Genomic DNA, 55,139 nt, shown 5'->3' on the forward strand with positions numbered 1-55,139 from the left:
ACATGCGCGGCGGCGGCGGGTCCGACGAGATCTTCGGCGAGGCCGGCAACGACCTCATCATCGGCGATGCCGATGGCGTCGCCGACCTCTATGACGGCGGCGAGGGGATCGACAATGTCAGCTATGTCACGACGGTCGCCGGCATCAATGCCAATCTCGGGCTGAACTTCGCCTTCGGCGCGGAGATCGGGGTCGACCGCCTGGAGAACATCGAGAATCTCACCGGCGGGCGCGGCGACGACAGCCTGATCGGCGCAGCGTCGACCCAGAGACTGGACGGGGGCGCCGGCAACGACGTCATCGATGGGGGAACCGGCAACAACACGCTGCTGGGCGGCGATGGGAACGATACCATTCGCGGCTTTGCCGGCTTCGACCGGATCGAGGGCGGCGCCGGCAACGACCGGCTCACCGGCGACTTCAACGCCGACACCTTCGTCTTCGCCAACGGCTTCGGCAAGGACACGATCACCGACTTCGACGAGTTCAACAACTCCGAGAAGATCGATCTCGCCGGCGTCACCGAGATCATCGACTTCGCCGATCTTGCGGCCAACCACCTGACCCAGGTGGGGGCCAACGCGGTGATCACCGACGGCGTCGACACCATCACCATCCTCAACGCCAACATCGCCGACCTCGACGCCAACGACTTCATCTTCTGAGTTCTACCTGGACCGGTCGAAACACTCAGGCGGTCGGCGCATGCCGGCCGCCTTTGCGTTACCCCTGCACGTTTTCGTTGCGGCCCCGTGACGGCCGTCACCGCAAGGAGTGCGGCGATCTGCGACAACCTCCTTCGACGGGCACGCCGCCCGATCCGGATCCTGCCACCCGCCGGCATCCGCTTTGGAACCCCGGTCCGAGATTGCAACTCCGCTGCATCCGGCCGAAGCGAGAGTGACCAGCCATGCCCACCGTCATCACCAGCAACCGCAACTCGACCTTCTCCGTCACCAACGGCAACGTCGCCAATGGCCCGTTCGTCGTCGCGCCCAACGTCACCATCGACGGCGGTGCGGGCGACGCCTTCAACGTCTCGGAATCGCTCGCCAACGCGGACGCCGACATCCGCGTCGCCGGCCTGCTCGTCGCCGGCGACGCCGGCATCGACGCCGGCGCATCGGACGGCAACGATTCCTTCACCATATCCGCCACGGGGACGATCTTCGCCGGGGGATCCGGTCTCGTCATGGACAAGGACGGCAACGACGTCCACGTGGCGGGGACGCTCCAGGCCGGCAACAACGGCATCGGCCTGCGCAACGGCAGCAGCGACAACGACGTTCATGTCAGCGGTGCGATCATCGCCGACCAGGCCGGCGTCAATGCCATCGGCAACAACAACAGGATCGACGTTTCCGGCACCATCGACGCCGGTTCGCGGGGCATCAGCACCTCCGGCAGCGGCAACTCGGTGTCCGTGACCGGCGACGTCAACTCCGAGCGCGCCGCCGGCATCTCCATGACGGGCACCGGAAGCTCCCTGACCATCGACGGGTCGGTGTTCGGCGATGCCTCGGGCCTGGTGATGAGCGGCAGTTCCATCGTCACCATCGGTGCGACCGGCTCGGTCGCTACCGGCGGGACGGGCGGCGTGTCGATCTCGCCGGCCGCGATCGCCTTCGAAAGCAATTCGGGCTTTGGAGCGGGCATTTTCTTTTCCGCAGGCAACACGCTGATCAACCACGGCACGATCCTGGGCGGTTCCAGTGGCGCGTTCGCCGGCCCGGCCGCCGTCGATGACCTCGGCTTCGGAAGCCTCTTCTTCGTCAATTCCGGCACGGTCGATGGCACAGTGGCCCTCGGCTCGGGCTCCGATACGATCGAGAACTCCGGCACGATCACCGGCTTCGTCGATTTCGGCGATGGTGCAGACAGCCTCGACAATTCGGGGACGATCTTCGGCGACGTCAACATGGGCGCCTCGGAAGACCCGTCGCCCGTTGTCGGGAGCCCGACCGACACGCCGTTTCCCGACGTCGACGTCACCGTGTCGGCCTCAGGCAAAACGATCGGCGGCGCGCCTCAAGACAGCCTCGTCAATTCCGGCACGATCTTCGGCTCGGTCGAGATGGGTGACGGCGTGGACCGGTTCCAGAATGTCGGCGCCGGTTCCGTCGAGGGCAGTGTCGACGGCGGGGCGGGCGATGACGTCCTGTTCGGCGGCGATGCGGCCGACGATCTTCGCGGCGGTGAGGGCAACGACCAGATGATCGGCGGCGGCGGCATCGACAGCTTGTCGGGCGGTACTGGCGACGACTTCTTCCTCTCGGACTCCGACGGCAACAACGACATCTTCGATGGTGGCGACGGAAACGATACGATCAGCTACGAATTCACCGGGCTCGGCGTTCGCGTCAATCTCGGCGCGGGTTACGCCGTCGGCAGCGAGACCGGCTTCGAACGGCTCGTCGGCATCGAGACCGTCATCGGTGGGACCGGCAACGACAGCCTCGTCGGGAATGCGGCGACGCGGGTGCTCGACGGTGGTGACGGCAACGATCTCGTCAATGGCGGCACCGCCAACAACACGCTTCTCGGCGGCGACGGCGACGACGCCATCCGCGGCTTTGCCGGCTTCGACCGGATCGAGGGCGGCGCCGGCAACGACCGGCTCACCGGCGACTTCAACGCCGACACCTTCGTCTTCGCGAACGGCTTCGGCGTGGACACGATTACCGACTTCGACGAGTTCAACCCGTTCGAGAAGATCGATCTCGCCGGCGTCACCGCCATCACCGACTTCGCCGATCTTGCGGCCAACCACCTGACGCAGGTCGGCACCAGTGCGGTGATCACCGACGGCGTCGACACGATCACCCTTCTCAACGTCAGCATCGGCGATCTCGACGCCAACGACTTCATCTTCTGACGAAAGCGGCACGGCTGCGACACGAACGGCGCGGGGCGGGTGGCGAAAACCATCCGCCCCGCAGATGCGTGGACATGAACGTCGTGTGACCGGTCTGGAACCCGCTCGGTCGGATCGGCTGGCCCGTCAAGGCCCTGCCGCGCGGCGATGGAGCGGACGCTAAGTCCGCCCCCTCACGGGATCTTCCGGACTTCGCATGAGAGGCGGCGACCCGTCAGAGAATGTAGCGTGACAGGTCGACGTTTCCGGCGATGCCGTCCAGCGCCTTGTGGACATAGGCGGCATCGACCCGGTAGCTTTCGCCGCCCTTGTCCGGCGCCTCGAAGGAGATGTCGTCGAGGACGCGCTCCATCACCGTCTGCAGGCGCCGCGCTCCGATGTTCTCGATCGAGCCGTTCAGCGTCACCGCCGTATCGGCGATGGCGTCGATGGCGTCGTCGGTGATCTCCAGGTCGACGTTCTCGGTCTTCATCAGGGCGATGTACTGCTTGATCAGCGAGGCCTCGGTTTCCGTGAGGATGCGGCGGAAATCCTCCTTGGTCAGCGCCCGGAGCTCGACCCGGATCGGCAGGCGTCCCTGCAGCTCGGGCAGAAGGTCCGAGGGCTTGGAGACGTGGAAGGCGCCCGACGCGATGAACAGGATGTGGTCGGTCTTCACCGCCCCGTGCTTGGTCGCGACGGTGGTGCCTTCCACCAGCGGCAGGAGGTCGCGCTGGACGCCCTCCCGCGACACGCCGGCGCCGCCGCCATGGCCGTCCTTGTTGGCCACCTTGTCGATCTCGTCCAGAAAGACGATGCCGTTGTTCTCGACGGCGGCGATCGCCTCGCGCACCAGCTGTTCCTGGTCGAGCAGCTTGTCGGATTCCTCGCCGATCAGGAGGCCGTAGCTGTCGCGCACGGTGGTCCGGCGCTGCTTCATGCGGCCGCCGCCCATCTTGCCGAACATCTCGGACAGGTTGAGGACGCCGATATTGGCGCCCGGCATGCCGGGCAGTTCCATGCCGCCGAGGGGATTGGCGGTATCGGCGACCTCGATGTCGATCTCCTTGTCGTCGAGTTCGCCGGAGCGCAGCTTCTTGCGGAAACTGTCCCTCGTCGCAGGCGAGGCGGTCTTGCCGACGAGGGCGTCGAGCACCCGGTCCTCGGCGCCCTGATGGGCCTTCGCCTTCACTTCCTCGCGCTTCTTCTCGCGCACCAGCGAAATGCCGATCTCGACGAGGTCGCGGATGATCTGCTCGACGTCGCGGCCGACATAGCCGACCTCGGTGAACTTCGTCGCCTCGACCTTGATGAAGGGAGCCCCGGCGAGCCGGGCGAGGCGGCGGGAGATCTCGGTCTTGCCGACGCCCGTCGGTCCGATCATCAGGATGTTCTTCGGCATCACCTCTTCGCGCAGGGAGCCTTCGAGCTGCTGCCGGCGCCAGCGGTTGCGCAGCGCCACGGCGACGGCACGCTTGGCGTCCTTCTGGCCGATGATGTGCCGATCGAGCTCGGAGACGATTTCGCGGGGAGAGAAGTCGGTCATGGTCATCACTTCTGTCTGCGGGCCGAAGCCGGCCCAAGGTCGGTTTGCCGCGCCGCCCGGTTGGCCGGAGCCCCTTCACGGGGACGGCCGAGGGGGGCGTCAGTCTGTCACACGTGGCGCGCGGATGTCGCTGCTGATGGCCGGCGGAGACCGCCGGAGCCCGAGGGCGACGCGTGGGTTCGATCGGCGCTCTTCGCCCCGTTCTGCCTAAGTTTGCGCACAAGACGAAAGCACCGCCGCCCGTCTTGCGCATTCGCCCGCATAGATGGGTTCGCGATGCGGCAAGTGCCAGCCTGACGACGAGACAGGGCTGCAAGGGCGCGATCGGCCCTTCAAATTTGGGCGGAAATGCGGTCAGACTAAAGGGGCGATTCGCCGGACACTGGCGTTCATCCGGCGATCTCCGATCCTTCGGCGAAGGGCGATGCGGCCGCATCCTTCGCCGTCTCGTCCGACCGGCAGCCACTGGCCGGAAGGGCCTCACGCGGGCCGCGACAGGTGTGATCCCGAGATGCTACCCTCGATCCGGCATGCGACAGGGCACGACGTCCGGGCGGCGAACAGGGAGGACAGCCTTTGAGTGCGGCCCTCGAAGCTCTGATCCGGATTGAGGAGCCATGGTGCGAGGAGCCCCTGGCCGAGGCGGTCGGCGAGGTCGCCGCGCTCTACGGCTTCAGCCATGGGGCGGCGCTGTCGCTGCCGTCGACCGACGACGTCGGCCTCGCCACCCGGCTCATCCACGGCAACTGGACGCCCGGATTCGCCCGGGGCTACGAGACCCACGGGCTGCACAAGTTCAAGATCGTCGTCGGCACCCTGCGCACCGATCCGATGCCCTTCGTCTGGGACATCGAGACGCTCTACGGCTCCGACGAACCCGATCCGAGCCCGGCCGCGCGCTTCCTCCTGCAGGAAGGCTACCTTGCCGGCGTGCTCCTGCCGGTGCACGCGATGACCTCGTTCAACGGCGCCCTGTCCTTCGCGGGCCGCAAGCCGAACCTGTCGAGCCAGGCGATCGCCGAGCTGCACCGCTTCGCCTTCGTCTATTTCTCCATGCTCGCGGCGGTGCGCTTCGAGGAGAACCAGCGCAACAATCCGCTGTCGGGGCGCGAGCGCGACTGCCTGAAGCTCGCCATGCTCGGCAAGACCTCCAGCGAGATCGGCCTGATCCTCTCGCTTTCCGAATATACGGTGTCGCAATATCTGACGGCGGCCCAGCGCAAGATGAACGCCGCCAACCGCACCCACGCCGTCGCCATGGCCGCCCAGCTCGGCTATCTGTCTTGAGGGGGCGATCCGATCTCAGCGATCGGCCAGGCGATCAATCCACCGGTTCGCGCAATTCGCGTTGCAGGATCTTCGTCACAAGCTTGTTGAGGCTGATGCCTTCGCGCTTCGCCGTACTGGCCAGCTCACGGTGAAGGAGCGGGTCTGCCCGAACCATGAATTGGCCGGAATACGGTTTTTCCGGCTCTTCGCCCCGTTCCGCGCAGAAGGCGAGATAGTCCTCGACGGACTCGGCAAAGGCGCGCTTGAGTTCCTCGACGGAGGATCCCTCGAAGGTCACGACGTCTCTGAGATTGATGATCTCGCCGTGAAAGATACCGGCCTCCTCGTCGACGTCGATCCTCGCCTCGTAGCCTTCATGATGCATGATCGTCATGGCCTTACCCCTGCTTCCTCGAGGAACCGCCGCAGCGACCGGACCGCGCCCTTGCCGGTTTCCTTCTGCGGGTGCGGGCGGTGAAACACGGCGCGCACACCGTTCAGGGCAACGCGAACCCGCGACCCTTGGCCCTCGCTCACATCAGCTCCCAGCGCGACCAGCAGCGCCTCGATATCCCGCCAGACAATCCCACCTGAGACGGGATCGGCGAAGATATCCTCGAGGAGCTTGCGTTGGCGTCGGTTCATCTCCGCAATATAGTATCAAAAGCTGATATCATGAAAGGAAATGATTCGCGTGAGGGGGCTGGGAGCGATCTGCCTCGCGCCCATTCCCGGAGCAGGACGTGATGTTGCTTCCCGCCGGCGCGCGCCATCTGCCCGGTCACTTCGACCGCGCCGCCCAGGAGCGCCTGGTCGAGATGGTCCGGGGCGTCGTCGCTTCGGCGCCGCTCTACACCCCGGTCATGCCGCGGTGGGGCCGGCCGTTCTCCGTGCGGATGACCAATTGCGGCAGGCTCGGCTGGGTCTCCGACAAGTCGGGCTATCGCTACCAGCCGCAGCATCCGGTCACCGGCGAACCCTGGCCGGCGATCCCGCCGGCCCTCCTCGCGCTGTGGGAGGAGGTCGCCGGCTATCCGCATCCGCCGGAGGCCTGCCTGGTCAATTTCTATGACGACAAGGCGAAGATGGGCCTGCATCAGGACAAGGACGAGGCCGATCTCGAGGCGCCCGTCGTCTCGGTCTCGCTCGGCGACGACTGCCGCTTCCGCGTCGGCGGGACCGAACGCGGCGGGACGACCGCCTCGATCCGCCTCGCCTCCGGCGACGTCTTCGTCCTCGGCGGTGCGGCCCGGCTCAGCCATCACGGCGTCGACCGGATCTATCCGCAGACCTCGACGCTGCTGAAGAACGGCGGCCGCATCAACCTGACACTGCGGCGGGTGACGAAGCCGGCTGGCGGATGATGCGCGTCCGCTCGACAGCCTGGCCTGGACAGCGGATCGGCCCACGGCGCTCGAGCCCGGCTGGACGTCCGACATCCCGCAGGGATCCGTCGGACGTCGCATGAGAGCGGCCGGCCCCGGCGGGGCGGGGCCGGCGCGCCGAACGGAGCCGTTGGCCCTTCAGTGCGGCTATTCGTGCAGGGTGTAGCTGCCGAGTTCGCAGAGGTTGACGTTCTTTTCCTCGACCGTGTCGTCGTCGGCGAAGACCGCCCGGATGTCGTATTCGCAGACCGAGCGGCCGTCGGCGATGGTGGCTGTCGCCTGCTCGCCGGGCCCGATGGGATCGCTCACCATGTTCTCCTCCCAGTCGTCGGTCTCGACCGGCGAGGTGTAGAATTCCGTCACGGCGGAGGAGGTCTTGTTGACGAGGTCGAAGGCGAGGTCCTCGGCCATGGCCGGAAGGGCGGCGAGGACGAGCGGAAGGGCGACGACGAGATGCCGAAGCATGGCGGGTTGTTTCCTTGTTGGAGAGACGCGCATATCCTAGCGGTAAGTCTCTCTGTTCGCAAGGGAAATGAAGCGGGTGCGGTCGCCCGGGTGACGCCTTTCGTCACTCGGCCAAGCTCCCCTGCCGCCTCAGCGTCCAGAGGGTGGCGGAGAGGAAGAGGGGTTCCGGAAGGGGAAAGAACGAGACGAACAGGAAGACGCGTTCCTGAAAGCCGCCGGCCCGCCATGATGCCGGCTTCGGTGGCGGCGGCGCCGTCAGCCGTGTCTGAACGTCTTCTCCACGCGGCCGATGCCGCCTCCCGCTCGTGAAAGCTTGGTCATCTTGAACGCCGGGCTCATACCGTCGGATTGGTCTTCGGCTGGCGCCGGGGCTTACCGCTCACGCGCCTCGCGAGCTGGTCTCAGAGTTTCCTGAGCGCCACCTGCTCGATCAGGTGGTCGCCGCCCTTTCGCAGGATCAGGTTGGCGCGCGGGCGGGTCGGTAGGATGTTGTCGTGGAGGTTGCGGGCGTTGATCTGCGACCACAGGTCCTCGGCGATCGTCAGCGCCTCCTCGTCGGAGACCTTCGAATAGCGATGGAAGAACGAGCCCTCCTCGCGGAAGGCGGTCTGCCTGAGGCTCATGAAGCGGTCGATGTACCAGCGGTGGATGTCGATTTCGTCGGCGTCGATATAGATCGAGATGTCGAAGAAGTCCGAGACGAAGGGGATGGCCTTGCCGTCCTTCGGCATCTCGCGCACCTGCAGCACGTTCAGCCCCTCGAAGATCAGGATGTCGGGCCGGTCGACGACGACCTTCTTGCCGGGCATGACGTCGTAGACGAAATGCGAATAGACCGGCGCCTCGACCTTCGGCCGGCCGGCCTTGATGTCGGACAGGAAGCGCAGGATCTTGCCGACGTCGTAGCTCTCGGGAAAGCCCTTGCGGCGCATCAGGCCGCCTTCCTGCAGCACGGCGTTCGGATAGAGGAAGCCGTCGGTGGTGACGAGGTCGACCTTGGGCGAGGAGGGCCAGCGGCCGAGAAGCTCCTTCAGGATGCGGGCCGTCGTGGACTTGCCGACCGCGACCGAGCCGGCGATGCCGATGATGAAGGGCGTCTTGCGGCCGGGCTGGTCGCCGAAGAGGAAGCGCTGGCGCTGGCGGAACAGGAGCTGCATCGCCTCGACATGGGCGTAGATCAGCCGCGAGACGGCGAGATAGATCCGCGCCACCTCGTCGAGGTCGATCGGATCGCCGAGGGAGCGCAGCCGCGTCACCTCGTCCTCGGACAGCGTCAGCGGCGCATCCGCCCGGAACCGCGCCCATTCGGCGGCGGTGAAGATACGGTAGGGCGAATATTTCGCCGGTGCGAGCTGGTCCATCAGTCGTCCGCCGCCTGCGGGCGCCCGGCCTTTTCCTCGAGACCGGTCTGAGCGGTGCGGCGGGCGAGCTCGGCCATCACCGCCGACAGGGGGATGTGCTTGAGGTGGAGAAGCACGAGGAGATGGTAGAGGAGATCGGCGGCTTCCGAGGTGAGGCGGTCGTCGTCTTCCGATACCGCGGCGATGATCGTCTCGACCGCCTCCTCGCCGAGCTTCTTGGCGGTGTGGGCGGCGCCCTTCCTCGCCAGCGTCGCGGTGTAGGAGGAGCCGTCGGTCGATCCGGCGCGGGCGGCGACGATCGTCTCGAGGTCTTCCAGAGTGAAATTCGTCATGCCTGCCATTCCTCCTGCGCGTCTCGCCAATGCCAGCCTCAGTCGGCCTTGTCGAGACGCATCGGGATGCCGGCGGCGGCCATGTGGGCCTTGGCCTCGCCGATCGTGTGGGTGCCGAAGTGGAAGATCGAGGCGGCCAGCACGGCGCCCGCATGGCCCTCGCGCACGCCCTCGACCAGGTGATCGAGAGTGCCGACACCGCCGGACGCGATCACCGGCACGTGCACCGCATCGGCGACGGCCCGCGTCAGGTCGAGATCGAAGCCGGCCTTGGTGCCGTCCCGGTCCATCGAGGTCAGCAGGATCTCGCCGGCGCCGTTGTCGACCATCCGGCGGGCAAATTCCACCGCGTCGATGCCGGTCGCCTGACGCCCGCCATGGGTGAAGATCTCCCAGCGCGGCGCCCCGCCGTCGGCCGGGACACGGCGCGCGTCGATGGCGACGACGATGCACTGGTCGCCGAACTTGTCGGCGGCCTGCCTGACGAAATCGGGATCCTTCACCGCGGCGGTGTTGATCGAGACCTTGTCGGCCCCGGCCAGGAGCAGTCTGCGCACGTCCTGCACGGTCCGGACGCCGCCGCCGACGGTCACCGGCATGAAGCACTGCTCGGCGGTCCTGGCGACGACGTCGAAGATCGTCTCGCGTTCGTCGGAGGAGGCGGTGATGTCGAGGAAGCAGAGCTCGTCGGCGCCCGCCGCGTCATAGGCCCTCGCGGCCTCGACCGGATCGCCGGCATCGACCAGCCCCTCGAAATTCACGCCCTTGACGACACGGCCGTCCTTGACGTCGAGGCAGGGAATGATGCGGGCTTTGAGGGTCATGGGCTCGGCATTCGGTGATCGCGGCGGGATGATTGCGAGAGAGCCGGCCGCTTGCGTTGGTCCCGCTTTATGCGATGCCGCGATACAGCTCGGCAAGGGCGAGGGAGATGCCGAGACCCCGGAGATCGACGGTTTCCTCGCGCCCGGCGGTCATTTCCGGCTTTTCGAAGGCGCCGTCCGCGCCGCGCGACCACAGCCAGACGCGCGGCTCGTCCTGGGCGAGGACGAGGTAGTGGAGGAGGCTGTCGAGGGCGGTGTAGTCCTGCGCCTTCTCGCCGAAATCGATGGCGAGGGAGGAGGGCGAGAGAATCTCCGCGACGAGGAGCGGTCGGTCGGTGGCGAGGCTCTTGCCGCTTCCGGGCATCCGCGCTTTGACGAGGACGTCGGCATAGCGCACGCCGAGCGGCGTCCTAACCGCATAGTCGGAGCCGGCGACCACGAAGCGCGACGGGTCCAGCAGGGACTTCAGGACGAATCCCAGCTGCATCATCAGTTCGGCGTGTTGCTCCGTCCCGCCGGTCATCATCTCGACGATCCTCCCGCCCACGAACTCGCGCCTGCCCTCGCGTCCCTCGTTCCAGCGCAGGAAGTCGTCGGCGGTGCGGATGGCGGGGGCCTGGATGTTCATGCGATCCGTCCTTTCCCGGTTCGCGCGCGGATCGTTGCGGGTGTCACGCGATGTCCCGGTAGAGCTCGGCCAGCGCGAGTGTGATGCCGAGGCCTTTCAGCTCGACGGCTTCCTCGCGCCCGGCGGTCATTTCCGGCTTTTCAAAGGCGCCGTCCTCGCCACGCGACCACAGCCAGACGCGGGGCTCGTCCTGGGCGAGGACGAGGTAGTGGAGGAGGCTGTGGAGGGCGGTGTAGTCCTGCGCCTTTTCGCCGAAATCGATGGCAAGCGAGGAGGGCGAGAGAATCTCCGCGACGAGGAGCGGTCGATCTGTGGCGAGGCTCTTGCCGCTTCCGGGCATCCGCGCTTTGACGAGGACGTCGGCATAGCGCACGCCGAGCGGCGTCCTGACCGCATAGTCGGAGCCGGCGACCACGAAGCGCGACGGGTCCAGCAGGGACTTCAGGACGAATCCCAGCTGCATCATCAGTTCGGCGTGTTGCTCCGTCCCGCCGGTCATCATCTCAACGATCCTCCCGCCAACGAACTCGCGCCTGCCCTCGCGTCCCTCGTTCCAGCGCAGGAAGTCGTCGGCGGTGCGGATGGCGGGTGCCTGGATGTTCATGCGATCCGTCCTCTCCTGGCTCGCTAGGGGATCGTTGCGGTTGTCACGCGATGTCCCGATAGATCTCGCACAGCGCGAGCGTGATGCCGAGGCCTGTCAGCGCAACCGTCGCCTCGCGCCCGGCGATCATCTCCGGACTGGCGAAGGCGCCGTCCTCGCCACGCGACCACAGCCAGACGCGGGGCTCGTCCTGTGAGAAGACGAGATAGTGCCTGAGGCTGTCGAGGGCGGTGTATTCCCCTGCCTTCTCGCAGAAATCGATGGCGAGGGAGGACGGCGAGAGGATCTCCGCGATGAGGACCGCCTGGTCGGTGGCGAGGCTGTCGTCGGCGCTGGCATCGGACGGCTCGACGAGCACGTCCGGATAGCGCACGCCGAGCGGTGTCCTGACGGCATAGTCGGCGGATGTCACCGACAGGCTGTCCGGAAGCGCCGCATCCAGCAGGCTTGCCAGCCGCAGCATCAACCTGGCATGGCGCTTGGTGCCGCCGGTCATCATCTCGACGATCCTTCCGCCCACGAACTCGCGCCTGCCCTCGCGCCCCTCGTTCCAGCGCAGGAAGTCGTCGGTGGTGCGGATGGCGGGGGCCTGGATGTTCATCTGCGCCTCCTTCGGGATGGCGGGGCGTACCGGTCGCAGGCCATCAGTCTAGCCGATCGCGATCCCTTGTGGAAATCGGTCGCAGCGCGCGCACCGCCTTGCCCTGCTGCCAGCATTTTGCGACTGAAGGTCCGAGCGGGAGCCAGGACATGCGCGAGATCGTCTTCGACACCGAAACGACCGGCCTCGATCCCTCCGTCGAGCGGGTGATCGAGATCGGCGGCGTCGAATTGTGGAACCACATCCCGACGGGGCGCGAGTTTCATGTCTTCATCCGCCCCGAAGGCCGCAAGGTCGATCCCGCGGCCTTCGACGTCCACGGCATTTCCGACGAGTTCCTCGCCGACAAGCCGGTGTTCTCCGAGGTCCTCGACGACTTCCTCGACTTCTTTTCCGAAGGGCGGCTGATCGCCCACAACGCGACCTTCGACATGCGCTTCCTGAACGCCGAGCTCGCGCGGCTCGGCCGGCCGCCGATCGGCATGGAGCGCGTCCTCGACACGCTGGCGATGGCGCGGCGCAAGTTTCCGATGGCGCCGGCGACCCTCGATGCGCTTTGCTCGCGCTTTTCCATCGACACCTCGCGGCGCGACAAGCACGGCGCGCTGCTCGACAGCCAGCTCCTCGCCGACGTCTATATCGAGCTGATCGGCGGTCGTCAGGCGGCGCTCGGCCTGGTCTTCGGCGCCGATGCGGCCGCCGAGGACGCAGGCACCGACGCGGGCGTCCAGCGGATCGCGCCGCGACCCCGGCGCCTCGCGCCGCGTCTCACGGAAGCCGATGCCGCGCGGCACCTCGCCTTCGTCGAGAGCTTCGGCGAAGAGGCGATCTGGTGGCGCTATCTGGAGCGGCCGGCAAAGGCCGACGCGGAGATCCCCGCCGGCTGAGCGCCCGGGCCGGGTCTCTTCACGGCGCCGACGGGGTCACCAATACGACGACGCCGGCGCGATCGCTCGCACCGGCGCAAAGACATGTCATTCGCCAGGTGAACTGGCCGCGGCCGGAGCCGCGGCGTCTGCCTCAGGCCGTCTGCACCTGCTGGCGGGCGCGCTCTTCGGCCATGCGCTGCTGGAACAGCTTGGCGAAGTCGATCGGGTCGATCATCAGCGGCGGGAAGCCGCCATTGCGGGTCACGTCGGCGACGACCTGCCGCGCGAACGGGAAAAGCAGCCGCGGGCACTCGATGAACAGCAGCGGCAGGAGGTGCTCCTGGGGGAAATTCTCCAGCCGGAAGACGCCGCCATATTCGAGTTCCACGTGGAACAGCATCTCGGCGCCTTCGCCGGCCTTGGCGTTCAGCGTCAGGCGCACGTCGAACTCGTTCTGGCTGCCCTCGATCTGGTTGGCGCCGACATTGACGCCGATGTTGATCGCCGGGCCGCGCGCCTGGCTGCGCAGGATCGCCGGGGCGTTGGGGCTCTCGAAGGAGAGGTCTTTGATGTACTGGGTAAGGATGTTGAGGCTCGGCGGGGTGGCGCCATCGCCGGCCGATCCACCGTTGGTGCCGTTGACTTCGTTGCTCTGGGACATCGTCGACCTTTCTTTCTCGCTTCGCGGCGGCGCGCGGCAAAGGCGCGACGCTGGATATGGGGTGGCCAGCATCGACAAGGGCGAGCGACCGGGCATTTTCGGGCCGAGCGCTATCACGCAGAGTTGGTGATCTCAAGCAGCGGGCGCGGCGCAACGGCCGAGCGTAATGTCCTCAACTGCCGCAAGGCCGCCCGATGCTCCGGACGGCCGATCCCGCGGCCCGGCTCGATGGCCCGGCTCGATGGACTGGGCGGACCCGGCGCGATCGCCGCGGCCGTCAGCGCGTCAGCACCTCGAAGGAGTACATCGTGTGCTCGACGCCCCCATAGGTGATGTTGCAGCCCCCCGTCGAGGCGCCGATCTTGCCCGGATGGACGCCGTCGTTGAAGGAAGCCCGGCACACATAGAGCGGGCTGCCATTCGCCTCCTGCCCGCCGTTCACGCCGATCCTGTCGAGCCGGTCGATGGGCACCCCGCTCTGCCATCGTCCCTCGCCGACCAGCGTGGAATACTGCCCGACGGTGTACTCCCTGCCGCCATAGCCGACGACGCAGCCGCCGAAGCCGCGGCGCAGCTTGCCCGGGTGGACGCCGCCGTTGAAGCTCGCGGCGCAGACATAGAGCGGTTCGCCGTTCGCCTCGCGGCCGGCACGCGCGGCCCCTCGGTCGATGCGGCCGCCGGCCTGGTTGACCCAGTCGAGATAGGCCGGGCGATGCGGGCGCGGTCCGGCATGGGCGGGCGGCGCCGGCGGGTTGGGCGCCAAAACCGGCGAGGGCGCCGCGGAGCCGCGACCGGAATTGCCGCGCGCCTCGACACATTCCTCGACCATCAGCGTCGCGGCGGTGACGCCGGACAGCGAGAAATCGATATCGAACTTGCCGACGGAGAGAATGGCGGTGTCGCCGGCGCGCATGACGTCGAGTTCCGGCAGGCCGATCCAGGCGAAGGTCCAGCCGCGTTCGGCCGTGCCGCTGGCGCCGATCGCGCGGCCGTCGATCTCCAACTGGCCATACCAGTCCGGCCGGGACCGCACCGGGACGGCGATCTGCCACTGGTCGGAGCCATAGCCGATCCGCACGTCGTCGCCATTGCCGTCCCGGTCGACGGCGGCATAGCAGTAGCGCACGCGGCCGCGCTCGCGGCCGGACATGATCTCCCAGCCCCGGACGCTGCCGTAATAGGCGTTCCGCACCCCCGGTGCCTCGCCGATATTGTAGACCTCCTGGCCAGCGGCGACTGCCGGTGCCAGCGCCAGGCCGAGGCAGAGGAGCCCCGCCCTGTACCATGAACCCATGATCATTTTCTCTCCATCGCAGCGGTTGCGACGGCCGTCTCAGCAGACGGCCCGGCAGATGACCCAGCGGAAGCCCGGGCCAAAGCAGCTTTCTGCACACAAAAGCGTGAATGGCAATATGATCGCGTGGTGGAGGGGGGAAACGGCTGCGGATCTATCCGAGGGGCAGGGGGCACGCATCTGGCGCGGCCTCGAACAGCAGAGGAGGCTTCAGATCCAAAGGCGGCCCCAGAAGCAGCCAGAGGACCGAGGTCTCGTCACGGCAGTCCGACGCCGCGGGCATCGCGAATCGTCGACGCCATGGCTGCATCGACTTGCCAAGGATCGATCGTTCTGAAGCGAGACGGCAATTCGGCGCGGGACGCTCCGGCCCGGACGCCGGACGCCGGAGCCCGGATGTCGGATCGACGAGGCTGCGATGGCTGAGGCCCCGGCGTCCGGCCGGTTCCGGCAGAGTGCGGGCGGTGCCGCGGCGCTCAGTGCAGCGTGCGATCGCCCGGCCCGCCGTCGCCCTCGTCGCCGCGCCAGGGCGAGGAGGGATCGGGGCGGCGATGATAGTCCTCGCCGGAGAGATCGACGACGTCGGGTCCGCCGCGCCGCGGTCCCTGGGGCCGCTGCGGGCCTGCCGGGCCGGCGCCGAAGCCCCGTGACGTCGTGCCCTTGGCCATCACCACCACCCGCTGGCTGATGACCCGGCGGATCGTGCCGCGCACGCCCGGGACGAACAGCAGGAAGCCGATCGTGTCGGTGACGAGGCCGGGGGTCAGGAGAAGGATGCCCGCCGCCAGGATCATCACCCCGTCGACCAGCTCGCGGGCCGGGACCCGCCCGGCATTCATCTCGGCCTGGATGCGCGCCAGCGTCCCGATCCCCTGTCGCCGCAGGAGAACCGAGCCGATCACCGCGGTCAGGACCACCAGGGCGAGCGTCGGCCACAGGCCGATCAGATTGCCGACGGCGATGAAGACGGCGATCTCCATCACCGGGATGATCAGGAGGAGGAAGGGAATGATGGCGAAGGGCATGTCGGTCGATCCTTGCGGGCCGGCCGGCCGACCGTCGGCGAGGAGCCGAGGGAGCCAGCGGATGGACGAGCCGGCAAAAGCGCCGGTGTTCTTCCTCTCAAAATAGGGATGGCCAACTCGGATTTGAATGCGCGGCCGGTCGTCTCTATATGAGGACCATCCAGCGGACGGGAACGAGGTGGCGGCGCGCAATGAGTTTTGGGACGATTTTCTTCATAGTACTGGCTGCGATCGTCCTGTTTCAGCTGCGGAACGTGCTCGGACGGCGGACGGGCAACGAGCGGCCCCCCTATGATCCCTATTCGCGGACCGAGACGACGCGCGAGGAGCCTGCCGCGAACGGCAACGTCGTGACGCTGCCGAGCCGGCGCGCCGAGGAGAACGAGAACGTTCCCGCCCGCCTGCTCTACGAGCGGGTCGACAAGGTGGCGACGCCGGGCAGCCCGCTGAACGGCGAGCTGCGCAAGATCCGCGACGCCGATCCGGAATTCGACCCGGTGGAGTTCCTCGACGGCGCCAAGGTCGCCTACGAAATGATCGTCAACGGCTTTGCCGATGGCGACCGCAAGCTCCTGAAGGGGCTTCTGTCGCCGGAGGTCTATGCCGACTTCGAGAAGGCGATCGCGGCGCGCGAGGCCAGCGGCCAGAAGATGAACTCTTCCTTCGTCGGAATCGACGACGCCAAGATCGTCGCCGCCGAGCTGCAGGACCGCAACGCCCAGATCACCGTGCGCATGGTCTCGCAGCTGATCAGCGCCACCGTCGGTCCGAACGGCGAGGTCGTCGACGGCGATCCCGAGACGGTCGTGGAGGTTCGCGACGTGTGGGTCTTTGCCCGCGACATCCGGTCGCGCGATCCCAACTGGAAACTCGTCGGCACCGAATCCGACGAAGCCTGAGCGTGCGGGGCAGGGGCGATGGCGGCCTTTCTTCCTCGACGATTCGGGGACCTTGCGGGCTTTGCAGCCGCCGATCACCGCGCCGCCTTCTCGGCCTTTCGCGCGAGTGCGGAGCGGCTGCGCGCCGGCGCCTTTTCGACCGGCTCCCTCGGCCTGCGGGCTGAGGCGTTTCGCCCGGCGGCCGAAGCGGCGCTGCGGGCCGGCGAGGCCGTCGACAACGAGGCCGCCCGCCGGTTCTTCGAGAGCCACTTCACGCCGCTCGCCATCTTGCCCGATGGTGGCGGTGTCCAGGTTGCTGGCGGTGCGGGCTTTCTCACCGGCTATTACGAGCCCGTGGTCGAGGCGTCGGACGTCCCCGACGCGGTCTTTCGTTTCCCGCTCTATGGCCGGCCCGACGATCTGGTGAAGATCGACGACGTCAACCGCCCGCCCGGCTTCGATCCGGAGTTCCGCTTCGGCCGGCGGCTGTCCTGCGGCATGATCGGCGAATATTTCGACCGCGGCGAGATCGAGGCCGGCGCCCTGAACGGCCGGGGTCTCGAGATCGCCTGGCTCGCCGACCGGGTCGAGGCCTTCTTCATCCATGTCCAGGGCTCGGCGCGGCTTGAGATGCGCGACGGGCGGCAGATGCGCGTCGGCTATGCGGCCAAGAGCGGCCACCCCTTCACCGCGGTCGGCCGCAGCCTCGTCGAAGAAGGCGCGCTGACCCTTGCCGAGGCCGACATGGCCGGGATCCGCGCCTATCTCGCGGCGCATCCGGACCGCGCCGACGCGATTCTCGCCCGCAACCGTTCGTTCATCTTCTTTGCGGAAATTCCGGTCGACGACCCGGCGCTCGGCCCCATCGGGGCGGCGAAGGTGCCGCTGACGCCGCTCGCCTCGATCGCCGTCGACCGGCTGCTCTCGACCTATGGCATTCCCTATTTCATCGCGTCCGATGCGCTGATGATCGGCGGCGAGCCGTTCCGCCGGACGATGATCGCCCAGGACACCGGCTCGGCGATCCTCGGACCTGCCCGGGCGGACATCTTCGTCGGCACCGGCGATGCGGCCGGCGCCGTCGCCGGCACGGTGCGCCACCCCGCCGATTTCTTCGTCCTCGTTCCCCCGGACCTTGCGGCCGAGCTGACGTCATGAAGCGGCGGCGGACGCTGAGCGAGGAGGACCGGCGGCTGTGGGCGGGCGTCGCCCGGCAGGCGGTGCCGCTCAAGGGGCGGGCGATGCCGGAGCTGCCGGTTCCGCCCGCGGCGGGCGCGCCGCCGGCGGCACCGAAGGCGGGCGATGGCGCGGCAAAGCCGGCCGCAGGCCTTGCCGCGGCGCTGGCGCGCCAGCGTCCCGCGCCGCCGCCAGTGCCCTCCCAGCACCCGATCGAGCGACCCACCCGGCGCAAGATCGCCAAGGGCCGGATCGGCATCGACGCCCGCATCGACCTTCACGAGATGACCCAGGCGACGGCGCATTCCGTTCTGGCGGGCTTCCTGTTGCAGGCTCAGGCCATGGGCCTCAGGCATGTCCTCGTCATCACCGGCCGCGGCGGCATGACCGGCGGCTCCCGCGGCGTCCTGCGGCGCGTGGTGCCGCAATGGTTCGCCAGCCCGCAGTTTCGCCCGCTGGTCTCCGGCTTCGACAGTGCCGAGCGCCATCACGGCGGCGACGGCGCCCTCTATGTCCGGGTGCGGCGGCCGAAATGACCCCGTTCGGCGCCAAGATCCGCGAGTTGCGGGCGCAGCGCGGCGTCACCCAGCAGGACATGGCGCGGGCGCTCGGGGTCTCCTCGGCCTATCTGTCGGCGCTGGAGCATGGCCGGCGTGGCCGCCCGACCTGGGCGATGCTGCAACGGATCATCGGCTATCTCAACGTCATCTGGGACGATGCTGAAGAACTGGAGCGGCTCTGCGAGCTGTCCCATCCGCGCATCGTCGTCGAGACCGCGGGGCTGTCGGCCAATGCGACGCGGCTCGCCAACCGCTTGGCGGAAACGATCGGCTCCCTAGATCCCGAGGAGATCGGCCGCGTCCTGGCCGAGCTGGAGCGGGGGGCGGAGGCCGCCGAGGCGCGGCTGCGGGCGCGGCGCGAGGCCCGGCGCAGCCGCTGAGGGGACTTTCTGGGGGGCGGTGCGGGCGCCGAAAGATGACGCTGGCCGCGAGCCGGCCGGGCAGTCGACCGAAAGTCTCGGATTCTTACTTTTACGTAAGTCGCAAACAATCTAACCGATTGTATTTCCTGATGCGATATTTTGCATGTTGCAAGCGGTGGCCGACAGGGCTAAGCGTGCGCTCCAACGGGGGCACCGTTGCATTGCAGCATCGGTTCCGGCTCTTCGCAAGCCGGAGCAGAAGCTCGGTCTCGATGCCCGATGCGCGCCGCAGGGACCGACATCCGGCCCCGGCGCGTGAGGCACTCGGCGGCGGATCCGGCCAGGAGGGGCCGGCCGCCGCGCCAACGAAGGGATAGAGACTTGGCGCGCAACAAGATCGCACTCATCGGCTCCGGCATGATCGGCGGCACCCTCGCCCATCTGGCGTCGCTGAAGGAACTCGGCGACATCGTCCTGTTCGACATTTCCGAGGGCACGCCCCAGGGCAAGGCGCTCGACATCGCCGAGAGCGGCCCGGTCGAGGGCTTCGACGCGCGCCTCTCCGGCGCCAACGACTATGCCGCCATCGAGGGCGCGGACGTGTGCATCGTCACCGCCGGCGTGCCGCGCAAGCCGGGCATGAGCCGCGACGATCTTCTCGGCACCAATCTCAAGGTCATGGAACAGGTCGGCGCCGGCATCGCCAAATACGCGCCGAACGCCTTCGTCATCTGCATCACCAACCCCCTCGACGCCATGGTCTGGGCGCTGCAGAAGTTCTCGGGCCTTCCTAAGGAGAGGGTCGTCGGCATGGCCGGCGTCCTCGACTCCTCGCGCTTCCGCACCTTCCTCGCCGAGGAATTCCAGGTCTCCGTCGAGGACGTGACGGCCTTCGTGCTCGGTGGCCACGGCGACACCATGGTGCCGCTCGCCCGCTATTCCACCGTCGCCGGCATTCCCCTGACCGATCTCGTCAAGATGGGCTGGTGCACGGCCGAGCGCCTGGAGGAGATCATCCAGCGCACCCGCGACGGCGGCGCCGAGATCGTCGGCCTGCTCAAGACCGGCTCGGCCTATTACGCCCCCGCCGCCTCGGCGATCGAGATGGCCGAAGCCTTCCTGAAGGACAAGAAGCGCGTCCTGCCCTGCGCCGCCGCGCTCAGCGGCCAGTACGGCCTCAACGACATGTATGTGGGCGTTCCCTGCGTGATCGGCGCCGGCGGCATCGAACGGGTCATCGAGATCGATCTCGTCGGTGACGAGAAGACCCAGTTCGACAAGTCGGTGAACTCGGTCAAGGGCCTCATGGAAGCCTGCCAGGGCATCGCCCCGAACCTGAAGTAAATCTCTGGAAAGCCGGGATGAAAGTCCCGGCTTTCCTGCCATTTTTCGCCGCCATCGAGGCTGGAACGAGAGGCCGACACTCCCCATGAACATCCACGAATATCAGGCCAAGGAAGTCCTGAAGGGCTATGGCGCCCCCGTCGCGGAAGGCGTCGCCATCACCTCCGCCGACGAGGCCGAGGCTGCGGCCAAGCAGCTGCCCGGCCCGCTCTACGTCGTGAAGAGCCAGATCCACGCCGGCGGGCGCGGCAAGGGCAAGTTCAAGGAACTCGGCCCCGATTCCAAGGGCGGCGTCAGGCTGGCGAAGTCCATCGCGGACGTCGTTTCCAACGCCAAGGAAATGCTCGGCAACACCCTCGTCACCAAGCAGACGGGCGAGGCCGGCAAGGTGGTCAACCGCCTCTATATCGAGGACGGCGCCGACATCGACCGCGAGCTCTATCTCTCGCTCCTCGTCGACCGCTCGGTCGGCCAGATCGCCTTCGTCGCCTCCACCGAGGGCGGCATGGACATCGAGACCGTCGCCCACGACACGCCGGAGAAGATCGTCACCGTGGCGATCGACCCGGTCGCGGGCGTCACCGCCGGCGACGCCGAGAAGCTCTGCACCGCGCTGAAGCTCGGCGGCGCCGCCAAGGTCGACGCGATGCAGCTCTTCCCGATCCTCTACAAGGCCTTCACCGAGAAGGACATGAGCCTGCTCGAGATCAACCCTTTGATCGTCATGACCGACGGCCATCTCAGGGTGCTCGACGCCAAGGTCTCCTTCGACGGCAACGCCCTGTTCCGCCACGACGACATCCGGGCGCTGCGCGACGAGAGCGAGGAGGACGCCAAGGAGATCGAGGCGTCGAAATACGACCTCGCCTATGTGGCGCTCGACGGCGACATCGGCTGCATGGTGAACGGCGCGGGCCTTGCCATGGCGACGATGGACATCATCAAGCTTTACGGAAAAGAGCCGGCGAACTTCCTCGATGTCGGCGGCGGCGCCAACAAGGAGAAGGTGACGGCGGCCTTCAAGATCATCACCGCGGACCCGAACGTGAAGGGCATCCTGGTCAACATCTTCGGCGGCATCATGAAGTGCGACGTCATCGCCGAGGGCGTCGTCGCCGCGGTGAAGGAGGTCGGCCTCAAGGTGCCGCTGGTGGTGCGCCTCGAGGGCACCAATGTCGATCTCGGCAAGAAGATCCTCAACGAGAGCGGCCTTGCCATCACGGCGGCCGACGACCTCGACGACGCGGCAAAGAAGATCGTCGCCGCGATCGGGTGACTCGATAGCCAGGAAACCTGTGGAGCCAGTGACCCTGTGGCCGGTGACTGGCCGGCCGGGTTCGGGGAGGAAAAGCCCATGACCGACCAACGGTCGAACCACACGGCCCGGGGGATCACCCGGGCCGTTCTGGCATGGGGATGCGTCCTTGGCTTGACGGCATTCCCGGCTGTCGCCGCCGAGGTGAAGCTGCCGATCACGCCGCCGGAGGCTGCCTCGCAGACGCTGGCCGACTATCTCGAGATCTGCTCGGCGGGGATGAAGAACGTCCCCGAGGCCGGGCAGGTCGCCCTGTCCAAGGGTTGGAAGGGCGCGAATGACGGCGGCAACGGCCTCGGCACGGGCGCCATGGCCGCCGCCGGCATGTTCACCGCCACCAAGGGCGACGACGGCACCTTCCTCACCATCAACCGCGTGCAGTTCCCCCATCTGGTCGCGACCAGCTGCCAGATGGTGCTGTTCGAAAAGCCCGACGATCTCGACACCGCGGTCCTGACGACGATCGACGGCGTCGTCGGTGGCGGCGGGGTGATGGGCATGGCGCAGCCGGGCGCAGGCCTCTGGAGCTTCGTCGACGATACGGGGGAAGTCGTGACCATGACGGCGATCCCGGCCGGCGGCTCGCGCTTCGTGCTGACCATGGGCCGGTCCGAGCGGACCGCGCTGGGGAAGAAGGCCGAATGACAGGACAGTCAGGTGAGACGCCTGCCGGCGTCACCCGAATGAGGGCCGCCTCGACGCCTGCGGATGCCGGAGGGCCCCGGATGAGACGAAGCCTGTTCGCGGTTGCGCTCATCGGAGGGACGGCCGCGATCGCCTCCTGCACGACGTCGCCCGAAGCGATACCTCCGGAGGCAGCCAATGCGCCGTCGCAGGTTCCGGCCGAGAAGCGGCGCAGCTTCGACCTTGTCGAACAGGCAAGAGTGGCAACGCGGGCCTGCCTCGAAAGCGAAATCAACGGCCCCGCCTCGCTGCGACGCCTTTTGGCCGATGGCTACACCGTGACGCGTGGCTTGTTGGGCGTGAAATACGAGATGGTGCAGCCCTACGGCGGGCTGTTCGACCGCGTCGAGACAATGGCGGTTCACGACAGTGGCGACTCCTACGGCTGCCAGATCGAGGTGCCGAGGGATCGCGGACGCGAGGTGTTCGCTGTCGTGGCCGATGAGGTGACCCGTCTCGGCTACCGCAGGATCGAGATCGGGCGGTATGACCGCTATGTCGGCAATGGCCGACGGTTCGACTTGCGAGGCAGTTACACACGGACGAGCCTGACCGCGCAAATCAGCATTTATCGCATCACCGCCGACGGGGACCGAAGCTGCCGTCGGACGGATCTGCCGGCAGATTTCAAGGAGGGGTGCTGAACGACGGTTTCAACCCGTGTTGATGATCGAAACGCTCCATAGCACTTGCCCGCATTTCCTACACAGGATATGTGCTGCACATAACCCGCGTTAAGCAGCGATCGGCTCATCGCCATGGCCAAGAACATCACCCTCGCCATCGACGAGGACCTCCTCGACAAGGTGCGCGTCCTCGCCGCGATGAAGCGGACGAGCGTCAACGAGCTCGTGCGGACCTATCTGCAGCGGCTGGTCGCGCAGGAGCAGGAGCGGGACGAAGTGACCGAAGAACTCCTCAAGCTCTCGCGCGAAAGCAAGGCGGACATGGGCGACTGGCGCCCTAGCCGCGAAGACACCTATTCGGGAGAGCCGCGGTTTGATCGCTGGCGCTGATGTCTTTCTGGACACCAACATCCTCATCTATGCCGCGACCGCGCAGGCGAGCGAGCCGGACAAGTGGCAGGTCGCCCACGGTCTGCTCACGACGCAGTTCGGCACGAGCGGCCAGGTGCTTGCCGAGTTCTATGCCAATGCGACCCGCAAGCCGAAGCCGCCTCTGCCGCCGGACGATGCCCGGCGCTGGGTCTCGCTGCTCGGGCGCAAGCCCTTCGTGGTCGTGGACGAGCGGCTGGTCCTGGCCGGGATCGACCTCTCCCAGCGCTACCAGATCTCCTACTGGGACGGCGCCATCGTCGCCGCCGCCGAACGGCTGGGGGCGAAGACCCTCTACACCGAAGACCTCAGCCACGGTCAGGCCTATGGGCCGGTGACCGCGATCAATCCGTTTCTGTAACGCCCTTTTCTAAGATCGGGTGACCTTCAAGGAGTAGCAATCACCATGTCCATTCTGGTCGACAAGAACACCAAGGTCATCGTGCAGGGCCTGACCGGCAAGACCGGCACTTTCCATACCGAGCAGGCGCTGGCCTATTTCGGCACGCAGATGGTCGGCGGCACGCACCCGAAGAAGGGCGGCGAGATGTGGGAGGGCAATGCCGGCGGCAAGACCGTGCAGCTGCCGATCTTCACCTCGGTCGCCGAGGCGAAGGAGAAGACCGGCGCCACCGCCTCGGTGATCTACGTTCCGCCGGCAGGCGCGGCCGCCGCCATCGAGGAGGCCATCGACGCCGGCGTCGAGCTGATCACCTGCATCACCGAGGGCATCCCGGTGTTCGACATGGTGCGGGTCAAGGCCAAGCTCGACAAGTCGAAGTCCCGGCTGATCGGCCCGAACTGCCCGGGCGTGCTCACGCCGGAAGAGTGCAAGATCGGCATCATGCCGGGCAACATCTTCAAGAAGGGCAGCGTCGGCATCGTTTCGCGCTCCGGCACGTTGACCTACGAGGCGGTGTTCCAGACCACCAATGAGGGCCTCGGCCAGACCACCGCCGTCGGAATCGGCGGCGACCCGGTGAAGGGGACCGAGTTCATCGACATGCTCGAGATGTTCCTCGCCGACGAGGCGACCAAGTCGATCATCATGATCGGCGAGATCGGCGGCTCGGCCGAGGAAGACGCCGCACAGTTCCTCGCCGACGAGGCGAAGAAGGGCCGCAAGAAGCCGATGGTCGGCTTCATCGCCGGTCGCACGGCGCCGGAAGGCCGCACCATGGGCCATGCCGGCGCGGTGGTCTCCGGCGGCAAGGGCGGCGCCGAGGACAAGATCGCGGCGATGGAAGCCGCCGGCATCCGCGTCTCGCCGTCGCCGGCCCGCCTCGGCACCACGCTGACGGAAGTGTTGAAGGGCTGAAGGCTGGTTTTCTCGCCGAGGAAACACAAACTGAAGGTCTTGCCGGATAGATGGTCCGGCAAGACGCCATCGCGGCCGCACCGGCCGCGGCGTCTGTAACCGGCTCGAAGGGATCCGCCCGGCCGGACCGAAATACGTCGATAGGAGGCGGCGCCGGGCACGCGCCGCGAACTCGAACATGTCACGCAGCCAAGCGAACGACCATTTCGCTCTCACCTCCTTCCTCTATGGCGGCAATGCCGACTACATCGAGGAGCTCTATGCGGCCTATGAGGAGGATCCGTCCTCCGTCGACGCCGAATGGGGCGCCTTCTTCAAGGGGCTCGGCGACCCCAGCGGCGACGTGAAGAAGAGCGCCGACGGCCCGTCCTGGTCGCGTGACAACTGGCCGATCGCCATGAACGGCGAACTCGTCTCCGCGCTCGACGGCAACTGGGCGCCGGTCGAGAAGCGCATCGAGACCAAGGTCAAGGAAAAGGCGCAAGGCGCCGGCGCCGAGCGTTCGCCCGAGGCGGTGAACCGGGCGACCCGCGATTCGGTCCGCGCCCTGATGCTGATCCGCGCCTACCGGGTGCGCGGCCATCTCCACGCCAAGCTCGACCCGCTCGGCATCGCCAAGCCCGCCGACGACGACTACAACGAGCTCAGCCCCAAGGCCTACGGCTTCACCGAGGCGGACTACGATCGCAAGATCTTCATCGACAACGTGCTCGGCATGGAGTTCGCGACCATCCGCCAGATGGTCGACATCCTCGAGCGCACCTACTGCTCGACCTTCGCCATCGAGTTCATGCACATCTCCAACCCGGAAGAGAAGGCCTGGCTGCAGGAGCGGATCGAGGGCCCGGGCAAGGGCGTCGAATTCACCGCCCAGGGCAAGAAGGCCATCCTCAACAAGCTGATCGAATCCGAGGGCTTCGAGAAGTTCATCGACGTCAAGTACAAGGGCACCAAGCGCTTCGGCCTCGACGGGTCGGAATCGCTGATTCCGGCGCTCGAACAGATCATCAAGCGCGGCGGCCAGATGGGGCTGAAGGAGATCGTCTTCGGCATGGCCCATCGGGGTCGGCTGAACGTTCTCGCCCAGGTCATGGGCAAGCCGCACCGGGCGATCTTCCACGAGTTCAAGGGCGGCTCGTTCAAGCCGGACGACGTCGAGGGCTCGGGCGACGTGAAGTACCATCTGGGTGCCTCCTCCGACCGCGAATTCGACCAGAACAAGGTGCATCTGTCGCTGACCGCCAACCCGTCCCATCTCGAGATCGTCGATCCGGTGGTGATGGGCAAGGCGCGGGCCAAGCAGGACCATCTCGCCGGGCGTTCGCGCACCGAGATCGTTCCCCTGGAAACGCGGGCACAGATCCTGCCGCTCCTGATCCATGGCGACGCGGCCTTCGCCGGCCAGGGCGTCGTCGCCGAATGCTTCGGGCTGTCGGCGCTGCGCGGCCACCGGGTCGCCGGCACGCTGCACTTCATCATCAACAACCAGATCGGCTTCACCACCAATCCGCGCTTCTCGCGCTCCTCGCCCTATCCCTCCGACGTCGCCAAGATCGTCGAGGCGCCGATCTTCCACGTCAATGGCGACGATCCGGAAGCGGTGGTCTATGCGGCGAAGATCGCCACGGAATTTCGCATGAAGTTCCACAAGCCGGTGGTCATCGACATGTTCTGCTACCGGCGCTACGGCCACAACGAGGGCGACGAGCCGGCCTTCACCCAGCCGAAGATGTACAAGACCATCCGCAACCATCCTTCGACGCTGGACATCTATGCCAAGAAGCTGGTCGCCGAAGGGCTGCTGACGGCCGAGGACGTCGAAACCCGCAAGGCCGAGTGGCGCCAGACCCTCGACGAGGAGTTCGAGGCCGGCCAGAGCTATCTGCCGAACAAGGCGGACTGGCTGGACGGCGCCTGGTCGGGCCTCAGGAAGGCCGAGAAGGAAGACGAGCCGCGCCGCGGCATCACCGGCGTCCCGCTGAAGACGCTGAAGGAGATGGGGGCCAAGCTGTCCTCCGTGCCCGAGACCTTCAACGTCCATCGCACCGTCAAGCGCTTCCTCGACAACCGTGCCGCGATCATCGAGAGCGGCGAGGGCATCGACTGGGCGACCGCCGAGGCGCTCGCCTTCGGCACCCTCGTCACCGAGGGCCACCCGGTGCGCCTGTCCGGCCAGGACGTCGAGCGCGGCACCTTCTCCCAGCGCCATTCGGTGCTCTACGACCAGGAGGACGAGAGCCGCTACATCCCGCTCGCCAATCTCGCCAAGGGCCAGGCGGTCTACGAGGTCATCAACTCGATGCTCTCGGAAGAGGCCGTGCTCGGCTACGAATACGGCTATTCGCTCGCCGAGCCGAACGCCCTGACGCTGTGGGAGGCCCAGTTCGGCGACTTCGCCAATGGCGCCCAGGTGGTGATCGACCAGTTCATCTCGTCCGGCGAGCGCAAGTGGCTGCGCATGTCCGGCCTCGTGCTCCTGTTGCCGCATGGCTACGAGGGCCAGGGGCCGGAGCATTCCTCGGCTCGGCTGGAACGCTTCCTGCAGATGTGCGCCGAGGACAACATGCAGGTCGCCAACTGCTCGACGCCGGCCAACTACTTCCACATCCTCAGGCGGCAGATGAAGCGCGACTTCCGAAAGCCGCTGATCCTGATGACGCCGAAGTCGCTGCTGCGCCACAAGCGGGCGGTCTCCAAGCTGTCGGAGATGGCGGGCGAGACGAGCTTCCACCGGCTCTTGTGGGACGATGCCGAGCTCGACAAGACCGCCGAGACCAAGCTCGTGCCGAACGACAGGATCAAGCGCGTCGTCATGTGCTCGGGCAAGGTCTATTACGACCTCTACGAGGAGCGCGAGAAGCGCGGCATCGACGACGTCTACCTGCTTCGCCTCGAGCAGCTCTATCCGTTCCCGGCCAAGGCGCTGATCACCGAACTCTCGCGCTTCAAGCAGGCCGAGATGGTCTGGTGCCAGGAGGAGCCCAAGAACATGGGCGCCTGGTCCTTCATCGACCCTTATCTGGAATGGGTTCTGGACCATATCGACGCGGAGAAGCGCAGGGTCCGCTATACCGGCCGTCCGGCCGCGGCCTCGCCGGCCGTCGGCACCATGGCGAACCACCTGAAGCAGCTCGCCGATTTCCTCGAGGACGCGCTCGGCTGACCAGCCGGGCACGGCCCCAGACCTTTCGCCCAACAAGCGACAACCGAACGAACGAGACAGATGGCAACCGAAATCAAAGTGCCGACCCTCGGCGAATCCGTGACCGAAGCCACCATCGGCCAATGGTTCAAGCAGCCGGGCGACCGGGTCGAGCAGGACGAGACGATCGCCGAGCTCGAGACCGACAAGGTGACGGTGGAAGTGCCGGCGCCGGCCGCCGGCATCCTGGAGGAGATCGTCGCCAAGGACGGCGAGACCGTCGGCGTCGGCGCGCTGATCGGCATGATCGGCGAGGGCCAGGGCAAGGCCTCGGGCGAGACCAAGCCGACCGAGAAGCCGAAGAGCGAGGCGGCTGAGGCCGACCAGTCGGCTGATACGGCGGCCGACTATGGCGGCGGCGGCACGGGCGATGCCAAGACCGGGGCCAAGCCCGGCGCCAACGGCGCGTCCGGCGGCAGCGCCGGCAAGCTCGTCGAGGTGATGGTTCCGGCGGCGGGCGAATCCGTCACCGAAGCCACCGTCGGCGAGATCTTCAAGAAGGTCGGCGACAGCGTCGCGGCGGATGAATCGCTGCTCGAACTGGAGACCGACAAGGCCGCCCAGGAAATTCCCTCTCCCGTCGCCGGCGTCATCCGCGAGATGGCCGTCGCCAAGGGCGACGAGGTCAAGGTCGGCGCGCTGCTCCTGAAGATCGAGGAGGGCGCCTCCGCCGGCTCGTCGGCCCCCGCTCAGGCGGCCCCCGCTCAGGCAGCCAAGGGCAGCGGCACCGACGAGACGCCCCGCCGTCAGGTCGAGGCCGAGGAAGGCCGACCGCCCGCACCGTCCGCCGCCAAGATGATGCGCGAAGAGGGCCTGAAGGATGGCGACGTGAAGGGCAGCGGCCGCGAAGGCCAGGTGCTGAAGGGTGACGTCCTCGACGCCATCTCCCGCGGCGCGCCGTCCTCGCCCCAGGAAAAGCCGGAGAAGGCCGCGAGGGCTCCCTCGTCGTCGGGCGATGCGTCGCGCGAGGAGCGGGTGAAGATGACCCGGCTTCGCCAGACCATCGCGCGGCGCCTGAAGGACGCGCAGGACACCGCCGCCATGCTCACCACCTTCAACGAGGTGGACATGACCGCGGTCATGGAGCTGCGGACGAAGTACAAGGACCTGTTCGAGAAGAAGCATGGCGTGAAGCTCGGCTTCATGGGCTTCTTCACCAAGGCGATCTGTCACGCCCTGAAGGAGATCCCGGCGGTCAACGCCGAGATCGACGGCAACGAGATCGTCTACAAGAACTTCTGCCACGTCGGCATGGCGGTCGGCACCGACAAGGGTCTCGTCGTCCCGGTCATCCGCGACGCCGACGAGATGTCGATTGCCGAGATCGAGAAGGAGCTGGGGCGCCTCGCCCGGGCCGCGCGCGACGGCAAGCTGTCGATGTCGGACATGCAGGGCGGCACCTTCACCATCACCAATGGCGGCGTCTATGGCTCGTTGATGTCGACGCCGATCCTCAACGCGCCGCAGTCGGGCATCCTCGGCATGCACAAGATCCAGGAGCGGCCGATGGCGATCGGCGGCCAGGTGGTCATCCGGCCGATGATGTATCTGGCGCTCTCCTACGACCACCGGATCGTCGACGGCAAGGAAGCCGTGACCTTCCTCGTGCGCGTCAAGGAGAGCCTGGAGGATCCCGAGCGGCTCGTGCTCGACCTCTGATCGGCGATGGGGCTGGGCTTGCGGGATGGAGACTCTGGTCGACCTCTCGGAAGTCCTGCGCAATCTGGCGCTGACGGCGGCCGCCGCCGTCGGCGCATATCTTGCCTGGAAGAAGCTCGGGCCGGAGACGACGCAGGCGGGAACGGCGGTCGCGCAGGCCGGATTGGCGAGGCGGGCGCATGTGACCGAGCTCTTCAATCGAGCCGCCGGTCAGTTGGCCGACGACAAGCTTGAGGTTCGTCTGGCAGCGATCTACGTTCTCAGGGAAATCGGCCGTGATTTCCCTGATCTGGCCAATCCGGTCTTCGAGCTCCTGCAGAACCATCTCGAAGCGCGACATGCTGCAGGTTATGGGGACGAGGAGCCGCCGGTCGACGTGCGCGCCATACTGGACGCGCTGCTGCTGAAGACGGGAGCCGGGTGACCATGTCCAGTGTCAAAACTCGCACGCTGCCGAAGCTGCGCCTCAGAAACGTCTTTCTGCGGCGCACCGACTGGAGTGGCGCGGACCTGACCGGGGCCGACATCTCCGGGACCGATGTCAGTCACGCGTCATTCGTCGATGCCAATTTCGAGGACAGCAACCTGCGGGGCACGATCTTCCGCGGCGCCGATCTGACGGGTGCCAGGAACCTGACCGTCGAGCAGCTCCGGAGCGCCGTCATCGATGAAACCACCCGGCTACCGGACTATATCGATCGCTCGAAGCTGACGCCGCCGGCGGCCGGCTGACGGAGCAGGCGCCGGGAAGCGCCGGGGAATGGGGTAGCGGGGAACAGCATGCCAGATGTCATGATCGTCACCGGCGGCTCGCGCGGCATCGGCGCGGCGACCGCCATTCTTGGCGCGAAGGCCGGCTATGCCGTCGTCGTCAACTATGCGTCGAACCGGGAAGCCGCTGACAAAGTCGTCGCCGCGATCGAGGCCGACGGCGGCAGCGCCGTCGCGGTCAAGGGCGACGTCGGCGTCGAGGCGGACATCCTGACGATCTTCGAGGCGGCCGACCGGCTCGGGACGCTGACGGCGCTGGTCAACAATGCCGGTGTCGTCGACGCGGCCCTGCCGCTCGCCGAGATGACCGCTGCGCGGCTCGAACGGATGTTTCGCATCAACGTGACGGGCAGCCTCCTCTGCGCCCGCGAGGCCGTGCGCCGGATGGCGACGAGCCGCGGCGGCAAGGGCGGCGGCATCGTCAACGTCTCCTCCGTCGCGGCGAAGCTCGGCGGCCCCGGTCAGTATCTCGACTATGCCGCCAGCAAGGGCGCCATCGACACCTTCACCGTCGGCCTCGCCAAGGAGGTGATCGACGAGGGCATAAGGGTCGGCGCCGTCCGGCCGGGCATCATCGACACCGACATCCATGCTTCCGGCGGCCAGCCGAACCGCGTCGCCGAACTCTCGCCGGGACTGCCCATGCGCCGGGCGGGGACGGCACAGGAGGTGGCGAAGGCGATCCTGTGGCTGTTGTCGGACGAGGCGAGCTATTCCACCGGGGCGATCATCGACGTCTCCGGCGCAAGGTCCATCCTGCCATGAAGATCATCACCCCGACCGTTCTTGCCTGCGGCCTCGCCTGCGCCGCGCTGCAGCCCGCCTTCGGCCTAGACCGGGTCGTGCCCGCCGCCGAGCCGGGCCCCGAGGCCGTCGCCGACGACAGCTATCTCGACGACCGCTCGACGCCGGTCTCGCTCATCGGCTCGCTCTACAACGCCATCAACCGCCACGAATATCTGCGCGCCTGGAGCTATTTTGCCGAGGATTCCGGCCGGCCCGACTTTCCGGCCTTCCAGGCGGGCTACGAGACCACCGGCGGGGTCCGGCTGAAACTCGGCGAGCCGTCCAGCGACGGCGCGGCCGGCTCGGTCTACACCTCGGTGCCGACGGTGATCGAGGCGACCGGGACCGACGGCGCCGTGCGGATCTTCTCCGGCTGCTACGTGACGCGCTTCGTCCAGCCGGCGAACCAGGCGACGCCGCCCTTCGTGCCGCTCCAGATCACCAAGGCGACGCTGCGCCCGGCCCGCACGAAGTTCGCCGAGACCTCGGGCGACTGCCCGCCGGACGGGCAGTGATGCCGGCAGCATGGCCCGGCCCAGGTCCCCATGACGGCAGGCCGGCTCGATGGGTTTCGGGGTTGCCAGCCGCGTCGTGCCGTTAGAAACAGATCCGGATCCCGGCCCGCGCTCGAACATCCCAACCATCAATCAGACGGAAAGACTTCCCTCCCATGGCTGATCCCTACGATCTCGTCGTCATCGGCTCAGGCCCCGGCGGCTATGTCTGCGCCATCAAGGCGGCCCAGCTCGGCCTGAAGGTCGCCTGCGTCGAAAAGCGCAAGACCTATGGCGGCACCTGCCTCAATGTCGGCTGCATCCCGTCGAAGGCGCTGCTCTATGCATCCGAAGCCTTCGCCGAGGCCGGCCATTCCTTCGCCGATCTCGGCATCGAGGTCGCGCCGAAGCTGAACCTCGACAGGATGATGGGCCACAAGGACAAGACGGTCAAAGCCAATGTCGACGGCATCGCCTATCTGTTCAAGAAGAACAGGATCGACGGCATCATCGGCACGGGCCGGATCAAGTCGGCCGGCGAGGTCGAGGTGACGAAGGAGGACGGCTCGAGCCAGACGCTCCAGGCCAAGGCCATCTGCATCGCCACGGGCTCTGAGGTCGCCGGCATTCCCGGCCTCGACGTCACCTTCGACGAGACCACCATCGTCTCCTCCGACCATGCGATCGCGCTACCGAAGGTGCCGAAGACGATGGTCGTCGTCGGCGGCGGCGTCATCGGCCTCGAGCTCGGCTCGGTCTGGGCCCGGCTCGGCGCGGACGTCACGGTCGTCGAGTTCCTCGACAAGGTCCTCGGGCCGATGGACCAGGAAGTCTCCACCGCCTTCCAGAAGCTCCTGGTCAAGCAGGGCCTGACCTTCCGGCTCGGCGCCAAGGTGACCGGCGTCGCCAAGACCAGGAAGGGGGCGAGCGTCACCTTCGAGCCGGTGAAGGGCGGCGAGGCGGAAACGATCGAGGCCGACGTCGTTCTGGTCGCCACCGGCCGCAAGCCCTACACCGAGGGCCTCGGGCTCGCGGATGCCGGGGTTGCGCTCGACGAGCGCGGCCGCGTCGAGATCGACCAGCACTTCAAGACCAGTGTCGACGGCATCTATGCGATCGGCGACGTGGTGAAGGGCGCGATGCTCGCCCACAAGGCCGAGGACGAGGGCGTCGCGCTCGCCGAGATCCTCGCCGGCCAGTCGGGCCACGTGAACTACGACGCGATTCCCTCGGTGGTCTACACCTCGCCGGAAGTCGCCTCGGTCGGCAGGACGGAAGAAGAGCTGAAGAAGGCCGGCATCGACTACAAGGTCGGCAAGTTCCCCTTCATGGCGAATGGCCGCGCAAGGGCGATGCTGAAGACCGACGGCTTCGTCAAGGTGCTCGCCGATGCGAGGACCGACCGCGTCCTCGGCGTCCACGTCCTCGGGGCGGGCGCCGGCGACCTGATCGCCGAAGCCGCGCTGCTCATGGAGTTCGGCGGCGCCTCGGAGGATCTCGCCCGCACCTCCCACGCCCATCCGACCCTGTCGGAAGCCATGCGCGAAGCCGCCTTCGCGGCCTTCGCCAAGCCGATCCACATCTGACGGACCTTGATGCGGGCGGACAGGTCCCGCCCCGCCATGGAATGTTTCATCACACGGGGCGTCTTCGGGCGCCCCGTTTGCTTGTGATGGACCGCCAGGCCCGCCCGTCGATCGCGGCGAGGCCGAGGCCGATCAGCGCCATGCCGCCGACATGCCGGGGCAGGAGCACCTCGCCGAGGAACAGGACGCCGAGGAGGATGGCGCTCACCGGGATCAGGAAGGTGACGAGCAGGAGGTTCGTCGCCCCGGCCGAGGCGAGCAGCCGGAAGAACAGGATGTAGGCCAGTGCCGTGCAGAGGAGGGCGAGGCCAAGGACGGCGCCGATCGTGGCAGTGCCGGGCAGGGGGAGCGTCCAGGGCCGGTCGATCAGCAGGGCCGCCGGCAGCAGGATCAGGGCCGAGGCAGAGACCTGGCCCGTCGCCGTCGCGATGGGCGATATCCCCATCCGCTTGAACCTGCGGCCGAACACCCCGGCGAAGGCGTAGGAGAGCGCCGCGCCGAGGCAGGCGAGCTCGGCCAGCGTGTGCGAGCCCGGTGCGAGGATCGCCGCCGGACCGATCAGGACGACGACGCCCAGAAAGCCCGCGACGACGCCGGCGAGGCGGTTCGCCGTCAGCCTCTCGTCGCGGGTCAACAGGTGCGCGACGATCACGCCGAACAGCGGCGTCGTGGCGTTGAGGATCGCCGCGAGCCCCGAGGCGATCTGGGTCTGGCTCCAGACGAACAGCGAGAAGGGCAGGACGTTGTTGAGGACGCCCATGCCGAGGATGGCGAGGAGGAAGGCGGGTCGCATCGGGAAGGCGATCTTCAGCCATGCCATCACGGCGATGAGCGACAGCGCCGCCAGGGCGACGCGCAAGGCGACGATGGTGAAGACCGGCAGCTCGCGAACGGCGATGCCGACGAAGAAGAACGACCCGCCCCACAGGACGGACAGGGCGACGAGCAGCGCCCAGTCCTCGCCGCTCATGGATCTGGCGGCGGGTGCAGCGTCGCTGCGGGGCCGCTCGGCTCCCGCGAGCCGCGGAACGTCGGTCATGCCTTCTCTCCCAAAGCTGTCCCAGAGCTTCCCGGGGCTCGACGAGCCGATCCTAGAGCAAGACAGAGCGGGTCAGCGACCCGTTTTCCGGCGTTCCGGGGCTGTCTCTTCGACCAGCGCCCGGATGCGCTCCGCATCTTGCGTCCCGGCGGGATTGTAGACCACCATGGCAAGGTCCGGCCGGCCATCGACGGCGAAGGACGAATACTCCATCGCCAGCTCGCCGATCGTCGGATGGATGAGCGTCTTGATGCCCTCGCCGGAGTGGCGGACGTCGTGATCGTCCCACATCGCGCCGAACTCCGGGCTCGCCCGGCAGAGCTCCTCGGCCAGCGCCTGCATCTCGGCCGAGGCGCCGACACGCGCCGCATCCGCCCGAAACACGGCGACGACGTAGCGCGCGACGCTTTCCCAATTGGCCTGCGCGCCCCGCACATCGGGGTCGAGGAACATCAGGCGCAAGACGTTGCGCTGCGGCGGGTCGAGTTTGGCATAGTCGGTGAGAACGAGGCTCGCCGCGCGGTTCCAGGCGACGACGTCCCACATCACGGTGCGGATCAGCGCCGGGCTGGTGTCGAAGGCGTCGAGCACCCGCTGCAGCCTCGGCGTCACGCCGCCGGCCGGGCGATAGCGGATTTCGGGCGAGCGGCCGAGGCCGAGGATGAAGGCGTGCTCGCGCTCGACATCCGTCAGCATCAAGGCGCGGGCGATGCGGTCGAGCACGTCGGCCGAGGGCGCGCCGCCGCGACCCTGCTCCAGCCAGGTGTACCAGGTCGCCGAGATGTTGGCGCGCTGCGCCACCTCCTCGCGCCGAAGGCCCGGCGTGCGCCGGCGGGAGGGCGGCAGGCCGAGCGCTGCCGGATCGAGCCGGAGGCGGCGGTCCTTGAGATAGGAGCCGAGGGAGGCGCCGTCGGGCAAGGCGACTGATCCTGTTATCGATTATACCATGATAATCTCACGACTTTAACAGGATAGCACATCCCCCTAGCCTTGCACCATCCAACAAGGAGCAAGGCCATGCATGTGTTCGTGACGGGTGCGACCGGATGGGTCGGTTCGATGGTGGTGGAGGATCTGCTGGCGGCGGGGCACCGCGTGACGGGGCTCGCAAGGTCCGCGGACAAGGCGGCGAGCCTCGCCGCGACCGGCGCTCGGGTCCTTCAGGCGACGCTCGACGATCTCGATCGTCTCAGGGATGCCGCGGCAGGCGCGGATGCCGTGATCCACACGGCCTTCAACCACGACTTCTCGCAATTTGCCGAAAATGCCGAGCAGGACCGGCGGGTCATTGAGGCGTTCGGCGAGGCGCTCGAGGGCACCGACAGGCCCCTGATCGTCACCTCCGGCATCGCGCTGCTCGCGCCCGGCCGGGTGGCGAGCGAGGGGGACGTGCCTCCCGACGGCCCGTCCTATCCGCGCCGGTCCGAGGCCGCGGCAAGAGCGCTGCGCGCGCGCGGCGTGCGCGCCGCAACGGTGCGGCTCGCCCCGACGGTGCACGGGATCGGCGACCACGGCTTCGTGCCGGCCCTCATCCAGAAAGCCCGCGAGACGGGCGTCTCGGCCTATCTCGGCGACGGATCGAACCGTTGGGCCGCGGTGCACCGCACGGATGCCGCGCGGCTCTATCGCCTCGTCCTCGAAACGGGGGCGACGGTGCCCGTCTATCACGCCATCGCCGAGGAGGGCATCGCCTTCGGAACGATCGCGGAGGCCATCGGCCGGGGTCTCGGCCTGCCGACCCTGCCGCGCGAGCCGGCGCATTTCGGCTGGCTCGCCGGGTTCGTGGCGCAGGATATGGCCGCGTCGAGCGAGGCCACGCGGGACAGACTCGGCTGGAGGCCGAGCGGCCCGACGTTGATCGAGGATCTGGAACAGCCGGGCTATTTCGCCGACTGATCGCGCGGGCCGCGGCGCCCTCGGGCAAGGTCCCGCCCGAGGGCGAGGGCTCCGAAAACGGCGAACGGGCGGGCGCCGGTCAGGTGGCGTCCGCCCGTCCTCCATCCGGTCGCCGGCCGGCGATACGCGTTACTCTGCCGGTTGCGGCGCCGGAAGCTGGTTGGCGTGGCCTTCGTTGCCGCCCGCCGTCTTCCGGTCCCGCGACAGGAGCCGGTAGAACAGCGGGATGAAGAAGATCGCGACGAAGGTCGCGGCCAGCATGCCGCCGATGACGCCGGTGCCGATCGAATGGCGCGACGCCGATCCGGCGCCGGTCGAGATCGCAAGGGGAACGACGCCGAGGATGAAGGCCAGCGACGTCATGATGATCGGCCGGAAGCGCAGCTTCGCCCCCTCCAGCGCCGCGTCGAAGGCAGACAGCCCCTCCTCGCGCTTCAGGACGGCGAACTCGACGATCAGGATGGCGTTCTTCGCCGCGAGGCCGATCAGCGTGACGAGGCCGATCTGGAAGTAGACGTCGTTGTCGAGCCCGCGCAGCCAGATCGCCAGCAGAGCCCCGAACACCGCGAAGGGCACGGCGAGGAGGACGGCGATCGGCAGGGTCCAGCGCTCGTACTGCGCGGCGAGGATCAGGAAGACCATCAGGATGCCGAAGCCCATGGCCACCGCGCCGGTGCCGCCGGCCTGGATCTCCTGATAGGCCGAGCCCGTCCAGGCGACCTCGTAGCCTTCGGGCAGCTTCTCGGCGGCGATCTCCTGCATCGCCGCCAGCGCCTGGCCCGAGGAATAACCGGGTGCCGGGCCGCCCGAGACTTTCGCGGCGTTGAAGGCGTTGAAGCGCTCGATCAGGTCCGGTCCGACGACGCGCTTGACGTTGAGGAGCGTGTCGAGCGGGATCATCGAGCCGTTGGTCGCCTGCACATAGACGAAGCGCAGGTCCTCCGGCGTCTTGCGGAAATCGGCCTCCGACTGCAGCGTCACCCGGTAGTTGCGGCCGAGCAGGGTGAAGTCGTTGACATAGAGCGTGCCGAAGGTCGCCTGCATGGTGGTGAAGATCGACGAGATCGGCACGTTCAGGGACTTGGCCTTCTGCCGGTCGACGTCGATGCGGTATTGCGGGACGTTGGCGGAGAAGGTGGTGCGGACGCCGGCGAGTTCCGGGCGCTCGGCCGCCGCGGCGACGACGGCATTGGCCGCCTCGAGCAGCGCATCCGAGCCGCCGCCGCGCCGGTCCTGGACGAACAGGTCGAAGCCGCCGGTGGTCGACAGGCCCTGGATCGGCGGCGGGTTGAAGGCGAGGATCATGCCGTCCTGGATGCCGGAATTCATGCCGATGAACGGGCCGACGAGATTGCGCGCGTCGAGCGCCGGGTCGGTCCGCTCGTCCCAGGGCTTCAGGGAGATGAAGGCGACGCCGGCCGAGGACTTCTGCACGCCGGCGAGGAGGTCGAAGCCGGCAAAGGCGGTGACGTCCTGCACCGCCGGATGCTGGCGCAGATTGGCGACCATCTCGTTCATCACCGTGGTGGTCCGCTGCAGGGAGGCGGCCGGCGGCAGGATCGCGACGGCGAAGTTGACGCCCTGGTCCTCGTCCGGGACGAGCGATCCGGGAAGGGTCTGCATGAAGTGCCAGATGCCGAAGCACATCACCCCGAACAGGACGAGCGCCAGTACCGCCCGGCGCATGATGAAGGCGACGCCCGCGCCATAGGCGTTGGTCAGCCTGGAAAAGCCTGCGTTGAACCAGCGGAAGGGCGCGATCGGCCGGCCATGGCTCGGCTTCAGGAGCACCGAGCAGAGCGCCGGCGTCAGCGACAGGGCGACGATGCCCGAGATCGTCACCGATACCGCGATGGTCAGCGCGAACTGCCGGTACATGGTGCCGGCGAGACCGCCGAGAAAGGCGACCGGCACGAAGACGGCGCAGAGGACGAGGACGATGGCGATCACCGGCCCGGTGACCTCCGACATCGCCTTGGCCGTCGCCTCCTTCGGCGACAGGCCTTCCTTCGTCATGATCCGCTCGACGTTTTCGAGGACGACGATGGCGTCGTCGACGACGATGCCGATGGCCAGCACCAGGCCGAAGAGGGTGAGGAGGTTGATCGAGAAGCCGAAGGCGAGGAGCGCGCCGAAGGTGCCCAGAATCGACACCGGCACCGCGAGCATCGGGATCAGCGTCGCGCGGAAGGACTGCAGGAAGACGAAGACGACGAGGAAGACCAGCACCATCGCCTCGATGAAGGTGTGGATGACCTCTTCGATCGATGCGTCGATGAACTTCGTGGTGTCGAAGGGGATCGCATAGGTGATGCCGTCCGGAAACGACGTCTGCAGTTCGTCCATGCGCGTGGTCACGGCCTCGAGGGTGGCGAGGGCGTTGGCGCCGGGCTGCAGGTAGATGCCGATCGGCACGGCCGGAGTGCCGTTGTAGGAGCCGTTGAAGCCGTAGTCCTGGGCGCCGAGCTCGACCCGCGCGACGTCCTTCAGGAGCAGCGAGGAGCCGTTCTCGTCCGAGCGCAGGATGATGTTCTCGAAGGCCTGGGCGTCCGGCAGCCGGCCCTCGGTAGTCACCGAATAGGTGAAGGCGAGGTCGCCGTCCGAGGGCGGCGCGCCGAACTGGCCGGCGGCGAACTGGGAGTTCTGGTCCCTGATCGCGGTGGCGACGTCGGTCGGCGTCAGGCCGTACTGGGCGAGCCGGTCCGGCTGCAGCCAGATCCGCATGGAATAGTTGCGGGCGCCGAAGAGCTGCGCCTCGCCGATGCCGGGCAGGCGTTTCAATTCGTCGAGGACGTAGAGCAGCGCGTAGTTGGAGACGTAGGTGGCGTCGTAGCGCGGGTCGTTCGACGCCATGGTGATGACGGCGAGGATCTGCGAGGAGCGCTTGGCGACGGTGACGCCGAGACGCTGCACCTCCTCCGGCAGCGAGGCGGTGGCCTGCTGGACGCGGTTGTTGACGTTGATCGTCGCCTGGTCCGGATCGGTGCCGGAGGCGAAGGTGACCGCGATCGATGCCGTTCCCGTCGAGGAATTCGTCGACTGCATGTAGATCATGTCCTCGACGCCGTTGATCTGCTGCTCGATCGGCGCGGAGACGGTCTGGGCGAGGGTTTCGGCGCTGGCGCCGGGATAGGAGGCGGTGACGACGACCTGCGGCGGAACGAGCTGGGGATACTGCTCGATCGGCAGGGCGTTGAGGGCGAGCACGCCGCCGAGCGTGATGATGACCGAGATGACGACGGCGAAGATCGGTCGGTCGACGAAGAAGCGGGAGTTCATCGCTGTGCCGTCTCCTTGGCCGGCGCCCCGGCATTCTCGTCGCCGTTGGTGACCGGGTTCACCGGCGCGCCGGGGCGCACCTTCACGACGCCCTTGGTGATCAGCCTGTCGCCGGCCTTCAGCCCCGATTTGACGAGATAACCGTCGGGAATCTGCCGCTCGATCTCGATCGGCGCGACGGCGGCGACGTTCTCGTCGTCCACCGTGTAGACGAAGACGCCCTGCGGCCCCTGCATCAGCGCTTCGGCCGGGATGACGATGGCATCCCTGGCGACGAGGCCCTTCAGGCGCAGGCGGACGAACTGGCCGGGCAGCAGCCGGGCCTCGGGGTTGGGCATCGTCGCCCGCGACAGGATCGTCCCGGTCTGGGTGTCGATCGAGGTCGAGGTGAAGTCGATCCGGCCGGTCTCGCCATAGGTCTGGCCGTCGCCGAAGACGATCTCGACCTTCAGTTCCTCGGCCGAGGCGGCGCCGGCCAGCGCACCGCCCTCGACCATCTCGCGGATCGAGGCGGCCTCGGTGTCGGCGGCCGAGAAGTTGGCGTAGACGGGATCGATCTGGCTGATCTTGGTCAACAGATCGCCGGTCGACAGGAGCGAGCCCTCGGGCACCTGCTCGAGGCTGGTGATGCCGCCGGCAGGCGCCTCGACCGTGGCGTAGTCGAGGGAGAGATTGGCGGTTCTCAGCTGGGCTTCGGCCGCCTCGACCTGCGCCTCGGCAAGCTCGCGCGCCGAGACGGCGTCGTCGAGGGTGGACTGGCTCGACGCGCCGCGCCGGGTCAGCGCCCTGGCGCGCTCCTCGCTGCGCCGCGCCTGGGAGAGCTGGGCTTCGGCCTGGGCGACCTGGGCCTTGGCCAGCGCCACCTGGGCCTGGTAGGTCGCCGGATCGATGGTGAAGAGGAGATCGCCCTTCTTCACCCGCGAGCCTTCGTCGAACTCGCGGCTGAGCAGGATCCCGCCGACGCGGGCGCGCACCTCGACCTCGCGGGAGGCGACGATCCGCCCGGGATATTCGTAGGTCACCGGCACCGTCTTTGCCTGCAGCGTCTCCACGGTCACCTGCGGCGGCGGCATGTTGGGGGCCTGCGCCTGTGCGGGAGCGGAAACGAGCAGCGCGGTGGCCGCGGCGAGAATCGCGCGGCCGAACTTAAACGTCTGCATGACAATGACTTTCAGGGCTGGGCTCGGAACGCCGCCGATGTTGCATTGCAGCTAAAATACATGCATGTATGTATAACGCAAGGAGGAGACGCACGTTGCGACGGACGAAGGGATGCGCCGAACAGACGCGGGAGGCGATTCTCGACGCGGCCGAAGCGGTGTTCTTCCGCCAGGGCGTGGCCTCCACCACCCTGTCGCAGATCGCCGCCGAGGCGGGGATGACGCGCGGCGCCATCTACTGGCACTTCGAGAACAAGCTGGCGCTGTTCAAGGCGATGCAGGATCGGGCGCATCTGCCAAAGGAGCGGTTCTTCGACGCTGCCAAGCTGGTGGCGGCCGACGACGTGCTTTCGACGCTGCACGAGAACACCCTCGAGGTCCTGCGTTTTGCCCAGACCGACGAGCGCGGCAAGCGCGTCTACACCATCCTCCTGTTCCGCTGCGAGTATATCGGCGAGATGCAGGAGGCACTCGCCCGCATGCGCGAGAGCGAGGAGGATTTCTCCACCCGCATCGAGACCGTCTTCGCCAGGGTCGAGGAGCGCGGCGAGCTTTCACGCGGCTGGATGGCGAAGACCGCCGCCGGCGCCTATTGCGCGGCCATCCACGGCCTGTTCTCCCACTGGCTGCGGACCGAAGAGGGCTTCGATCTGTTGGCGACGGGCCGGCCGTTGCTGGCGGCGCTGTTTGCGAGCTACCGGGCGGCCTGAACCTTTCGGCGCCCTCCGCCCGCCACGTCGCCAGCCCAGTACGCAGCGACCGGGCCCGATCGCTCCTCAGCTCAGGCGCCGGACGAGCGGCTCGGCGGAACTGTCGCCGGACCCGTGCTTCTCCACGATGCTGAGGGCGATCATGTAGAGGTCGGAAGGCGTCATCCGGGTGAGGCCGAAGCCTTCGAACTGGGATTCCTTGATGTCGGCCCGCGACTGGAGGACGACGCCGGTATGGCGCGGATCGCCGAGGATCTTCAGATAGAGCGCGTCCACCTTCAGCCTCGGCCCCTCGATGATCTGGGTGATCATCCGTCCGTCGAAGGCGATCGCGCCGCGGATCTCGTTCTGCCGGTTCCACTCGCGCGCATGATCGAGAATGGTGGCGAATTCCTCCGCCGACAGCCCATTCGCCATGCTGGTATAGGATATGTGCCGCATCTGCGCCCCGAGCAAACACGACGCGGATCGTCCACGTCTTTCCTGGTGACTACGCCAACTCCTCGTCCCGTCCCAGACAGTTGCGCATTCCGTGATCACCGTACGGAGCAGAAAGGGCCAAGTCCAGCCTTTTGCCGTTTGCCGGGTTGGCAACCATCACGGAAATCGCCGTGTTTTCAATGGTCGAAGGGGCCTCGCTTCGCCGGCCGTCGTGGCCGTCATGGCGCCTTGCACCAGTGCAGCCGAATCGGGTCCGCCGCCGCTTCACCGAGGTCGATGCAGGGTGCGCCCTTCGCGCAGAAGTGCCAGCCGCCGCCGGTCGCACCCGAGGCGGCGAGGGCGAGCTCGGGGATCGGCGGCCGGTCGAGCGTGTAGACATAGGCGCCGTCGACGAGCCGCGCGCCCTCCGGCGGCTCCATGCCGGCGCCCGAGCCCTCGATCCGCCCTTGCGTGACGGTGAGGCCTGCCGGCCCGGCCCGCCACTGCTCCTCCCAGCGGGTCTTCTCGACCGAATGGGTCCAGGACAGGGTGAAGGCCGTGGCGGCGATCGCCGTCGTCTTGCCGGCCGCGAGGATGCAGATCATGCCGGCTTGCGAGGGGCGCCCCGGTCGGCGGGCAGGCGCTGGCCGGCGGCCTGTTCGGGCCCGGCCATTTTGCCCCGCAGGTAGAAATGGAGGCCGATCACCGCCACGGCCAGCGCGAAGCCGATCTCGTCGGTGAGCGGCAGGGCGGCGATCAGCGTGAAGGCGGAGGCCGCCGCCAGCAGTCGCTGCCACCACGGCATCGGAGCGGCGAGATAGCCGATCGCCGCCGCGCCCCAGAGGCCGATGGCGAGGCACGCCTTGAAGACGATGTAGAGGACGGCGGGAATGTAGCCGATCTCGGCCGCCAGCGGGCCGCCGTCCTGGAGCATCAGGGCCGGGGTGTAGACCGCCATGAACGGGATGACGAAGCCGGCGAGCGCCACCTTGATCGCCTGGAAGGAGATCTGCAGGCCCGGCGCCTTGGCGATCGGCGCCGCGGCGAAACAGGCGAGCGCCACCGGCGGCGTCAGGTCGGCGAGGATGCCGAAATAGAAGACGAACATGTGCGACACGATCAGCGGCACGCCGAGCGCCAGGAGCGCCGGCCCGGCGATCGAGGAGGTGATGATGTAGTTGGGGATCGTCGGGATGCCCATGCCGAGGATCAGGCAGGTGATCATGGTCAGGACCAGCGACAGGAACAGCGAGGTGTCGCCGACCGAGACGATGAACTGGCCGAAGGTGTTGGCGACGCCGGTCAGCGTCATGGTGCCGACGATGATGCCGACGATGGCGCAGGCGATGCCGACGGGAAGCGCCGTCTTGGCGCCGTCGGCCAGCGCGTCGCGCACCGCGATCAGCGTCTCGCGCCCGCCCTTGAAGACGGCGCAGGCGGCGACGAGCACGGCGAGCGCGACGATGATCGGCAGGATGCCGTATTCGAAGAAGGCGGCCGCCGACAGGCCGAGCGCCACCCAGAACACCATGCGGATCGCCAGCCCCGGCATCCGCTTGGCCAGCGGCGCGCCGAGGATGAGGAGGGCCGTCAGGGCAAGGCCGATGGTGCCGGCATAGAGCGGCGTGTAGCCGGCAAACAGCAGCCAGACGAGGACGGCGAGCGGCAGGATCAGGTACCAGCCGGTCTTCAATGCGCCCCAGGCCGAGGGCAGCTCCCCCTTCGAAAGGCCGAGGAGGTTCCGCTTGCCGGCTTCCAGATGCACCATCCAGAACACCGAGGCGAAATACAGGACCGCCGGGATCACCGCTGCGGTCACCACCTCGGCATAGGCGACGTCGAGGGTCTCGGCCATGATGAAGGCGACGGCGCCCATCACCGGCGGCATGATCTGCCCGCCCATGGAGGCGGTCGCCTCGACGCCGCCGGCAAATTCCGGCCGGTAGCCGAAGCGCTTCATCAGGGGGATGGTGAACTGGCCGGTGGTGACGACGTTGGCGACGCCGGAGCCGGAGATCGTCCCCATCAGGCCGGAGGAGAACACCGCGACCTTGGCGGCGCCGCCCTTGGCCCCGCCGACGAGGCCGAGCGCCACGTCGGTGAACAGCCTGATCATGCCCGCCCGCTCCAGGAACGAGCCGAACAGGATGAACAGGAAGATGTAGGAGGAGGAGACGTAGGTCGGGATGCCGTAGATGCCCTCGGTGCCGAAGGCCATGTGGTCCATGACCTGGGAGAAGTCGTAGCCGCGGGTGACGAAGGGCGAGGGCAGGTGCTGGCCGAACAGGCAGTAGCCGAGGAACAGGCCGGCGATGATCGGCAGGGCCGGCCCCATGATCCGCCAGGTGGCGACGAAGAGGACCGCGAGGGCGACGACGCCGACCACCGTGTCCTGGACGAGCGGCGATCCGGCGCGAAAGATCAGCGCCTTGTATTCCCACCACTGATAGGCGGCGACCGCCATGCCGCAGAGGCCGAGCAGCCAGGCGAGCGCCCGCAGCGCCCTCGGCTCGTGCCGGACGGCCGCCACCAGCGGCAGGCCGAGCAGGCACAGGAAGCCGACATGGACGGCGCGCACGATCTGGCTCGGCAGGTCCCACAGATGGGCGGCGGTGAGGAGCTGGAAGGTCGAGAAGGCGATGGCGATCAGGAACAGGATGCGGCCTTCGAGGCTCGCCGGAAAGCTCGAGGACAGCGGATCGTGCAGCTCGGCCCGCTCCGCGTCCATGGCCATGGCGTCACCCGCCCCGCCGGCGCCCGCCCCGGTGCCGGTCGCCGCCTGGTTTCGCTCGAGCCCGCGCCTCTCCCCGTCGCTCATTGCCGCCGATCCCTCCCAAGGTGCGTGTGAATTCAGAGACTAGCCGGTGCCTTCCTCGAGGGCAAACGGCACGGCGTCTCCCTGTCCGGCCATTTGCCGTCATCGGCCGGACGGGCATTCGGGGCCGCGATCGTCCGGCCGGGACGACGCCGGGGCCTGGTTCGCAGCCGGTCGTGGAGACGGGTTTTCCCGCTGTTGCCATGCGGCGCGGTTTCGGATCATGGTGACGCAGTGCGGCAGAGCCTCCCCCGGAGGGTGGCGAGGTCCCATGAGAGGCGAGGACGGATGAAGACGATTCTGGTGCCGGCCGAGGTCCATGCGAACGGCGAATACGCCCTGCGCATGGCCGCCGAACTCGGCCGCAGGTTTTCGGCGCGGATCGAGACCTTCGCCCTGCAGACGCCGCCGCTGGTCAATCTGACCTGGGACCCGGCGGGCGTCGCGATCATGAACGGCGCCGATTTCGATCACCGCCGGGCCCGCGAGGAGGCGCGACGCCTCGCCGTCCGGATCATGTCGGAGGAAGACTTGCCGCTGGAGCCGGCGGCGGAGGAGACAGGCGAGGGGGCGCAGCCGGCCGGATCGGCTCTGCCGGCGGCGGCATCCCCCGTCGCCGACCGCCCGTGCTGGGCCTGGAACGACAAGGCGATGGCGGGGGACGGCTTCCTCGGCACCTATGGCCGCGCCTTCGACCTGACCGTCGTCTGCCGGCCACGGGCCGACGCCGCCTCGATCACCACGCTGGAATCGGCGCTGTTCGAAAGCGGCGGGCCGATCCTCATCGCTCCGCCCCGGCCGGTGGACAAGGGCTTCGGCGAGACCATCGCGGTCGCCTGGAACGGCTCGAGCGAGACCGCCCGCACCATCGCCTTCGCCCAGCCTTTCCTGCAGCGCGCCCGGCGGGTGATCGTGCTCGCCGACGACGGCGACCTCGGCGACCAGCCCTCCGGCGCCCTGATCCAGCGCCGTCTGGCGGCGAGCGGCATCCCGGTCGAACTGAAGCTGATGGCCTCCGGCGGCATCCGCTCGGGGGAGAAGATCCTGAAGGAAGCCGCCACGCTCGGCTGCGACCTCCTGCTCAAGGGCGCCTACACCCAGAGCCGGCTGCGCCAGATGATCTTCGGCGGCGCCACCAGCCACATCCTGGCGAAGGCCGAGATGCCGGTGTTCATGGCCCATTGAGGGGCAGGCGACGGCCGCGTCGGCGAGAGGCGGCCAGCTGCGGATCAGCCGCTGCCGCTTCCGCGATCGAAGATCGCGGCGAGATCGGCCTCGCCGAGGCGGCGGATGGCGCCCGGCTCGAGATCGTCCGGCAAAGCGAGGCCGCCGATGGATTGCCGATGCAGCGTCTCGACATGGTTGCCGGCCGCCGCGAACATCCGGCGGACCTGGTGATAGCGGCCCTCGTGGACCTCCAGCATCGCCTCCTGCGGGCCGAGGACCTCCAGCTTCGCCGGGGCGAGCGGCTTCTCCTCGCCCTCCAGCATCAGGGTGCCGGAGGCGAAGAGCGCGGCCTCGTCGCCGGTCATCGGCCGGGCGAGGCCGGCGCGGTAGCGCTTGGCGACGTGGCGCTTCGGCGAGATGATGCGGTGGAGAAGCGCCCCGTCGTCGGTCATCAGCAACAGGCCGGAGGTCTCCTTGTCGAGCCGGCCGACCGTCGAGATGGCGGGATCCCGCCGCCGCCACCGAGGCGGCAGGAGATCGTAGACGAGCGGTCCCGCCTCCTTGTGGGAGCAGGTGACGCCCAAAGGCTTGTTCACCATCAGCGCGACGCCGGGCAAGGGGTCCAGCGCCTCGCCGTCGACGACCAGCCGCGTCTCGAGGTCCGGCGTCAGCGCGATCCGGATGTCGGCCTTCAGGACGGGAACGCCGTCGAGGTGGATGTGGCCGTTCTTCGCCAGCATCTGGATCTCGCGCCGCGAGGCGTAGCCGAGATTGGCCAGCAGCTTGTCGAGCCGGGAGGTCGGCACCTTCGTCACTTGCGGGCCTCGAAGATCTTGTAGCCGCCCTCGTCCGTCACCGTCTTGACGGTTCTAAAGGTCGCGCGCAGCACCTCCTCATAGGGCATGTGGCGGTTGGCGACGAGAAACAGCATGCCGTTGCGCCGCAGCATCCGGCCGGCGGCGGCGATGAAGGCCTGGCCGAGCCCGCGATCCTCGATCCCTTCGGCGTGGAAGGGCGGGTTGGAGACGACGAAGTCGAGATCGGCCAGCGCCGCCTCGCGCACGTCGGCCCAGAGAAACCGCGCCCTGTCGTCCGCGACGTTCACCCTCGCCGCCTCGATGGCGCGGCGGTCGATCTCGACGAGCGTCAGCATCTCGACGGCGGGGGCGAGAAGGACGGCCTTCGAAAGGATGCCGAGCCCGGCGCCGATGTCGGCGCCGCGTCCCGCCAGCGGCGGGAGATGGCGACAGAGCAGCGCGGTTCCCGGATCCACCCGGTTCCACGAGAAGATCCCGGGTTGCGAGCGCAGGCCGACGTCTTCGAGCGTGACGGGCGAGCCCGCCGCGATCGCCTCGGAAAGTCCCAGCGGCGTTTCCGGCCGGCCGACGGTGCAGATGCGCTGGCGGGCCTTGAAGTGCTCGGCGACGTCGCATCCCAAGCCCTCCAGCTCGGCGCGCAGGCGCTGGCCGCCCTTGTCCTTGGCCGCCAGCACCGTCAGCTGGCCGCCGGGCGCCAGCGTGCGCAGCGCATGGGCGAGCACATGACGCCGCTCGATGGCGCCGGGCGGCGCCGCGACGACGATCGTCTCGAAAGCGGCATCGGGCTGGCGCTCCAGTGCCTCGGCGCCGGGGCGGAGCGGCGACAGCTGCACGGCGCCGTCCGGCACATCCACGAGGTCGGCGGGGGGCGCACCATAGACGGCGCTGCGGAGCGGGGAGGGGGGATCGATGTTGGTCACCCGGCTGCCATAGCAGCTTTGGGCGGGTTGCCAAAAGTGCCTGCGCGCTGCTCCCGGCAGCATCCGGCGATGCCGGATCCGGCGGGGGTCCGGCGCGGCGGCCGCCGCCTGTTCGATCGCCCGCTCTCAGCTCTCGTCATGGATGCTGATCGACACGATCTCCGCCTCGCCGGGGCCGGCGCGCAGGGTGTCGCCGACCTCCTTGCCCACGAGTTGCCGCGCCAGGGGCGACAGGTAGGAGATCAGGCCCTCGTTCGGATCCGCCTCGTCGATGCCGACGATCCGGTAGCTCTGGCGCTTGCCGCCCTCCCGCTCGATCTCCACGAGGTGGCCGAACTGGACGACGGGGCCGTCGGCCGCCGGAACCGTCAGCTGCGCGGTGGAGCGGCGGGCGCGCCAGTAGCGCAGGTCGCGGTTGATCATGGCCACGGCGATCTTGTCGTTCGCCGCCCGGGCCTCCCCGAGCGCCCGTTCGCTCGAAGCGATCGCCGCGTCGAGCCCCGCGAGACCGCGCGCGGTCACGAAATTCGGATCCGTCCCGAGATCGCGCTCCGGCAGGGCCTCGACCTGATCCTCGTTCGGTTCCTTGACGAATGCCACGCTCATCGGATGATCCTTTCCCGCATCGAGGCTCCGCACCGCGCAACCAAAGGGCGATCATACAGGCTGAGCAAGGGCGGGCAAATCCGTCGCCGCCCATGCGCCGGCCGTCGCCCCGGCGGGACGTGGGAGGCGTGGAAATCCGTCGGCTGTGGCCGGGCTGCCGACGGCTCAGCGCCTGTGGGGCCGGCTGCCTTCCACCTCAGACAGCTCGCCGCTCACTTCGGCGAGGGTCTCGTCCATCAGGCGGAGCATCTGCTCGAGTTCGTGGCACTGCTCGAGCAGGATCTCCCGCTGTTCGCCGAGGCGGGACTTGAGGCCCTTCAGGCTTTTGCGCCGGTCGCGGGGAGCCTCGTAGAGATCGACGATCTGCTTGACCTCGACCAGCGGGAAGCCGAGCCGCTTGAAGCGGGTGATCAGCCTGACGCGCTCCCGGTCCTTGACCGAATAGACCCGCGCCGGACCGCGGCGATCGGGGCTCAGCAGGCCGCGCTCCTCGTAGAAGCGAAGCGTGCGCGGGGTCAGCCCGAATTCCCTCTCCAGATCCTTGATGGAGAACGTTTCGTCGTCTGGCATTGTCCACTCATCTCTTGGCGAAGCCATTGCTTGAAGCCGCTCCCAGCGGAAGGTCACCTGCCGAAGCCGACAGAATCCTTAACAAAATCGTGGCGATTTGAAACGGTGATCGTCATTTTGCAACTTGTGCACAGGCTTATGCCGAAAAACCCGGCGAAAGATGGTCCTGGCGTTCTCCGATCCCGCTACTGGATCACCGCCGCGACGACGTTTTCCCCCGGTTCCCCCTCGGATCGCCAGGCCAGGCGAAAGAACGGTTCCAGGAACACCAGCCACTCGCGGTCGAGAAACGTCACGGCCAGCTGTCCCTTGTGGTCGTTCAGGGCGACGACGACCTTTTCCGGCAGGCGCCGGCCCTCGACCATCAGGAACAGGTGCTGCGCCATGGCGTAGACCCGGCGCAGCCGGTCGATCCGGTCCGGCTCGTCCTCCTGGCGATGCGCCTCGATCACCGGCAGATATTCCGCCGCGAGCTGCCGCTCCTGAATGCCGTCGCCGTCGCCCAGATGCCAGTCTTCGAGTTTCATCCTGTAGTTCCCTCACTCGCGTCCCGTGCCACCCTACCGGGTCCGGCGGCGGAACTCTAATCCCGCGACGAGCCGGCCGGACGTTCCATGAAAGCTGCGTCCCATGAAAGACAGGACATGGCCAGCCCGTCGGGCCGAGCCCGCCGCCCCTACCCATCCGTGCCGGAAGTTGGCATAGGCAGGGTAAACACGCCGGCCCCGCCACTGCGGGCCGACCGGAGAGAGGCATTCCGATGGAAAAGCGCAAGGTCATCTTCGACACCGACCCCGGCCAGGACGACGCCGTCGCGATCCTGACGGCGCTGGCGTCACCGGAGCTCGACGTCCTGGGGATCTCCACGGTCGCCGGCAACATCCCGCTGGAGCTGACGACGAAGAACGCCCTGAAGCTGGTCGAGCTCGCCGGCCGCACCGACGTGCCGGTGCATGCCGGCTGCGACCGGCCGCTCGGCCGCGCCCTCGTCACCGCCGAGCATGTCCATGGCGAGACCGGCCTCGACGGGCCGGACCTGCCGGAACCGGCGACGAAGGCCGGCAGCGCCCACGGGGTGGACTTCCTGATCGACACCGTGCGGGCCCACGCGCCGGGTAGCGTGACGCTGCTCGCCCTCGGGCCGCTCACCAACGTCGCGCTGGCCTTCGCCAAGGCGCCGGACATCGTGACACGCCTGAAGGGGCTCGTGCTGATGGGCGGCGGCTGCTTCGAGGGCGGCAACATCACGCCGGCGGCAGAGTTCAACGTCTATGTCGATCCGGAAGCCGCGGCCATGGTGTTCCGTTCGGGCGCGCCGATCACCGTCCTGCCCCTCGACGTCACCCACCAGATGCTCTCGACGAGCGCGCGAATCGAGGCCTTCCGGGCGCTCGGCAACCGGGCGGGCGCGGCGGTGGCGGCCATGCTGTCGTTTTCCGAACGCTTCGACGTCGCCAAATACGGCTCGGAGGGCGCGCCGCTGCACGACCCCTGCGTCACCGCCTTCGTCCTCGATCCGACCATCTTCGAAGGCCGCATGGTCAATGTCGAGATCGAGACCGGCAGCCTCCTCACTCGCGGCATGACCGTCGCCGACTATTGGGGCGTCACCGACCGCCCGAAGAACGCCTTCTGGGTCCGCTCGGGGGATGCCGACCGGTTCTACCAGCTCTTGACGGAGCGGATCGGACGGCTGCCGTAATCGCTACGCGGCGTCTCGGGGAAGGGCGCCACTCTCTCCCCTTTGTGGGAGAGAGTGTCATTCCAAGGAGTTGGGCCGAGCGCAGCGAGGTCCAAACCTTGAGAATGACGAGAGAGGGGTTTCACCGTCGAAGCTTTCGCCAGCGATGACCGGGGTGGCGCGGGTGTCTCGACGTCAGCAGAAATGGGACGCGGCGACACCCCTCTCGTGCGATTTCAATCACTTGGCTTCGCCAAGACGATGAAATCGCTTTCTCTCCCACAAGGGGGAGAGAGGGCGCCAGCCGTTCAGCCGCGATGGGTGGGATCGGCCGGGGATGGAATGCGGTCGAGGACCGGGGCGGTCCTGTCCGGGGCCGCATCGCCCAGGCGGTACGCCGCCGTCACCCGCTCCGCCGCCCGCTCGAACCCGGCATCGTCGCGGGCGCAAATCATCGCCAGCGGTTCGCCCGGCGTCAGTTCCTGGCCGATTTCCGCAAGCCCCGTCAGCCCCACCGCATGGTCGATCGCGTCCTCCGGCAGGCGCCGTCCGCCGCCGAGCTCGACCACCGCGAGGCCCAGCGCCCGGGCGTCGACGGCCGTCACGATGCCGGCCCCTGCGGCGGTGACGGGGCGCAGGATCGGCGCCTGCGGCAGATGCTCGTCCATCCGCTCGACGAAATCCGCTGGCCCGCCGAGGCGTGTCACCATCCGGCCGAAGCGTTCGGCGGCGGCGCCGGAGTCCAGTGCCCGGCGCGCGGTGGCAACGCCCGCTTCATTGTTCGCGGCAAGGCCCGACAGCGCCAGCGCCTCGCCGGCGAGCGCCAGCGTCACCTGTTCCAGCCGCCTGTCCCGGTGATGGCCGGTGAGGAACCGCACGGCGTTCGCGACCTCCACGGCGTTGCCTGCCGAGGAGGCCAGCGCCTGGTCCATCCGGGTGATCAGCGCCGTGGCCCTCAGCCCGGCGCCGTGTGCCACGGCGACGAGGGTTTCGGCGAGATCGCGCGCGTCGCTCTCCCTCGCCATGAAGGCGCCGGAGCCGGTCTTGACGTCGAGGACCAGCGTCGACAGCCCCTCGGCGAGCTTCTTCGACAGGATGGATGCAACGATCAGCGGCACCGATTCCACCGTCGCCGTCACGTCACGCACCCGGTAGAACCGCCCGTCCGCCGGGGCGAGCCGCGCCGTCTGGCCGACGATGGCGCAGCCGATCTCGGTGACCGTCCGGCGAAAGGTCTCGCTGTCCGGTACGATCCGGTAGCCGGGGATCGCCTCCAGCTTGTCGAGCGTCCCGCCGGTATGGCCGAGCCCGCGCCCGGAGATCATCGGGACGGCGGCGCCGCAGGCGGCAAGGATCGGCGCCAGCATCAGCGAGACGTTGTCGCCGATGCCGCCGGTCGAATGCTTGTCGACCACCGGCCGGTCGAGGCCCGGCCAGGCCATGACCTCGCCGGAATCGCGCATCGCCTCGGTCAGCGCGATCGTCTCGCTGCGGCTGAGACCGCGAAAGATCACCGCCATGGCGAAGGCGGCGATCTGGGCGTCGGAGATGGAGCCGTCGGAAAAGCCGGCGACGAAGGATCCGATCTCACCGGTCGAGAGGGTCTTGCCGTCGCGCTTGGCGGCGATGATTTCCTGGGGGAGCATCAGGGGCGCGTCCACGCGGAGGGGCAGCTGTGATGTTGGCGCCTGCGCACCCCCCTCTGGCTTGCCAGCCATCTCCCCCACAAGGGGGGAGATCGATCTGGCGCGAATGTTCCCGCTTCTCCTCGATCGGGAACATCTGCAAGAACGCCGGATGGGGCGTGGCCGGCGAAGCCTCTGATCTCCCCCCTTGTGGGGGAGATGTCCGGCAGGACAGAGGGGGGCGAGACCCGCGCAGCCATGTCCTAGTAGCCCGCCCTGCCGCCCGGCCGCTCCGTTCCCGCCGCCACCGCCAGGAGATCGGCCAGCACCCCGGAGGCGCCCAGCCGGAACCGCTCCGGCGCCGGATAGTCGAGGCCGCAGATCGTGTCGGCGAGGCGCAGATAGCCGTCGGCGTCCTCGAAGGTCCTGATCCCGCCGGCCGGCTTGAAGCCGACCGTGCCGCCGGCCTTGGCGATCTCTTCGAGAAGAATGGTCGCCGAGGCAGGCGTCGCATTCACCTCCACCTTGCCGGTCGAGGTCTTGAGGAAATCCGCCCCGCCCGCCAGCGCCGCATGGCAGGCGGCGCGGATCGTCGCCTCGTCGTAGAGCCTGCCGGTTTCGAGGATGGTCTTCAGCTTCGCATGGCCGCAATTGGCCCGGATGGTGCGCACCTGCGCCTCGACGAAGCCCGGATCCTCGGCGACGCGGTCATAGGCGATCACCAGGTCGATCTCGTCCGCCCCGTCGGCGACGACCTTGCGGGTCTCGGCGAGCGTCGTATCGATGTCGGAGCCGCCATGGGGAAAGTTCACCACCGTGGCCACCCGGATGCGGGCCGAAAGCTCGCGACGGGCAAAGGCGACGAAGGCCGGCCAGATGCAGATCGCCGCGACCGGGCCGGCCGGCGTCTCCGCCCTGCCACAGAGCGCGGCGACGTCGGCCTCGGTGCAGTCGTCGTTGAGATTGGTGAGGTCCAGCCGGGCGATCAGCGCCTCGGCCCGTCTGGCTTCTGTCCCGTCAGTCATCGAACGCGCCCTCCTGCAACATCGTCTCGACGATGCGCGACAGCCGCGCTCCGCCCCGCGGCGCCATCTCTTTCGTCTCCGCATGGGAGAGTTCGGCGCCGGTCATGCCTGCCCCGAAATTGGTGATCACCGAGGCGGCGACCACCCTCAGGCCGAAGAAACGGGCGAGAATCGCCTCCGGCACGGTCGACATGCCGACGGCGTCCGCCCCGAGGATGCGGGCCATGCGGATCTCCGCGGGCGTTTCGAAGGAGGGGCCGGAAAACCACATGTAGACGCCGCCGAACACCGTCTCGCCGAGTTTTGCGGCGGCTTCCGCCATGCCGGCCCGCAGCCGCTCGTCATAGGCCGTGGTCATCGAGACGAAGCGGGCGTCCGAGGCTTCGCCGATCAGCGGGTTGAGGCCAGAAAAGGCGATGTGGTCCTCGATCATCATCACAGAGCCCGGCGCGATGTCGGCGCGCACCGAGCCGGCGGAATTGGTCAGGAGCAATTTGCCGATGCCGAGGCCGGCGATCGCCTCGATCACCGGCCGCATCGCTCCCGCATCGCCGCTCTCGTAGTAATGGACGCGGCCGGAAACGATCAGCACCTCGCGACCGCCGAGCCGGCCGAGGATCACCTCGCCGGCATGGCCCGAGACGGCGCCGACGGGAAAGCCGGGGATGTCGGCAAAGGGAATGCGGGCGGCGACCTCCACCCGTTCGGCGAGATCGCCGAGGCCGGAGCCGAGCACCATCGCCACGACAGGAGGGGCCACGACCGGCCGGGCGTCGGCGAGCCGCTCGCGCAGGAAATCGGCGGCCTGGCTCATGCCGCGGCGTCCCCGAGGGAATCGGTGGCGAAGGAATGCGGCAGCAGCTCCTCCATGGTCACCGTCTGGACGATCCCCGTCGCCGCGTCGCAGAGATGCACCCTGGTGTTCGGCCCGGAAAACTCGGCGAGCCGCTGGCGGCAGCCGCCGCAGGGGCTGCAGGCGACGAGCTTTTCGGCGACCACCGCCACCTCGGCGATCCGCGACCCGCCGGCCATCACCATGTGGGCGATGGCGCTGGTCTCGGCGCACCAGCCTTCCGGGAAGCTGACGATCTCGATGTTGCAGCCGGCATGGATCCGCCCGTCCTCGGTCAGGATCGCCGCGCCGACGGGGAAGCGCGAATAGGGCGCGTGGGCCTTGGCCATGGCGGCCTTGGCGGCGTCGAAGAGGATGTCGGTCGTGGCCATCATCGTTCCTTCACATAGGGTACGCCGCCGGCCCTGGGCGGCGTCGCCTTGCCGACGAAGCCGGCGAGGAGCACCACCGTCAGGATGTAGGGCAGGGCCGAGACGAGCTGCACCGAGACCTCGCCGACGAGCGGCAGGTCCACCCCCTCGATGCGGATCGAGACGGCGTCGAGGAAGCCGAAGAGCAGGCAGGCGAACATCACCGGTACCGGCTTCCAGTTGGCGAAGATCAGGGCGGCGAGCGCGATGTAGCCCTTGCCGGCGGTCATGTCGCGGGTGAAGCCGGCAGCCTGGGCGGTGGAGAGATAGGCGCCGGCAAAGCCGGTGAGGACGCCGCAGATGATCACTGCCCGGTAGCGCAGGAAGGCGACCGAAATCCCGGCCGTGTCGACCGCCGCCGGGTTCTCGCCGACGGCTCTGAGCCGCAGCCCGAAGCGGGTGCGGAACAAGACCCACCAGGTCAGCGGCACCATCAGGAAGGCGACGTAGACGAGCGGCGTCTGGCCGGAGAGGACGCCGGAATAGATCGGCCCGAGCACCGGCACGTCGCGGACGGCATCGGCGAAGGGCAGCTCGACGGCGGTGAAGCGCCCGCCGCCGAACAGGCTCGGCGTGCGCCCGCCCTGGCCGAACCAGCTCTGGCCGAGAATGATCGTCAGGCCGGCGGCGATGAAGTTGATGGCGACGCCGGAGACGATCTGGTTGCCGCGATAGGTGATCGAGGCGACGCCGTGGACCAGCGAGAAGCCGACGGCGGCGAGAATGCCGACGCAGAGGCCGAGCATCACCGAGCCCCACACCGCGGCGGCGGACGCCGAGGCGAAGGCGGCGATCAGCATCTTGCCCTCCAGCGAGATGTCGAAGATGCCCGAGCGCTCCGAATAGAGCCCGGCGAGCGCCGCGAAGAGCAGCGGCGTCGACAGGCGGATGGTCGAATCGATCAGGTCGAGAAACGACGACAGGTCCATCACCGCGCCTCCCCGACATTCTCGCCCGCCGGCTCCACCGTGCGGACACGCACCCGCTGCCAGGCGGCGCCGATGCCCGGCCGGACCATGTTCTCCAGCGCCCCGGCAAACAGGATGACGAGGCCCTGGATGATGACGATCATGTCCCGCGAGATCGCCGGCATGTCGAAGGCGAGCTCGGCGCCGCCCTGGTAGAGCATGCCGAAGAGGATCGCGGCGGGGACGATGCCGGCCGGATGACCGCGCCCCATCAGCGCGACGGCGATGCCGACGAAGCCGGCCCCTTGCGGGAAGTCGATGGCGAGGCG

General features: G+C 68.0%; 58 protein-coding genes (1 of these 58 running past the window's edge). 27 read left to right on the plus strand and 31 right to left on the minus strand.

Annotated features, from left to right (window positions below; all coding sequences use genetic code 11):
• Together ATO4_RS18435 and ATO4_RS18440 are read left to right on the plus strand one after the other, a co-directional pair.
• Nucleotides 1-665 (plus strand): calcium-binding protein (locus tag ATO4_RS18435; protein ID WP_139802540.1); only part of this gene is annotated, 665 nt, incomplete at its 5' end.
• A gap of 245 nt (nt 666-910) precedes the next feature.
• Nucleotides 911-2,875: a calcium-binding protein gene (locus tag ATO4_RS18440; protein ID WP_083593013.1), complete on the plus strand. Its 1,965-nt coding sequence runs from the start codon at nt 911-913 to the stop codon at nt 2,873-2,875.
• 214 nt (nt 2,876-3,089) lie between these two features.
• Here the strand turns inward: ATO4_RS18440 and hslU are convergent, their stop codons facing one another.
• A complete protein-coding gene (gene hslU, locus ATO4_RS18445; RefSeq protein WP_083593087.1) occupies nt 3,090-4,400 on the minus strand; it encodes an ATP-dependent protease ATPase subunit HslU in 1,311 nt (436 codons plus the stop codon).
• Nucleotides 4,401-4,976: 576 nt separating this feature from the next.
• Between hslU and ATO4_RS18450 the strand changes: the two genes are divergently transcribed.
• Entirely contained in the window at nt 4,977-5,687 is a 711-nt protein-coding gene (locus tag ATO4_RS18450) for a LuxR family transcriptional regulator (protein ID WP_139802541.1), read from the plus strand.
• Nucleotides 5,688-5,721: 34 nt separating this feature from the next.
• Here the strand turns inward: ATO4_RS18450 and ATO4_RS18455 are convergent, their stop codons facing one another.
• Together ATO4_RS18455 and ATO4_RS18460 are read right to left on the minus strand one after the other, a co-directional pair.
• Nucleotides 5,722-6,063 carry a type II toxin-antitoxin system HicB family antitoxin gene (locus ATO4_RS18455; protein WP_210191101.1) on the minus strand — a complete coding sequence of 114 codons (342 nt, stop codon included), beginning with the start codon at nt 6,061-6,063 and terminating at the stop codon, nt 5,722-5,724.
• The gene (locus ATO4_RS18460) at nt 6,060-6,314 is read right to left on the minus strand and encodes a type II toxin-antitoxin system HicA family toxin (RefSeq protein ID WP_083593014.1); all 255 of its coding nucleotides are present in this window, start codon (nt 6,312-6,314) and stop codon (nt 6,060-6,062) included. The genes ATO4_RS18455 and ATO4_RS18460 overlap by 4 nt, the downstream gene beginning before the upstream one ends.
• A 98-nt stretch (nt 6,315-6,412) precedes the next feature.
• Here ATO4_RS18460 and ATO4_RS18465 point away from each other — a divergent pair, with 98 nt between their 5' ends.
• Complete coding sequence (locus ATO4_RS18465) at nt 6,413-7,033, plus strand: alpha-ketoglutarate-dependent dioxygenase AlkB (protein ID WP_083593015.1); 621 nt, start codon at nt 6,413-6,415, stop codon at nt 7,031-7,033.
• 168 nt (nt 7,034-7,201) lie between these two features.
• Here the strand turns inward: ATO4_RS18465 and ATO4_RS18470 are convergent, their stop codons facing one another.
• From ATO4_RS18470 to ATO4_RS18500, 7 genes are all read right to left on the minus strand, one after another.
• Complete coding sequence (locus tag ATO4_RS18470; RefSeq protein WP_083593016.1) at nt 7,202-7,519, minus strand: hypothetical protein; 318 nt, start codon at nt 7,517-7,519, stop codon at nt 7,202-7,204.
• A 401-nt stretch (nt 7,520-7,920) separates the two neighbouring features.
• Entirely contained in the window at nt 7,921-8,880 is a 960-nt protein-coding gene (gene coaA / locus ATO4_RS18475) for a type I pantothenate kinase (protein ID WP_083593017.1), read from the minus strand.
• Complete coding sequence (locus ATO4_RS18480; RefSeq protein ID WP_083593018.1) at nt 8,880-9,212, minus strand: phosphoribosyl-ATP diphosphatase; 333 nt, start codon at nt 9,210-9,212, stop codon at nt 8,880-8,882. The genes coaA and ATO4_RS18480 overlap by 1 nt, the downstream gene beginning before the upstream one ends.
• 38 nt (nt 9,213-9,250) lie before the next feature.
• The gene (gene hisF / locus ATO4_RS18485; protein ID WP_083593019.1) at nt 9,251-10,036 is read right to left on the minus strand and encodes an imidazole glycerol phosphate synthase subunit HisF; all 786 of its coding nucleotides are present in this window, start codon (nt 10,034-10,036) and stop codon (nt 9,251-9,253) included.
• A gap of 67 nt (nt 10,037-10,103) precedes the next feature.
• Nucleotides 10,104-10,664 (minus strand): Uma2 family endonuclease, encoded by a 561-nt coding sequence (locus ATO4_RS18490; RefSeq protein ID WP_083593020.1) that lies wholly within the window; start codon nt 10,662-10,664, stop codon nt 10,104-10,106.
• Between the two features lie 43 nt (nt 10,665-10,707).
• Entirely contained in the window at nt 10,708-11,268 is a 561-nt protein-coding gene (locus tag ATO4_RS18495; RefSeq protein WP_083593021.1) for a Uma2 family endonuclease, read from the minus strand.
• A 43-nt stretch (nt 11,269-11,311) separates the two neighbouring features.
• On the minus strand, nt 11,312-11,869 hold the full coding sequence (locus ATO4_RS18500) for a Uma2 family endonuclease (RefSeq protein ID WP_083593022.1): 558 nt from the start codon (nt 11,867-11,869) through the stop codon (nt 11,312-11,314).
• A gap of 149 nt (nt 11,870-12,018) precedes the next feature.
• Here ATO4_RS18500 and dnaQ point away from each other — a divergent pair, with 149 nt between their 5' ends.
• Nucleotides 12,019-12,756 carry a DNA polymerase III subunit epsilon gene (gene dnaQ, locus ATO4_RS18505; protein ID WP_083593023.1) on the plus strand — a complete coding sequence of 246 codons (738 nt, stop codon included), beginning with the start codon at nt 12,019-12,021 and terminating at the stop codon, nt 12,754-12,756.
• Nucleotides 12,757-12,889: 133 nt separating this feature from the next.
• Here dnaQ and secB read toward each other — a convergent pair whose 3' ends face one another.
• From secB to ATO4_RS18520, 3 genes are all read right to left on the minus strand, one after another.
• Nucleotides 12,890-13,399: a protein-export chaperone SecB gene (gene secB, locus ATO4_RS18510; RefSeq protein WP_083593024.1), complete on the minus strand. Its 510-nt coding sequence runs from the start codon at nt 13,397-13,399 to the stop codon at nt 12,890-12,892.
• Nucleotides 13,400-13,676: 277 nt separating this feature from the next.
• A complete protein-coding gene (locus ATO4_RS18515) occupies nt 13,677-14,699 on the minus strand; it encodes a DUF3421 domain-containing protein (RefSeq protein WP_083593025.1) in 1,023 nt (340 codons plus the stop codon).
• Nucleotides 14,700-15,169: 470 nt separating this feature from the next.
• Nucleotides 15,170-15,718, minus strand: a complete 549-nt coding sequence (locus ATO4_RS18520; RefSeq protein WP_083593026.1) for an FxsA family protein — start codon at nt 15,716-15,718, stop codon at nt 15,170-15,172.
• A gap of 191 nt (nt 15,719-15,909) precedes the next feature.
• On the opposite strand from ATO4_RS18520, the gene ATO4_RS18525 reads away from it, so the two are divergent.
• The 18 genes from ATO4_RS18525 (at nt 15,910) to lpdA (ending at nt 32,908) form a co-directional block, all read left to right on the plus strand.
• Complete coding sequence (locus ATO4_RS18525; RefSeq protein WP_083593027.1) at nt 15,910-16,617, plus strand: Tim44/TimA family putative adaptor protein; 708 nt, start codon at nt 15,910-15,912, stop codon at nt 16,615-16,617.
• 18 nt (nt 16,618-16,635) lie between these two features.
• Nucleotides 16,636-17,754 carry an MltA domain-containing protein gene (locus ATO4_RS18530; protein WP_083593028.1) on the plus strand — a complete coding sequence of 373 codons (1,119 nt, stop codon included), beginning with the start codon at nt 16,636-16,638 and terminating at the stop codon, nt 17,752-17,754.
• Entirely contained in the window at nt 17,751-18,308 is a 558-nt protein-coding gene (locus tag ATO4_RS18535) for a Smr/MutS family protein (RefSeq protein ID WP_083593029.1), read from the plus strand. The genes ATO4_RS18530 and ATO4_RS18535 overlap by 4 nt, the downstream gene beginning before the upstream one ends.
• The gene (locus ATO4_RS18540) at nt 18,305-18,712 is read left to right on the plus strand and encodes a helix-turn-helix domain-containing protein (protein WP_083593030.1); all 408 of its coding nucleotides are present in this window, start codon (nt 18,305-18,307) and stop codon (nt 18,710-18,712) included. Before ATO4_RS18535 ends, ATO4_RS18540 begins: the two co-directional genes overlap by 4 nt.
• A 363-nt stretch (nt 18,713-19,075) precedes the next feature.
• Nucleotides 19,076-20,038: a malate dehydrogenase gene (gene mdh, locus ATO4_RS18545; RefSeq protein ID WP_083593031.1), complete on the plus strand. Its 963-nt coding sequence runs from the start codon at nt 19,076-19,078 to the stop codon at nt 20,036-20,038.
• An 85-nt stretch (nt 20,039-20,123) separates the two neighbouring features.
• Nucleotides 20,124-21,314: an ADP-forming succinate--CoA ligase subunit beta gene (sucC, locus tag ATO4_RS18550; protein WP_083593032.1), complete on the plus strand. Its 1,191-nt coding sequence runs from the start codon at nt 20,124-20,126 to the stop codon at nt 21,312-21,314.
• 78 nt (nt 21,315-21,392) lie between these two features.
• Nucleotides 21,393-21,998 (plus strand): hypothetical protein, encoded by a 606-nt coding sequence (locus tag ATO4_RS18555; protein WP_083593033.1) that lies wholly within the window; start codon nt 21,393-21,395, stop codon nt 21,996-21,998.
• An 80-nt stretch (nt 21,999-22,078) separates the two neighbouring features.
• Nucleotides 22,079-22,681: a hypothetical protein gene (locus ATO4_RS18560; protein ID WP_083593034.1), complete on the plus strand. Its 603-nt coding sequence runs from the start codon at nt 22,079-22,081 to the stop codon at nt 22,679-22,681.
• Nucleotides 22,682-22,795: 114 nt separating this feature from the next.
• The gene (locus tag ATO4_RS18565; protein WP_083593035.1) at nt 22,796-23,053 is read left to right on the plus strand and encodes a DUF6364 family protein; all 258 of its coding nucleotides are present in this window, start codon (nt 22,796-22,798) and stop codon (nt 23,051-23,053) included.
• Nucleotides 23,037-23,453 (plus strand): PIN domain-containing protein, encoded by a 417-nt coding sequence (locus tag ATO4_RS18570; protein WP_083593036.1) that lies wholly within the window; start codon nt 23,037-23,039, stop codon nt 23,451-23,453. Before ATO4_RS18565 ends, ATO4_RS18570 begins: the two co-directional genes overlap by 17 nt.
• 45 nt (nt 23,454-23,498) lie before the next feature.
• Nucleotides 23,499-24,410, plus strand: coding sequence for a succinate--CoA ligase subunit alpha (gene sucD, locus ATO4_RS18575; RefSeq protein ID WP_083593037.1), 912 nt, complete (start codon nt 23,499-23,501; stop codon nt 24,408-24,410).
• 178 nt (nt 24,411-24,588) lie between these two features.
• Complete coding sequence (locus ATO4_RS18580) at nt 24,589-27,573, plus strand: 2-oxoglutarate dehydrogenase E1 component (protein WP_083593038.1); 2,985 nt, start codon at nt 24,589-24,591, stop codon at nt 27,571-27,573.
• Between the two features lie 60 nt (nt 27,574-27,633).
• Nucleotides 27,634-29,271, plus strand: a complete 1,638-nt coding sequence (gene odhB / locus ATO4_RS18585; protein ID WP_083593039.1) for a 2-oxoglutarate dehydrogenase complex dihydrolipoyllysine-residue succinyltransferase — start codon at nt 27,634-27,636, stop codon at nt 29,269-29,271.
• Between the two features lie 25 nt (nt 29,272-29,296).
• Nucleotides 29,297-29,695 (plus strand): hypothetical protein, encoded by a 399-nt coding sequence (locus tag ATO4_RS28485; RefSeq protein ID WP_245308827.1) that lies wholly within the window; start codon nt 29,297-29,299, stop codon nt 29,693-29,695.
• A gap of 2 nt (nt 29,696-29,697) precedes the next feature.
• Nucleotides 29,698-30,003 carry a pentapeptide repeat-containing protein gene (locus tag ATO4_RS18595; RefSeq protein ID WP_083593040.1) on the plus strand — a complete coding sequence of 102 codons (306 nt, stop codon included), beginning with the start codon at nt 29,698-29,700 and terminating at the stop codon, nt 30,001-30,003.
• 48 nt (nt 30,004-30,051) lie between these two features.
• A complete protein-coding gene (locus ATO4_RS18600) occupies nt 30,052-30,807 on the plus strand; it encodes an SDR family oxidoreductase (RefSeq protein WP_083593041.1) in 756 nt (251 codons plus the stop codon).
• A complete protein-coding gene (locus ATO4_RS18605; protein ID WP_083593042.1) occupies nt 30,804-31,343 on the plus strand; it encodes a hypothetical protein in 540 nt (179 codons plus the stop codon). Before ATO4_RS18600 ends, ATO4_RS18605 begins: the two co-directional genes overlap by 4 nt.
• Before the next feature lie 155 nt (nt 31,344-31,498).
• Complete coding sequence (lpdA, locus tag ATO4_RS18610) at nt 31,499-32,908, plus strand: dihydrolipoyl dehydrogenase (RefSeq protein WP_083593043.1); 1,410 nt, start codon at nt 31,499-31,501, stop codon at nt 32,906-32,908.
• A 49-nt stretch (nt 32,909-32,957) separates the two neighbouring features.
• Here lpdA and ATO4_RS18615 read toward each other — a convergent pair whose 3' ends face one another.
• Entirely contained in the window at nt 32,958-33,878 is a 921-nt protein-coding gene (locus tag ATO4_RS18615; RefSeq protein ID WP_083593091.1) for a DMT family transporter, read from the minus strand.
• Nucleotides 33,879-34,019: 141 nt separating this feature from the next.
• Nucleotides 34,020-34,865 carry a helix-turn-helix transcriptional regulator gene (locus ATO4_RS18620; RefSeq protein ID WP_083593044.1) on the minus strand — a complete coding sequence of 282 codons (846 nt, stop codon included), beginning with the start codon at nt 34,863-34,865 and terminating at the stop codon, nt 34,020-34,022.
• A 99-nt stretch (nt 34,866-34,964) separates the two neighbouring features.
• Between ATO4_RS18620 and ATO4_RS18625 the strand changes: the two genes are divergently transcribed.
• A complete protein-coding gene (locus ATO4_RS18625) occupies nt 34,965-35,843 on the plus strand; it encodes an SDR family oxidoreductase (protein WP_083593045.1) in 879 nt (292 codons plus the stop codon).
• Nucleotides 35,844-35,972: 129 nt separating this feature from the next.
• Here the strand turns inward: ATO4_RS18625 and ATO4_RS18630 are convergent, their stop codons facing one another.
• Together ATO4_RS18630 and ATO4_RS18635 are read right to left on the minus strand one after the other, a co-directional pair.
• Entirely contained in the window at nt 35,973-39,122 is a 3,150-nt protein-coding gene (locus ATO4_RS18630; RefSeq protein ID WP_083593046.1) for an efflux RND transporter permease subunit, read from the minus strand.
• The gene (locus tag ATO4_RS18635) at nt 39,119-40,282 is read right to left on the minus strand and encodes an efflux RND transporter periplasmic adaptor subunit (RefSeq protein WP_083593047.1); all 1,164 of its coding nucleotides are present in this window, start codon (nt 40,280-40,282) and stop codon (nt 39,119-39,121) included. Before ATO4_RS18635 ends, ATO4_RS18630 begins: the two co-directional genes overlap by 4 nt.
• A gap of 95 nt (nt 40,283-40,377) precedes the next feature.
• Here ATO4_RS18635 and ATO4_RS18640 point away from each other — a divergent pair, with 95 nt between their 5' ends.
• On the plus strand, nt 40,378-40,992 hold the full coding sequence (locus ATO4_RS18640) for a TetR family transcriptional regulator (protein ID WP_176223052.1): 615 nt from the start codon (nt 40,378-40,380) through the stop codon (nt 40,990-40,992).
• Nucleotides 40,993-41,058: 66 nt separating this feature from the next.
• Here ATO4_RS18640 and ATO4_RS18645 read toward each other — a convergent pair whose 3' ends face one another.
• The 3 genes from ATO4_RS18645 to ATO4_RS18655 form a co-directional block, all read right to left on the minus strand.
• A complete protein-coding gene (locus ATO4_RS18645) occupies nt 41,059-41,433 on the minus strand; it encodes a BLUF domain-containing protein (RefSeq protein ID WP_139802542.1) in 375 nt (124 codons plus the stop codon).
• Nucleotides 41,434-41,651: 218 nt separating this feature from the next.
• Nucleotides 41,652-42,017 carry a DUF1850 domain-containing protein gene (locus ATO4_RS18650; protein WP_083593050.1) on the minus strand — a complete coding sequence of 122 codons (366 nt, stop codon included), beginning with the start codon at nt 42,015-42,017 and terminating at the stop codon, nt 41,652-41,654.
• Entirely contained in the window at nt 42,014-44,140 is a 2,127-nt protein-coding gene (locus ATO4_RS18655) for a TRAP transporter permease (protein ID WP_245308829.1), read from the minus strand. The genes ATO4_RS18650 and ATO4_RS18655 overlap by 4 nt, the downstream gene beginning before the upstream one ends.
• Nucleotides 44,141-44,515: 375 nt before the next feature.
• Between ATO4_RS18655 and ATO4_RS27805 the strand changes: the two genes are divergently transcribed.
• Complete coding sequence (locus tag ATO4_RS27805; protein WP_176223053.1) at nt 44,516-45,412, plus strand: universal stress protein; 897 nt, start codon at nt 44,516-44,518, stop codon at nt 45,410-45,412.
• Between the two features lie 44 nt (nt 45,413-45,456).
• On the opposite strand, the gene ATO4_RS18670 is transcribed toward ATO4_RS27805, so the two are convergent.
• The 5 genes from ATO4_RS18670 to ATO4_RS18690 all read right to left on the minus strand — a co-directional run bounded on the left by ATO4_RS18670 (nt 45,457) and on the right by ATO4_RS18690 (nt 48,835).
• Complete coding sequence (locus tag ATO4_RS18670) at nt 45,457-46,209, minus strand: 16S rRNA pseudouridine(516) synthase (protein WP_083593054.1); 753 nt, start codon at nt 46,207-46,209, stop codon at nt 45,457-45,459.
• Nucleotides 46,206-47,132: a methyltransferase gene (locus ATO4_RS18675; RefSeq protein ID WP_083593055.1), complete on the minus strand. Its 927-nt coding sequence runs from the start codon at nt 47,130-47,132 to the stop codon at nt 46,206-46,208. The genes ATO4_RS18670 and ATO4_RS18675 overlap by 4 nt, the downstream gene beginning before the upstream one ends.
• 126 nt (nt 47,133-47,258) lie before the next feature.
• Nucleotides 47,259-47,738 carry a GreA/GreB family elongation factor gene (locus tag ATO4_RS18680; protein WP_083593056.1) on the minus strand — a complete coding sequence of 160 codons (480 nt, stop codon included), beginning with the start codon at nt 47,736-47,738 and terminating at the stop codon, nt 47,259-47,261.
• Between the two features lie 165 nt (nt 47,739-47,903).
• Nucleotides 47,904-48,308, minus strand: coding sequence for a MerR family transcriptional regulator (locus ATO4_RS18685; protein WP_210191102.1), 405 nt, complete (start codon nt 48,306-48,308; stop codon nt 47,904-47,906).
• 185 nt (nt 48,309-48,493) lie between these two features.
• Nucleotides 48,494-48,835 (minus strand): hypothetical protein, encoded by a 342-nt coding sequence (locus ATO4_RS18690; protein ID WP_083593058.1) that lies wholly within the window; start codon nt 48,833-48,835, stop codon nt 48,494-48,496.
• A 233-nt stretch (nt 48,836-49,068) separates the two neighbouring features.
• On the opposite strand from ATO4_RS18690, the gene ATO4_RS18695 reads away from it, so the two are divergent.
• The gene (locus ATO4_RS18695; RefSeq protein ID WP_083593059.1) at nt 49,069-50,010 is read left to right on the plus strand and encodes a nucleoside hydrolase; all 942 of its coding nucleotides are present in this window, start codon (nt 49,069-49,071) and stop codon (nt 50,008-50,010) included.
• A gap of 287 nt (nt 50,011-50,297) precedes the next feature.
• Here ATO4_RS18695 and deoA read toward each other — a convergent pair whose 3' ends face one another.
• The 6 genes from deoA to ATO4_RS18730 form a co-directional block, all read right to left on the minus strand.
• Nucleotides 50,298-51,635 carry a thymidine phosphorylase gene (deoA, locus tag ATO4_RS18700; protein WP_083593060.1) on the minus strand — a complete coding sequence of 446 codons (1,338 nt, stop codon included), beginning with the start codon at nt 51,633-51,635 and terminating at the stop codon, nt 50,298-50,300.
• A gap of 242 nt (nt 51,636-51,877) precedes the next feature.
• Nucleotides 51,878-52,639: a deoxyribose-phosphate aldolase gene (deoC, locus tag ATO4_RS18710; RefSeq protein WP_083593061.1), complete on the minus strand. Its 762-nt coding sequence runs from the start codon at nt 52,637-52,639 to the stop codon at nt 51,878-51,880.
• Nucleotides 52,632-53,453, minus strand: a complete 822-nt coding sequence (locus ATO4_RS18715) for a purine-nucleoside phosphorylase (protein WP_083593062.1) — start codon at nt 53,451-53,453, stop codon at nt 52,632-52,634. The genes deoC and ATO4_RS18715 overlap by 8 nt, the downstream gene beginning before the upstream one ends.
• Nucleotides 53,450-53,863 carry a cytidine deaminase gene (locus ATO4_RS18720; protein WP_245308828.1) on the minus strand — a complete coding sequence of 138 codons (414 nt, stop codon included), beginning with the start codon at nt 53,861-53,863 and terminating at the stop codon, nt 53,450-53,452. The genes ATO4_RS18715 and ATO4_RS18720 overlap by 4 nt, the downstream gene beginning before the upstream one ends.
• Nucleotides 53,863-54,831, minus strand: a complete 969-nt coding sequence (locus tag ATO4_RS18725; protein WP_083593064.1) for an ABC transporter permease — start codon at nt 54,829-54,831, stop codon at nt 53,863-53,865. The genes ATO4_RS18720 and ATO4_RS18725 overlap by 1 nt, the downstream gene beginning before the upstream one ends.
• Nucleotides 54,831-55,139: the 3' portion of an ABC transporter permease gene (locus tag ATO4_RS18730; protein WP_083593065.1), read on the minus strand. The gene runs 834 nt beyond the window's last position; 309 of the gene's 1,143 nt are visible here — the last part of the coding sequence; its start codon lies beyond the right edge, outside the window — the gene reads right to left on this strand; its stop codon occupies nt 54,831-54,833. The genes ATO4_RS18725 and ATO4_RS18730 overlap by 1 nt, the downstream gene beginning before the upstream one ends.

The organism is Aurantimonas sp. 22II-16-19i, from assembly GCF_002088275.1.
In the GTDB taxonomy this organism is placed as follows: Bacteria; Pseudomonadota; Alphaproteobacteria; order Rhizobiales; family Rhizobiaceae; genus Jiella.

Bases quoted from the DNA above. Each gene is read 5' to 3' on its own strand.
- sucC (WP_083593032.1), top strand. From the start codon at position 20,124: ATGAACATCCACGAATATCAGGCCAAGGAAGTCCTGAAGGGCTATGGC.
- sucD (WP_083593037.1), top strand. From the start codon at position 23,499: ATGTCCATTCTGGTCGACAAGAACACCAAGGTCATCGTGCAGGGCCTG.
- ATO4_RS18655 (WP_245308829.1), bottom strand. From the start codon at position 44,140: ATGGACGCGGAGCGGGCCGAGCTGCACGATCCGCTGTCCTCGAGCTTT.
- ATO4_RS18615 (WP_083593091.1), bottom strand. From the start codon at position 33,878: ATGAGCGGCGAGGACTGGGCGCTGCTCGTCGCCCTGTCCGTCCTGTGG.
- ATO4_RS18645 (WP_139802542.1), bottom strand. From the start codon at position 41,433: ATGCGGCACATATCCTATACCAGCATGGCGAATGGGCTGTCGGCGGAG.
- odhB (WP_083593039.1), top strand. From the start codon at position 27,634: ATGGCAACCGAAATCAAAGTGCCGACCCTCGGCGAATCCGTGACCGAA.
- ATO4_RS18490 (WP_083593020.1), bottom strand. From the start codon at position 10,664: ATGAACATCCAGGCCCCCGCCATCCGCACCGCCGACGACTTCCTGCGC.
- lpdA (WP_083593043.1), top strand. From the start codon at position 31,499: ATGGCTGATCCCTACGATCTCGTCGTCATCGGCTCAGGCCCCGGCGGC.
- dnaQ (WP_083593023.1), top strand. From the start codon at position 12,019: ATGCGCGAGATCGTCTTCGACACCGAAACGACCGGCCTCGATCCCTCC.
- ATO4_RS18455 (WP_210191101.1), bottom strand. From the start codon at position 6,063: ATGACGATCATGCATCATGAAGGCTACGAGGCGAGGATCGACGTCGAC.
- ATO4_RS18695 (WP_083593059.1), top strand. From the start codon at position 49,069: ATGGAAAAGCGCAAGGTCATCTTCGACACCGACCCCGGCCAGGACGAC.
- ATO4_RS18495 (WP_083593021.1), bottom strand. From the start codon at position 11,268: ATGAACATCCAGGCACCCGCCATCCGCACCGCCGACGACTTCCTGCGC.
- ATO4_RS18525 (WP_083593027.1), top strand. From the start codon at position 15,910: ATGAGTTTTGGGACGATTTTCTTCATAGTACTGGCTGCGATCGTCCTG.
- ATO4_RS18725 (WP_083593064.1), bottom strand. From the start codon at position 54,831: ATGGACCTGTCGTCGTTTCTCGACCTGATCGATTCGACCATCCGCCTG.
- ATO4_RS18715 (WP_083593062.1), bottom strand. From the start codon at position 53,453: ATGAGCCAGGCCGCCGATTTCCTGCGCGAGCGGCTCGCCGACGCCCGG.
- coaA (WP_083593017.1), bottom strand. From the start codon at position 8,880: ATGGACCAGCTCGCACCGGCGAAATATTCGCCCTACCGTATCTTCACC.
- ATO4_RS28485 (WP_245308827.1), top strand. From the start codon at position 29,297: ATGGAGACTCTGGTCGACCTCTCGGAAGTCCTGCGCAATCTGGCGCTG.
- ATO4_RS18685 (WP_210191102.1), bottom strand. From the start codon at position 48,308: ATGCCAGACGACGAAACGTTCTCCATCAAGGATCTGGAGAGGGAATTC.
- ATO4_RS18650 (WP_083593050.1), bottom strand. From the start codon at position 42,017: ATGATCTGCATCCTCGCGGCCGGCAAGACGACGGCGATCGCCGCCACG.
- ATO4_RS18600 (WP_083593041.1), top strand. From the start codon at position 30,052: ATGCCAGATGTCATGATCGTCACCGGCGGCTCGCGCGGCATCGGCGCG.
- ATO4_RS18540 (WP_083593030.1), top strand. From the start codon at position 18,305: ATGACCCCGTTCGGCGCCAAGATCCGCGAGTTGCGGGCGCAGCGCGGC.
- ATO4_RS18680 (WP_083593056.1), bottom strand. From the start codon at position 47,738: ATGAGCGTGGCATTCGTCAAGGAACCGAACGAGGATCAGGTCGAGGCC.
- ATO4_RS18535 (WP_083593029.1), top strand. From the start codon at position 17,751: ATGAAGCGGCGGCGGACGCTGAGCGAGGAGGACCGGCGGCTGTGGGCG.
- ATO4_RS18580 (WP_083593038.1), top strand. From the start codon at position 24,589: ATGTCACGCAGCCAAGCGAACGACCATTTCGCTCTCACCTCCTTCCTC.
- ATO4_RS27805 (WP_176223053.1), top strand. From the start codon at position 44,516: ATGAAGACGATTCTGGTGCCGGCCGAGGTCCATGCGAACGGCGAATAC.
- ATO4_RS18690 (WP_083593058.1), bottom strand. From the start codon at position 48,835: ATGAAACTCGAAGACTGGCATCTGGGCGACGGCGACGGCATTCAGGAG.
- ATO4_RS18565 (WP_083593035.1), top strand. From the start codon at position 22,796: ATGGCCAAGAACATCACCCTCGCCATCGACGAGGACCTCCTCGACAAG.
- hslU (WP_083593087.1), bottom strand. From the start codon at position 4,400: ATGACCGACTTCTCTCCCCGCGAAATCGTCTCCGAGCTCGATCGGCAC.
- ATO4_RS18625 (WP_083593045.1), top strand. From the start codon at position 34,965: ATGCATGTGTTCGTGACGGGTGCGACCGGATGGGTCGGTTCGATGGTG.
- ATO4_RS18470 (WP_083593016.1), bottom strand. From the start codon at position 7,519: ATGCTTCGGCATCTCGTCGTCGCCCTTCCGCTCGTCCTCGCCGCCCTT.
- ATO4_RS18720 (WP_245308828.1), bottom strand. From the start codon at position 53,863: ATGGCCACGACCGACATCCTCTTCGACGCCGCCAAGGCCGCCATGGCC.
- ATO4_RS18520 (WP_083593026.1), bottom strand. From the start codon at position 15,718: ATGCCCTTCGCCATCATTCCCTTCCTCCTCCTGATCATCCCGGTGATG.
- ATO4_RS18530 (WP_083593028.1), top strand. From the start codon at position 16,636: ATGGCGGCCTTTCTTCCTCGACGATTCGGGGACCTTGCGGGCTTTGCA.
- hisF (WP_083593019.1), bottom strand. From the start codon at position 10,036: ATGACCCTCAAAGCCCGCATCATTCCCTGCCTCGACGTCAAGGACGGC.
- ATO4_RS18595 (WP_083593040.1), top strand. From the start codon at position 29,698: ATGTCCAGTGTCAAAACTCGCACGCTGCCGAAGCTGCGCCTCAGAAAC.
- ATO4_RS18560 (WP_083593034.1), top strand. From the start codon at position 22,079: ATGAGACGAAGCCTGTTCGCGGTTGCGCTCATCGGAGGGACGGCCGCG.
- ATO4_RS18605 (WP_083593042.1), top strand. From the start codon at position 30,804: ATGAAGATCATCACCCCGACCGTTCTTGCCTGCGGCCTCGCCTGCGCC.
- ATO4_RS18555 (WP_083593033.1), top strand. From the start codon at position 21,393: ATGACCGACCAACGGTCGAACCACACGGCCCGGGGGATCACCCGGGCC.
- ATO4_RS18515 (WP_083593025.1), bottom strand. From the start codon at position 14,699: ATGATCATGGGTTCATGGTACAGGGCGGGGCTCCTCTGCCTCGGCCTG.
- ATO4_RS18460 (WP_083593014.1), bottom strand. From the start codon at position 6,314: ATGAACCGACGCCAACGCAAGCTCCTCGAGGATATCTTCGCCGATCCC.
- ATO4_RS18480 (WP_083593018.1), bottom strand. From the start codon at position 9,212: ATGACGAATTTCACTCTGGAAGACCTCGAGACGATCGTCGCCGCCCGC.
- deoC (WP_083593061.1), bottom strand. From the start codon at position 52,639: ATGACTGACGGGACAGAAGCCAGACGGGCCGAGGCGCTGATCGCCCGG.
- ATO4_RS18630 (WP_083593046.1), bottom strand. From the start codon at position 39,122: ATGAACTCCCGCTTCTTCGTCGACCGACCGATCTTCGCCGTCGTCATC.
- secB (WP_083593024.1), bottom strand. From the start codon at position 13,399: ATGTCCCAGAGCAACGAAGTCAACGGCACCAACGGTGGATCGGCCGGC.
- ATO4_RS18635 (WP_083593047.1), bottom strand. From the start codon at position 40,282: ATGCAGACGTTTAAGTTCGGCCGCGCGATTCTCGCCGCGGCCACCGCG.
- ATO4_RS18500 (WP_083593022.1), bottom strand. From the start codon at position 11,869: ATGAACATCCAGGCCCCCGCCATCCGCACCACCGACGACTTCCTGCGC.
- ATO4_RS18440 (WP_083593013.1), top strand. From the start codon at position 911: ATGCCCACCGTCATCACCAGCAACCGCAACTCGACCTTCTCCGTCACC.
- deoA (WP_083593060.1), bottom strand. From the start codon at position 51,635: ATGCTCCCCCAGGAAATCATCGCCGCCAAGCGCGACGGCAAGACCCTC.